This window comes from Paenibacillus sp. FSL H8-0168 (assembly GCF_038592955.1).
GTDB lineage: Bacteria > Bacillota > Bacilli > Paenibacillales > Paenibacillaceae > Paenibacillus > Paenibacillus polymyxa_B.
Window position 1 is genome coordinate 1 of record NZ_CP151948.1, and the last position, 57,671, is coordinate 57,671.

Annotated in this window: 52 protein-coding genes, 3 rRNA genes and 1 riboswitch (1 of these 56 running past the window's edge); of the genes, 51 read left to right on the plus strand and 4 right to left on the minus strand. The window is 47.2% G+C overall.

Features of this window, described 5'->3' with window-relative positions; genetic code table 11:
* The 6 genes from dnaA to gyrB all read left to right on the plus strand — a co-directional run bounded on the left by dnaA (position 1) and on the right by gyrB (position 6,321).
* Positions 1–1,347 (plus strand): chromosomal replication initiator protein DnaA, encoded by a 1,347-nt coding sequence (gene dnaA, locus MHI21_RS00005; protein ID WP_103049703.1) that lies wholly within the window; start codon positions 1–3, stop codon positions 1,345–1,347.
* Between the two features lie 186 nt (positions 1,348–1,533).
* Positions 1,534–2,676, plus strand: coding sequence for a DNA polymerase III subunit beta (gene dnaN, locus MHI21_RS00010; protein WP_342419174.1), 1,143 nt, complete (start codon positions 1,534–1,536; stop codon positions 2,674–2,676).
* 47 nt (positions 2,677–2,723) lie between these two features.
* Positions 2,724–2,942 (plus strand): S4 domain-containing protein YaaA, encoded by a 219-nt coding sequence (gene yaaA / locus MHI21_RS00015; RefSeq protein WP_023986416.1) that lies wholly within the window; start codon positions 2,724–2,726, stop codon positions 2,940–2,942.
* A 54-nt stretch (positions 2,943–2,996) separates the two neighbouring features.
* Positions 2,997–4,112: a DNA replication/repair protein RecF gene (recF, locus tag MHI21_RS00020; protein ID WP_013308098.1), complete on the plus strand. Its 1,116-nt coding sequence runs from the start codon at positions 2,997–2,999 to the stop codon at positions 4,110–4,112.
* A gap of 16 nt (positions 4,113–4,128) precedes the next feature.
* Positions 4,129–4,380 (plus strand): extracellular matrix/biofilm biosynthesis regulator RemA family protein, encoded by a 252-nt coding sequence (locus MHI21_RS00025; RefSeq protein ID WP_007433255.1) that lies wholly within the window; start codon positions 4,129–4,131, stop codon positions 4,378–4,380.
* A gap of 30 nt (positions 4,381–4,410) precedes the next feature.
* Positions 4,411–6,321: a DNA topoisomerase (ATP-hydrolyzing) subunit B gene (gyrB, locus tag MHI21_RS00030; RefSeq protein WP_061830445.1), complete on the plus strand. Its 1,911-nt coding sequence runs from the start codon at positions 4,411–4,413 to the stop codon at positions 6,319–6,321.
* 141 nt (positions 6,322–6,462) lie between these two features.
* On the opposite strand, the gene MHI21_RS00035 is transcribed toward gyrB, so the two are convergent.
* Positions 6,463–7,290 carry a YheC/YheD family protein gene (locus MHI21_RS00035; RefSeq protein ID WP_165178327.1) on the minus strand — a complete coding sequence of 276 codons (828 nt, stop codon included), beginning with the start codon at positions 7,288–7,290 and terminating at the stop codon, positions 6,463–6,465.
* A gap of 465 nt (positions 7,291–7,755) precedes the next feature.
* On the opposite strand from MHI21_RS00035, the gene gyrA reads away from it, so the two are divergent.
* The 6 genes from gyrA (at position 7,756) to MHI21_RS00065 (ending at position 17,569) form a co-directional block, all read left to right on the plus strand.
* A complete protein-coding gene (gene gyrA, locus MHI21_RS00040; RefSeq protein ID WP_165178328.1) occupies positions 7,756–10,320 on the plus strand; it encodes a DNA gyrase subunit A in 2,565 nt (854 codons plus the stop codon).
* A gap of 213 nt (positions 10,321–10,533) precedes the next feature.
* Positions 10,534–11,622, plus strand: coding sequence for an HD-GYP domain-containing protein (locus MHI21_RS00045; RefSeq protein ID WP_341163744.1), 1,089 nt, complete (start codon positions 10,534–10,536; stop codon positions 11,620–11,622).
* Positions 11,623–11,941: 319 nt separating this feature from the next.
* Positions 11,942–13,497: ribosomal RNA gene (locus tag MHI21_RS00050) — 16S ribosomal RNA — on the plus strand.
* A gap of 294 nt (positions 13,498–13,791) precedes the next feature.
* Positions 13,792–16,720, plus strand: a 23S ribosomal RNA gene (locus MHI21_RS00055).
* Between the two features lie 78 nt (positions 16,721–16,798).
* A 5S ribosomal RNA gene (rrf, locus tag MHI21_RS00060) occupies positions 16,799–16,915 on the plus strand.
* Together the 16S, 23S and 5S rRNA genes form the textbook arrangement of a ribosomal RNA operon.
* A gap of 234 nt (positions 16,916–17,149) precedes the next feature.
* Positions 17,150–17,569 (plus strand): hypothetical protein, encoded by a 420-nt coding sequence (locus MHI21_RS00065; RefSeq protein WP_013308104.1) that lies wholly within the window; start codon positions 17,150–17,152, stop codon positions 17,567–17,569.
* Positions 17,570–17,941: 372 nt separating this feature from the next.
* Here the strand turns inward: MHI21_RS00065 and MHI21_RS00070 are convergent, their stop codons facing one another.
* Positions 17,942–18,469, minus strand: coding sequence for a hypothetical protein (locus MHI21_RS00070; protein ID WP_061831832.1), 528 nt, complete (start codon positions 18,467–18,469; stop codon positions 17,942–17,944).
* A gap of 400 nt (positions 18,470–18,869) precedes the next feature.
* Here MHI21_RS00070 and MHI21_RS00075 point away from each other — a divergent pair, with 400 nt between their 5' ends.
* The 10 genes from MHI21_RS00075 (at position 18,870) to rsmI (ending at position 26,801) form a co-directional block, all read left to right on the plus strand.
* Positions 18,870–19,055, plus strand: coding sequence for a sigma factor G inhibitor Gin (locus tag MHI21_RS00075; RefSeq protein WP_023986422.1), 186 nt, complete (start codon positions 18,870–18,872; stop codon positions 19,053–19,055).
* 144 nt (positions 19,056–19,199) lie between these two features.
* Complete coding sequence (locus tag MHI21_RS00080) at positions 19,200–20,783, plus strand: amino acid decarboxylase (protein WP_341162635.1); 1,584 nt, start codon at positions 19,200–19,202, stop codon at positions 20,781–20,783.
* A gap of 103 nt (positions 20,784–20,886) precedes the next feature.
* On the plus strand, positions 20,887–21,534 hold the full coding sequence (gene tmk, locus MHI21_RS00085; RefSeq protein ID WP_342419175.1) for a dTMP kinase: 648 nt from the start codon (positions 20,887–20,889) through the stop codon (positions 21,532–21,534).
* Between the two features lie 74 nt (positions 21,535–21,608).
* Positions 21,609–21,938, plus strand: coding sequence for a cyclic-di-AMP receptor (locus tag MHI21_RS00090; protein ID WP_007427998.1), 330 nt, complete (start codon positions 21,609–21,611; stop codon positions 21,936–21,938).
* A 197-nt stretch (positions 21,939–22,135) separates the two neighbouring features.
* Positions 22,136–22,579: a YaaR family protein gene (locus MHI21_RS00095; RefSeq protein WP_342419176.1), complete on the plus strand. Its 444-nt coding sequence runs from the start codon at positions 22,136–22,138 to the stop codon at positions 22,577–22,579.
* A gap of 161 nt (positions 22,580–22,740) precedes the next feature.
* Positions 22,741–23,736 carry a DNA polymerase III subunit delta' gene (gene holB, locus MHI21_RS00100; protein ID WP_023986424.1) on the plus strand — a complete coding sequence of 332 codons (996 nt, stop codon included), beginning with the start codon at positions 22,741–22,743 and terminating at the stop codon, positions 23,734–23,736.
* 138 nt (positions 23,737–23,874) lie between these two features.
* Entirely contained in the window at positions 23,875–24,675 is an 801-nt protein-coding gene (locus MHI21_RS00105) for a stage 0 sporulation family protein (protein WP_013308110.1), read from the plus strand.
* A gap of 27 nt (positions 24,676–24,702) precedes the next feature.
* On the plus strand, positions 24,703–25,077 hold the full coding sequence (yabA, locus tag MHI21_RS00110) for a DNA replication initiation control protein YabA (RefSeq protein ID WP_025722558.1): 375 nt from the start codon (positions 24,703–24,705) through the stop codon (positions 25,075–25,077).
* 90 nt (positions 25,078–25,167) lie between these two features.
* Complete coding sequence (locus tag MHI21_RS00115) at positions 25,168–25,923, plus strand: tRNA1(Val) (adenine(37)-N6)-methyltransferase (RefSeq protein ID WP_254327482.1); 756 nt, start codon at positions 25,168–25,170, stop codon at positions 25,921–25,923.
* Positions 25,920–26,801: a 16S rRNA (cytidine(1402)-2'-O)-methyltransferase gene (rsmI, locus tag MHI21_RS00120; RefSeq protein ID WP_053324314.1), complete on the plus strand. Its 882-nt coding sequence runs from the start codon at positions 25,920–25,922 to the stop codon at positions 26,799–26,801. The genes MHI21_RS00115 and rsmI overlap by 4 nt, the downstream gene beginning before the upstream one ends.
* A 124-nt stretch (positions 26,802–26,925) precedes the next feature.
* On the opposite strand, the gene MHI21_RS00125 is transcribed toward rsmI, so the two are convergent.
* Entirely contained in the window at positions 26,926–27,180 is a 255-nt protein-coding gene (locus MHI21_RS00125; protein ID WP_007428005.1) for an AbrB/MazE/SpoVT family DNA-binding domain-containing protein, read from the minus strand.
* A 331-nt stretch (positions 27,181–27,511) separates the two neighbouring features.
* On the opposite strand from MHI21_RS00125, the gene MHI21_RS00130 reads away from it, so the two are divergent.
* The 13 genes from MHI21_RS00130 (at position 27,512) to MHI21_RS00190 (ending at position 40,100) form a co-directional block, all read left to right on the plus strand.
* Positions 27,512–28,795: an HD domain-containing protein gene (locus MHI21_RS00130; RefSeq protein ID WP_165179748.1), complete on the plus strand. Its 1,284-nt coding sequence runs from the start codon at positions 27,512–27,514 to the stop codon at positions 28,793–28,795.
* Between the two features lie 42 nt (positions 28,796–28,837).
* Positions 28,838–29,608 (plus strand): TatD family hydrolase, encoded by a 771-nt coding sequence (locus tag MHI21_RS00135; RefSeq protein ID WP_013308115.1) that lies wholly within the window; start codon positions 28,838–28,840, stop codon positions 29,606–29,608.
* Between the two features lie 201 nt (positions 29,609–29,809).
* A riboswitch (cyclic di-AMP (ydaO/yuaA leader) is annotated at positions 29,810–30,092 on the plus strand.
* 271 nt (positions 30,093–30,363) lie between these two features.
* On the plus strand, positions 30,364–31,512 hold the full coding sequence (locus tag MHI21_RS00140; RefSeq protein WP_023986430.1) for a 3D domain-containing protein: 1,149 nt from the start codon (positions 30,364–30,366) through the stop codon (positions 31,510–31,512).
* A gap of 146 nt (positions 31,513–31,658) precedes the next feature.
* A complete protein-coding gene (gene rnmV, locus MHI21_RS00145) occupies positions 31,659–32,204 on the plus strand; it encodes a ribonuclease M5 (RefSeq protein WP_013308117.1) in 546 nt (181 codons plus the stop codon).
* Positions 32,205–32,211: 7 nt separating this feature from the next.
* Positions 32,212–33,096 carry a 16S rRNA (adenine(1518)-N(6)/adenine(1519)-N(6))-dimethyltransferase RsmA gene (rsmA, locus tag MHI21_RS00150; RefSeq protein ID WP_103049272.1) on the plus strand — a complete coding sequence of 295 codons (885 nt, stop codon included), beginning with the start codon at positions 32,212–32,214 and terminating at the stop codon, positions 33,094–33,096.
* A gap of 55 nt (positions 33,097–33,151) precedes the next feature.
* The gene (gene yabG, locus MHI21_RS00155) at positions 33,152–34,048 is read left to right on the plus strand and encodes a sporulation peptidase YabG (RefSeq protein ID WP_272640836.1); all 897 of its coding nucleotides are present in this window, start codon (positions 33,152–33,154) and stop codon (positions 34,046–34,048) included.
* 201 nt (positions 34,049–34,249) lie between these two features.
* Positions 34,250–34,531, plus strand: coding sequence for a Veg family protein (locus tag MHI21_RS00160; RefSeq protein ID WP_013308120.1), 282 nt, complete (start codon positions 34,250–34,252; stop codon positions 34,529–34,531).
* A gap of 162 nt (positions 34,532–34,693) precedes the next feature.
* Positions 34,694–34,873: a small, acid-soluble spore protein, alpha/beta type gene (locus MHI21_RS00165; RefSeq protein ID WP_007428013.1), complete on the plus strand. Its 180-nt coding sequence runs from the start codon at positions 34,694–34,696 to the stop codon at positions 34,871–34,873.
* A 144-nt stretch (positions 34,874–35,017) separates the two neighbouring features.
* Positions 35,018–35,872 (plus strand): 4-(cytidine 5'-diphospho)-2-C-methyl-D-erythritol kinase, encoded by an 855-nt coding sequence (gene ispE / locus MHI21_RS00170; RefSeq protein WP_069290753.1) that lies wholly within the window; start codon positions 35,018–35,020, stop codon positions 35,870–35,872.
* Positions 35,873–36,054: 182 nt separating this feature from the next.
* Complete coding sequence (gene purR / locus MHI21_RS00175) at positions 36,055–36,882, plus strand: pur operon repressor (RefSeq protein ID WP_013308122.1); 828 nt, start codon at positions 36,055–36,057, stop codon at positions 36,880–36,882.
* Between the two features lie 175 nt (positions 36,883–37,057).
* Positions 37,058–37,345: a septation regulator SpoVG gene (gene spoVG / locus MHI21_RS00180; RefSeq protein WP_007428016.1), complete on the plus strand. Its 288-nt coding sequence runs from the start codon at positions 37,058–37,060 to the stop codon at positions 37,343–37,345.
* A 345-nt stretch (positions 37,346–37,690) separates the two neighbouring features.
* Complete coding sequence (gene glmU, locus MHI21_RS00185; protein ID WP_081330709.1) at positions 37,691–39,088, plus strand: bifunctional UDP-N-acetylglucosamine diphosphorylase/glucosamine-1-phosphate N-acetyltransferase GlmU; 1,398 nt, start codon at positions 37,691–37,693, stop codon at positions 39,086–39,088.
* Positions 39,089–39,146: 58 nt separating this feature from the next.
* Positions 39,147–40,100 (plus strand): ribose-phosphate diphosphokinase, encoded by a 954-nt coding sequence (locus tag MHI21_RS00190; protein ID WP_013308125.1) that lies wholly within the window; start codon positions 39,147–39,149, stop codon positions 40,098–40,100.
* A gap of 68 nt (positions 40,101–40,168) precedes the next feature.
* Here the strand turns inward: MHI21_RS00190 and MHI21_RS00195 are convergent, their stop codons facing one another.
* The gene (locus MHI21_RS00195) at positions 40,169–40,369 is read right to left on the minus strand and encodes a hypothetical protein (protein WP_342419177.1); all 201 of its coding nucleotides are present in this window, start codon (positions 40,367–40,369) and stop codon (positions 40,169–40,171) included.
* Between the two features lie 74 nt (positions 40,370–40,443).
* Here MHI21_RS00195 and pth point away from each other — a divergent pair, with 74 nt between their 5' ends.
* The 16 genes from pth to MHI21_RS00275 all read left to right on the plus strand — a co-directional run.
* Entirely contained in the window at positions 40,444–41,004 is a 561-nt protein-coding gene (gene pth, locus MHI21_RS00200; RefSeq protein ID WP_061831840.1) for an aminoacyl-tRNA hydrolase, read from the plus strand.
* 86 nt (positions 41,005–41,090) lie between these two features.
* Positions 41,091–41,321, plus strand: coding sequence for an anti-sigma-F factor Fin family protein (locus MHI21_RS00205; RefSeq protein WP_013308128.1), 231 nt, complete (start codon positions 41,091–41,093; stop codon positions 41,319–41,321).
* Positions 41,322–41,455: 134 nt separating this feature from the next.
* A complete protein-coding gene (gene mfd / locus MHI21_RS00210) occupies positions 41,456–44,983 on the plus strand; it encodes a transcription-repair coupling factor (RefSeq protein ID WP_342419178.1) in 3,528 nt (1,175 codons plus the stop codon).
* Positions 44,967–46,085 (plus strand): peptidylprolyl isomerase, encoded by a 1,119-nt coding sequence (locus tag MHI21_RS00215; RefSeq protein WP_165179752.1) that lies wholly within the window; start codon positions 44,967–44,969, stop codon positions 46,083–46,085. The genes mfd and MHI21_RS00215 overlap by 17 nt, the downstream gene beginning before the upstream one ends.
* 167 nt (positions 46,086–46,252) lie before the next feature.
* The gene (spoVT, locus tag MHI21_RS00220) at positions 46,253–46,795 is read left to right on the plus strand and encodes a stage V sporulation protein T (protein ID WP_023986438.1); all 543 of its coding nucleotides are present in this window, start codon (positions 46,253–46,255) and stop codon (positions 46,793–46,795) included.
* Positions 46,796–46,935: 140 nt separating this feature from the next.
* Positions 46,936–48,594, plus strand: a complete 1,659-nt coding sequence (locus MHI21_RS00225) for a polysaccharide biosynthesis protein (protein WP_342419179.1) — start codon at positions 46,936–46,938, stop codon at positions 48,592–48,594.
* A gap of 158 nt (positions 48,595–48,752) precedes the next feature.
* Positions 48,753–50,252, plus strand: coding sequence for a nucleoside triphosphate pyrophosphohydrolase (gene mazG, locus MHI21_RS00230; protein ID WP_342419180.1), 1,500 nt, complete (start codon positions 48,753–48,755; stop codon positions 50,250–50,252).
* A gap of 333 nt (positions 50,253–50,585) precedes the next feature.
* Complete coding sequence (locus tag MHI21_RS00235; RefSeq protein WP_007428028.1) at positions 50,586–50,858, plus strand: HU family DNA-binding protein; 273 nt, start codon at positions 50,586–50,588, stop codon at positions 50,856–50,858.
* Positions 50,858–51,136 (plus strand): RNA-binding S4 domain-containing protein, encoded by a 279-nt coding sequence (locus MHI21_RS00240; RefSeq protein ID WP_016818913.1) that lies wholly within the window; start codon positions 50,858–50,860, stop codon positions 51,134–51,136. Before MHI21_RS00235 ends, MHI21_RS00240 begins: the two co-directional genes overlap by 1 nt.
* A gap of 178 nt (positions 51,137–51,314) precedes the next feature.
* Positions 51,315–51,599: a sporulation protein YabP gene (gene yabP / locus MHI21_RS00245; protein ID WP_025721693.1), complete on the plus strand. Its 285-nt coding sequence runs from the start codon at positions 51,315–51,317 to the stop codon at positions 51,597–51,599.
* Positions 51,596–52,174, plus strand: a complete 579-nt coding sequence (gene yabQ, locus MHI21_RS00250; RefSeq protein ID WP_013308136.1) for a spore cortex biosynthesis protein YabQ — start codon at positions 51,596–51,598, stop codon at positions 52,172–52,174. Before yabP ends, yabQ begins: the two co-directional genes overlap by 4 nt.
* Before the next feature lie 4 nt (positions 52,175–52,178).
* Positions 52,179–52,508, plus strand: a complete 330-nt coding sequence (locus MHI21_RS00255; protein WP_341162626.1) for a septum formation initiator family protein — start codon at positions 52,179–52,181, stop codon at positions 52,506–52,508.
* Between the two features lie 123 nt (positions 52,509–52,631).
* Positions 52,632–53,156 carry a S1 domain-containing RNA-binding protein gene (locus MHI21_RS00260; RefSeq protein WP_014279051.1) on the plus strand — a complete coding sequence of 175 codons (525 nt, stop codon included), beginning with the start codon at positions 52,632–52,634 and terminating at the stop codon, positions 53,154–53,156.
* 505 nt (positions 53,157–53,661) lie between these two features.
* Positions 53,662–56,169, plus strand: a complete 2,508-nt coding sequence (spoIIE, locus tag MHI21_RS00265) for a stage II sporulation protein E (protein ID WP_023986443.1) — start codon at positions 53,662–53,664, stop codon at positions 56,167–56,169.
* Positions 56,170–56,295: 126 nt separating this feature from the next.
* Positions 56,296–57,045: a VWA domain-containing protein gene (locus MHI21_RS00270; protein ID WP_023986444.1), complete on the plus strand. Its 750-nt coding sequence runs from the start codon at positions 56,296–56,298 to the stop codon at positions 57,043–57,045.
* A protein-coding gene (locus MHI21_RS00275; RefSeq protein WP_342420161.1) for a serine/threonine protein kinase crosses the window boundary here: on the plus strand, positions 57,029–57,671 show its 5' portion. 296 nt of this gene lie beyond the right edge of the window; the window shows 643 of its 939 coding nt (coding positions 1–643); it begins with the start codon at positions 57,029–57,031; its stop codon lies off the right edge, out of view. The genes MHI21_RS00270 and MHI21_RS00275 overlap by 17 nt, the downstream gene beginning before the upstream one ends.

Sequence of the window (57,671 nt, forward strand, 5' to 3'; positions counted from 1 at the left end):
GTGGACAGCCATACCTCTGAACTATGGCAGCAAATTCTATCCATTATACAAACCAAGCTGAGTAAGCCGAGTTACGACACTTGGTTTAAGGCTACCAAGGCAGCGAAACTAAATGACCACTCCATTGTGATTTCTGCACCGACAACTTTTGCCGTGGAATGGCTTGAAAGCCGCTATACCAAGCTAGTCGGAGCAACGGTTTATGAAATTTTGGGCAAACAGCTAGAGGTCAAGTTCGTTATTGAAGAGAACAAACCCGCCGAGGTCGACCTTCAGCAACAACCTCAGCAGCAGCCGGTCGTTCATGAAGAAGCTGTGTCCCATATGCTGAATCCCAAATATACATTCGATACATTCGTCATCGGATCGGGGAACCGTTTTGCCCATGCGGCATCGCTGGCCGTCGCCGAGGCGCCGGCCAAAGCTTACAATCCGCTGTTTTTATACGGTGGTGTGGGGCTGGGAAAAACGCATCTGATGCACGCTATCGGGCACTATATTTTGGAGCACAATCCGACCAGCAAGGTCGTTTATTTATCGTCGGAGAAGTTTACGAATGAATTCATTAATGCCATCCGGGACAATCGCGGGGAAAGTTTCCGGAATAAATATCGCAACATTGATATTTTGCTCATTGATGATATTCAATTCATTGCGGGCAAGGAATCGACGCAGGAGGAATTTTTTCACACGTTCAACGCGCTTCATGAGGAACGCAAGCAGATTATAATCTCAAGCGATCGGCCGCCTAAAGAAATTCCAACGCTGGAAGAACGGCTGCGCTCTCGCTTCGAGTGGGGACTTATTACGGATATTCAGCCGCCGGATCTGGAGACGAGAATTGCTATTCTTCGGAAAAAGGCACGTGCGGAAAACCTGGATATTCCCAATGAGGCCATGATGTATATCGCTAATCAAATTGATACGAACATCCGTGAGCTGGAAGGGGCGCTAATACGCGTTGTCGCCTATTCTTCCTTAACAAATCAGGATGTAACAAGTCATCTTGCGGCTGAAGCGTTGAAGGACATTATCCCGTCCAGCCGTCCAAAAATGATCACGATTCAGGATATACAGCATCAAGTCGGGGAATTTTACAATCTACGGCTGGAAGATTTTAAAGCGCGTAAGCGGACGAAGGCTGTAGCTTTTCCACGACAAATTGCCATGTACCTGTCTCGTGAGCTAACCGACTATTCTTTGCCGAAAATCGGCGAAGCTTTCGGTGGGCGTGATCATACGACTGTCATTCATGCGCACGAAAAAATCTCCAAATCCATTCAAGTGGATCAGGATCTGTTTAAAGTTATCAACAACCTAATAGAAAAAATCAAAAATCCAACCTGAACAAGTTCAGAGCCTATACACAATTTATACACATGTGGATAGGCTTGATTTTATTAGGGTTACAGTGACTTATCCACATATTCAGTGCGCCTATTACTATTACTAATATATTTTAAAGATATACATCACCTAAATAAGGCCCGCGTCAACGCGTGCTTGAAGGATTAAAACCCGTAGGAGGAACTTATGAAGATCAGCATTCTGAAAAACGTTTTGAACGAGGCTATACAACATGTATCCAAAGCGATATCAAGTCGGACTACGATTCCAATTCTGAGCGGTATCAAGCTGGATGTGAATCACCAGGGAGTAACGCTGACCGCCAGCGATACAGACATCTCCATTCAATCCTTTATTCCGATGGAGGATGGTGACCAAACTGTTGTTCAGGTTGAACAACCCGGTAGTGTTGTGCTGCCAGCCAAATTCTTTGTCGAAATTATCAAAAAGTTGCCGTCTCAGGAGATCCGTATGGAGGTAAAAGACCAATTCCAAACCTTTATCTCGTCCGGTGCAACTGAAATTCAGATTGTTGGCTTGGACCCTGAAGAATTTCCGGTGCTTCCCAACATTGAAGAAAATCAAGTCATCTCTGTGCCAGGAGATTTACTTAAAAATATGATTAAACAGACGGTGTTCTCCATTTCCACCCACGAAACGACACCAATTTTAACCGGCGTGTTGTGGAATCTGGCTGAGGGGGAACTGAAGTTTGTGGCAACGGACCGCCACCGCCTTGCCACCCGCAGCGCTCATTTGGAGACGTCTGAAGGCTTGCGCTTTAGCAATGTTGTCATTGCGGGCAAAACGCTGAATGAGCTGAGCAGAATTATTCCAGACCAAAATGTGCTTGTGGATATCGTAGTAGCGGACAATCAGGTATTATTCAAAGTAGATCGGGTGCTATTTTATTCCCGCATCTTGGACGGCACCTATCCTGATACTTCTAGAATTATTCCGACCTCCTACAAAACAGAACTGATTGTGGATACAAAAAGTTTAAGTGAGTCAATTGACCGTGCTTATTTGCTGTCCCGTGAGGAAAAAACGAATATTGTAAAAATGCAGTCGCTGGAAAATGGCGGCTTGGAAATTTCCTCTAGTTCCTCTGAGCTTGGCAAAGTGCGTGAGGAAGTAACTGTGTCCAAATTTGAGGGAGAGCCGCTCAAAATTTCGTTCAACTCCAAATACATGCTCGACGTGCTCAAGGTGATTGACAGCGAGCAGCTGACGATTGCTTTTACCGGCATTATGAGTCCCATTATTTTAAAACCGGCAGATTCCAGCAATGCGCTGTATATCATCCTGCCATATCGCACAACCAACTGACGTTTAGCTTTAACCCACCCGAGGACAAGCGAAAGGATGAACAAGCCTTGAAACAGATATCTATACAGACCGAATACATCAAGCTCGATCAATTTTTAAAATTAGCCGATTGTGTATCTACAGGAGGCATGGCTAAAGCCCTGCTGCAAGAGGGACAAGTCCGTGTGAATGGTGAACCGGAAGAACGTCGTGGAAGAAAACTGTACCCGGGTGATACCGTAGAAGTAGAGGACAACGGAAGTTTCGAAGTTACAGCAGGAGCATGATCGCCTGGGTGGCAAGGACTCCTTTTAGGTACGGAGTAACAAGGGGGACCCTATGTGTTTGTGAACAACATTGTTTTGCAGCAGTACCGGAACTATGAACAGCTGGAGCTGAATGAATTTGGTCCCGTTAATTTGCTAATCGGACAAAATGCGCAGGGCAAAACGAATCTGGTAGAGGCGATTTTTGTACTGGCTTTAACCAAAAGTCATCGAACGTCCCGCGACAAAGAGTTAATCTCTTTCGGGGCTACTTCCACTCACCTAGCTGCGGATGTGGATAAAAAATACGGGAAAATCAGACTGGATCTCGCGTTGTCCACACAAGGCAAAAAAGCAAAGATCAACGGACTGGAGCAGCGAAAACTGAGCGATTTTATCGGTTCGTTAAATGTGGTCATGTTTGCACCTGAGGATCTCGAAATTGTCAAAGGAACACCGGGGGTTCGCCGCCGGTTTCTTGACATGGAAATTGGACAGGTTGCGCCAGGATATCTGTATCATTTACAGCAATACCAGAAAGTATTGGTGCAGCGAAATAACCTGCTTAAGCAAGCTTGGGGTAAGGATATGGCGTCAGTGCAGCTGATGCTGGAGGTATGGAATGAGCAACTTGTTGAGCATGGTGTTAAAATTGTTAAAAAGCGGAAACAATTTATAACAAAGCTACAAAAGTGGGCTCAGGCCATTCATGAAGGGATTGCAGGTGGGACAGAAGAGTTAAAATTAACCTATGTTCCCTCCTTCAGTGAGCCAGAGGAAGAAGATGAAGCTGTCTTATTGGAGCGATTTATGATAAAGTTATCCCAAATGAGGGAACAGGAAATCCGCCGTGGCATGACTTTGGCGGGACCCCATCGTGATGATTTGGCCTTTGCCATTAACGGCAGAGAAGTGCATACGTATGGCTCGCAGGGGCAGCAGCGGACGACGGCCCTGTCCTTGAAGCTGGCCGAAATAGAGTTAATTCATGAAGAAATTGGTGAATATCCTGTCCTGCTGCTGGATGACGTTTTGTCCGAGCTGGACCCCTATCGTCAGACTCAGCTGATCGAGACTTTCCAAAGCAAGGTACAGACCTTTATCACGGCAACCGGGGTTGAGACTTTGAACGCAGAACGACTCAAGGATGCCAATATTTATCACGTCCACGACGGGCATGTGGAACACTAAGGAGTGAGTGACCGCTATGTATATTCATCTGGGTGGAGAAAAAATCATCCGCTCTTCAGAGCTTGTGGCTATTTTCGATATCTCGATTGAAAAATCCTCTAAAATCTCCAAGCAATACGTGAACCACGCCCAACAGCAGAAGCATGTCGAGATGATTGGCGAAGAGGAAGCCAAGTCCATCGTAGTGACTCAGAATACGGTGTATTATTCCCCCATCTCCTCAACAACACTCAAAAAGCGGGCAAACCAGTTTGTTGCCAATGCTTAACCATAGAATCTATAGAAGTAGGTGAAAGGCATGTCTATGAATCAACCGTCTTATGATGCGGGCGAGATTCAGGTCCTTGAGGGCCTGGAAGCGGTTCGGAAACGTCCCGGGATGTATATTGGCTCCACGAGCGCCAAAGGTCTCCATCATTTGGTCTGGGAAGTTGTGGACAACAGCATTGACGAAGCGCTGGCGGGTTACTGTGACAGCATTCAAGTTGTCGTTCACGAAGACAATAGCATTACCGTTACAGATAACGGTCGCGGTATTCCAGTAAGTGAACACGCCAAAATGAAAAAATCTGCGCTGGAAGTCGTTATGACCGTGCTTCACGCAGGTGGTAAATTTGGAGGCGGAGGGTACAAGGTATCCGGTGGTCTGCACGGGGTTGGTGTATCCGTAGTAAATGCCCTCTCCAGCAAAATGATCGTTCATGTTAAACGGGACGGACATCTGTATGAGCAGGAATATCATCGTGGTGCTCCGCAGTATGATGTCAGAGTCATCGGTGACACAGACGAGACGGGTACCCAAACGACTTTTTATCCTGACGATCAAATCTTTACAGAAACGACCGTATATGACTATGATACGCTCCAGACGCGGATTCGTGAGTTGGCTTTCCTGAACAAAGGTATTGCAATCAGCTTGACTGATGAACGGACGGGCGCCAGCGATACATTTCACTACGAGGGCGGAATCAGTGAATATGTGCAATTTTTGAATCAAAAAAGAGAAGCGCTGCATGAACAGCCGATTTATGTCGAAGGCTCGCGTGATATGATTCAAGTCGAAGTGGCATTGCAATATAACGACAGCTATACCGAGAATATTTATTCTTTTGCCAACAACATCAACACCCATGAGGGCGGAACTCACGAGTCAGGTTTCAAGAGTGCATTAACCCGGATTATTAACGATTATGCACGTAAAAATGGCTTGATTAAGGACAACAATGCCAACTTGACCGGTGACGATGTGCGTGAAGGATTGACGGCGATTATCTCCGTCAAAATTCCAGAACCACAGTTTGAGGGTCAGACCAAGACAAAGCTTGGTAACAGTGAGGTGCGAGGGATTGTCGAATCCCTATTCGCAGAGAAACTCCAGGAATTCCTAGAGGAAAATCCGTCTGTTTCCCGCCGGGTGGTTGATAAATCCTTACAAGCAGCACGTGCCCGGGAAGCAGCGCGTAAAGCACGTGAGCTTACACGTCGTAAAAGTGCGCTGGAAATCAGTTCGCTCCCAGGCAAGCTGGCGGATTGCTCCTCTAAGGATGCTTCGATTAGTGAACTGTACATCGTCGAAGGTGACTCAGCAGGAGGATCGGCCAAGCAGGGTCGTGATCGTCACTTTCAAGCTATTTTGCCGATTCGCGGTAAAATCCTGAATGTTGAAAAGGCACGCTTGGACCGTATTTTGTCCAGTGATGAAATCCGGTCGATGGTAACAGCAATGGGTACAGGGATCGGAGACGACTTTGACATCGCCAAAGCCCGTTATCACAAGGTCATTATCATGACAGATGCGGATGTCGATGGTGCCCATATTCGTACGTTGTTGCTGACGTTCTTCTATCGGTACATGCGTAAAATCATTGATGCAGGCTATATTTATATTGCTCAGCCACCACTATTCAAAGTGGAGCGTAACAAAGTTGTACGTTATGCGAACTCCGAGGCGGAACGTGATGAGATCATCAGGGAATTTGGAGAAAACGCGAAATACAATGTACAGCGCTATAAAGGTTTGGGTGAGATGAATGCGACCCAACTTTGGGAAACTACAATGGACCCTGAGAGTCGTACTATGCTTCAGGTAACTGTCAGTGACGCGATGCTGGCTGATACACTGTTCAATACCTTGATGGGTGATAATGTAGAACCCCGTCGTGACTTTATCCAAGAACATGCGAAGTACGTGAAAAATCTTGATTTTTAATGTGTGATGTTCCTTCCTAGTGGCTGTATTACGTGCTCATTAGGTAGTATTTTGTAGGAGTTCACAAGGGGCGCCCAAATGGGCGTCCCTTTTCTTCTCATTAACCTGCCCGGGTGTATTTGAATATTTGAACTCATTGTTTTAGGCTTTTTTCTTAGAGCGTACGGGTTTACCCGTGGATGAAGAGTACCGGCCGTAGCCTACTGCATATCTGAATATTTTATGATAGAGGCTTTTGTTTGGAAGGGAAGAGAACACCTTAATTGCTGGTCTCGTATTAACCTCCAGAATCCACGGATAATTTTGCTGATCCAGTCCCACATCTAATCCAATTTCCCTTAAACGTGGGTATCTTTTTTGCAACTGCCAGGCTACCCGTTCGCCCATTTTTGATAATTTTTGCTCCAGTCGTACAGCTTCCTTTACATCCATGTATGGAGCGACCAGCTCATTGAAAAAGCGCGTTGTCCCACCGCTGTGATGATTGGTGACGACTTTGTCAGGAGCAGCTACGCGTCCTACAATAAGCGTTGTTTCCCATTGGTGTCTCAAATTCATCTGGGTTAATACCCTCAGATCGAAAGGGCGTGCTTCATGCTGAAGAAGTGGAATTCCACGCTGGATCAGATATGGACGTTTTCGTATGCGGGAAGAAACCACTTTATGCAGATCTTCTAGACTTTCGAAGGTGAAGGTATCTACTTCATAGCGAAGCACATACCAAGTTCTCTCTTCGATAATTCCTTCTTCTGTCGGTGGAAGCGGCTCTGTCAGCCTCTCTGCCCGCATAACCCCTTTTCCATAAGTACCGTTATCCGGCTTAATATAGACAGTACCATACACGGCCAACATTTCGTTCAAGTGATCAAATGTGTACAACCGTGTTTCTGGTACATAAGCCGCCAATGTCGGATTGGGGAGAATGGCATTTGTTTTGGTCCACTTACTGGATACTCGCTGAATAGACAAGTAATCTCATCCCTTTCTTTTCGAAATATGAGTCATGTACTTGGAATCCGCAACACTTTGACAAAACAAGGGAAACTAAAGGACAAGCGCGTAAAACAATGATATAATAGAGAAATACGGCGTTTTTCGGAATTTTGCTAAGTGAACCCTGACCGTATACGTATTGTATGTGGAAAAGGCCCTTAGGGTGGGGGCTAATCCCCAGCTCTGGGGAATTTGTTATAATCAGGGCTTGTGAGTTGTACAAGAGATAGCAATCTGCTACACGCAGAAAGAGAATGACGAGGGATTTACGCTGTAAAGAGGACAGATGCGTTTAATTGTGCTCTTTTTGTGAAAGTAATATAATTACACAGATGAGGATTTCAGCCAAAATCCTGCGCAGAGAGCGGAGTGTATAGGCAGTATCTTGTTAGGCTTTTCACATAGAGAGCATTGTATTGAAGGATAAGAAGGAGGACCAGCATGGCGGATCAAAATAACTCGCAAATCATCAATAGGGATATCGGAGTGGAAATGCGCGAATCCTTTATGGATTATGCCATGAGTATTATTGTTAGCCGTGCCTTGCCTGATGTGCGGGACGGACTGAAGCCGGTACACCGTCGTATTCTGTATGCGATGTCCGAGCTAGGCATGTCGCCAGATAAGCCTTACAAAAAATCGGCAAGAATCGTCGGCGAAGTTATCGGTAAATATCACCCTCATGGTGATACGGCTGTATATGATACGATGGTGCGGATGGCGCAGGATTTTTCCTTGCGTTATATGTTGGTGGATGGACACGGTAACTTTGGCTCCGTGGATGGAGATATGGCGGCTGCGATGCGTTACACCGAAGCACGGTTGTCCAAGATTGCCATGGAAATGCTACGTGATTTGAACAAAGAGACCGTTGATTTTATGCCGAACTACGATGGTGAAGAGAGCGAGCCCGTCGTATTACCTGCACGTTATCCTAACTTGCTGGTGAATGGCGTCGGCGGAATTGCAGTCGGGATGGCTACCAATATTCCTCCGCATAACTTGGGAGAGGTTATCGATGGTGTACAAGCACTGATCGAAAACCCTGACATTACGCCGATGGAACTTATGGATTATATTCAAGGGCCCGATTTCCCGACAGCAGGTTATATTTTAGGACGCTCTGGTATTCGTCAGGCGTACCAGACTGGCCGCGGATCTGTGACCATGCGTGCGAAGACCACCATAGAAGAGATTGGCAATAAAGCACGAATTATCGTGCATGAGCTGCCTTACCAAGTGAATAAGGCTCGTCTGGTCGAGAAAATTGCCGAATTAGTACGTGACAAACGTATTGAAGGCATTACGGATCTTCGGGATGAATCGGACCGTACGGGTATGCGTGTCGTTATCGAGTTGCGTAGAGACGTGAACCCGAATGTCGTTCTGAATAATTTGTTTAAACATACGGCCATGCAGTCGAATTTTGGTATTAATATGCTTGCCATTGTAAACAACGAACCGAAGATTTTGAACCTGAAGGATGTCTTGTATCATTATCTCAAACATCAGGTCGAAGTTATTCGTCGCCGGACAGAATTCGACCTGAAAAAAGCCGAAGCTAGAGCACACATTCTGGAAGGCTTGCGCATTGCTCTTGACCATCTGGACGAAGTTATTGCCTTGATTCGTTCTTCCCAAACTGCAGAAGCAGCTCGTGAAGGACTGATTGAGCGTTTCTCGCTCACTCTTGAGCAGTCTCAGGCTATTCTAGATATGCGTCTGCAGCGCTTAACTGGTTTGGAACGTGAGAAGATCGAGAACGAATATAACGAGCTAATACAAAAGATTGCGGAATACCGTGAGATTTTGGCGAATGAGCATCTGGTACTCAACATCATTAGTGAAGAGCTGAATGAGCTTAAGGAACGTTTCGCTGATGACCGTCGCACTGAAATTACAGTGGGTGAAGAGAGTATTCTGGATGAGGACCTCATTCCGCGTGAAGATGTTATTATTACTGTAACCCATACAGGATATATCAAACGCCTTCCTGTTACTACCTATCGCAGTCAAAAACGCGGTGGTCGTGGTGTAGTAGGTATGGATACCAAAGATGAGGATTTCGTAGAGCATCTGTTCATAACGAATTCACATCATCATTTGTTATTCTTTACCGACAAGGGCAAGGTATATCGGATTAAGGCCTATGAGATTCCTGACCTTAGCCGGACAGCCCGGGGGACACCGATTATTAACCTGATTCAGATTGAACAGGGTGAGTCGATTAATGCGGTAATTCCAATCGAGGAATTTGTGGAGGATAGCTATCTATTCTTTGCAACCCAGCATGGAATCATTAAAAAGACACCACTTGACGACTATGCAAATATCCGCAAAGGTGGCTTGATTGCCATTAACTTGCGTGAAGATGACGCCCTGATCGAAGTGAAGCTGACGGACGGACAGCAGGAAATGATTATTGGTACAGCGCAAGGCATGTCTATCCGTTTCCCTGAAAGTGATGTACGGTCTATGGGCCGTAGCGCTACAGGGGTTAAAGGGATCAACCTTGATGAGAGTGATGCTGTAATTGGTATGGACATCGTAGATACCAGCCTGGATATCCTGATTGTAACGGCCAAAGGTTATGGCAAGCGTACCCCTGTTGTGGATTATCGTATCCAAAGCCGTGGAGGTAAGGGGATCAAGACGATTAATGTTACGGATAAAAATGGTCCGGTTGTCGGTCTCAAGGTTGTAAAAACCGAAGAGGATCTGATGATCATTACAGCTAGTGGCACCTTGATTCGGACTAGCATGGGGGAAATCTCCACGATGGGTCGGAATACACAAGGGGTAAGGCTGATTAATATTCGCGATGATGATTCGGTTGCAACTGTTTGTCGAGCGAACAAGAATGAGGAGCAGGATGAACTGCTTGAAGAATTATTAGAGGATGGGGAAGCTGGAGAGGGCTCATCTCTATCATCTGTTGAACCAACTCTCGAAACGAATACAGAAGATACGGAAGGTAACGACCCAGAATCTTCTGAGGGTGAATAATAGCCTGAATATGAAAACAACAATAGTTATTAAATTTTAGATGGAGGAGACTCTCTGACTATTTGGTCAGGGAGTCTTTTTTTTTCTGGCTAACCAATTCAGACAAGTATGCTTTAAATGGCATAAAATGAATGTACAGGATCATTTCCAAGTAATATAATGACATCATAACTGGCAGCTGGAGCAGCTGTTGTGAGAACAGAGAGGTTGACCATGACAACTGTACCCGTATCCGAATTAAAAGCAGGACTTAGATTGCAAAGCGATGTATTTACAGAAATGGGCAGCTTGCTGCTACCGAAAGGGCGCATTCTACTACCGCGTGACTTGGAGATTTTACAGGCGTTCCTGATCCAGCAAGTTGAGGTAGGGACGGATGATCTTGCAAAATCCAGTAGCGAGTCTACGACTGTTCGATCTGGAATATCTGAAACGCAAGGACCTTCGTTAGATGGGCGAGATGAATCTGAACAATTCCAGGATGAGTATGACAAAATGGTGATGCTTGTTAAGAACGCATTTCAATCGGTACTCGTCTCTAATTTATCTATATATGAACTGCGAGGACAATTGGAGTCCTTACTGGTGCACATTCAGCGCTATAATGTAATGACCTATACTCCGCCCGCCATGATCGAAGTGGACTATATTTTTCACAACGCCGTGCTAACCTCCCTTACTTCCTACTCCATTGCACAATGGATCGGATTACCTCAAAAGGATTGGATGCAGGTGGCTTTTGCTGGGTTGCTTCATGACATAGGGAACGCTAAAATGGACCCGGCCATTCTGTACAAGCCCTCCAAACTAACGTGGGAAGAGCAAGAAGAAATACGTAGTCATACATCACTAGGATACCAGCTGCTTAAAAATGTGAAAGCTATTAACGAAGGTGTGCGTTTGGCAGCTCTTCAGCATCATGAGAAAGTGGACGGTACTGGATATCCACTGCGTCTTAAAGGGGAACAAATCCACATCTACGCTAAAATCGTTGGAGTGGCTGATGTATTCCATGCTATGACTCTAGAGAAAACATACCGGCCTGCCCAATCACCGTATCTGGTTCTAGAGCAAATCAAGTCAGAATCATTTGGAAAGCTGGACCCAAGTGTCGTACAAGTTTTTATTCATAAGTTAACCCAATTCAATAATGGAACCAAGGTGCGCCTCAATGATAACCGTACAGGGGAAATTATATTTGCTGATCGAGATCATCCGACTCGTCCGTTGATTCAAGTAGATGGGGAAATCATTAACTTAATGCTGCAAAGAGAGCTTTATATCGAGTGTATTGTTACTTAACTAAGTATTTTTAAAAAACAGTTGCACAATATAAAGAAAGTATGATATATTATTTCTTGTCGCTTCAAGTGTTATCAAAAAGAGTGAAAAACACTTTTTTAAAAAAGTGTTGACATAAATCTAGGAAATATGATACACTATAAAAGTTGCTGAGGGGTTGAAAGAAACGCCGAGGCGGACAATGAATGTTTGATCTTTGAAAACTGAACAACGAGTGAGTAAAACGATTTTGTTCGCAAAATCAAACAAGAGATATTTTTATCTCGTCAGTTTCAAAATGAGCTTATCGCTCTTTCTATAAACCAACTTCGGTTGGTCTTTAATGGAGAGTTTGATCCTGGCTCAGGACGAACGCTGGCGGCGTGCCTAATACATGCAAGTCGAGCGGGGTTGTTTAGAAGCTTGCTTCTACACAACCTAGCGGCGGACGGGTGAGTAACACGTAGGCAACCTGCCCACAAGACAGGGATAACTACCGGAAACGGTAGCTAATACCCGATATATCCTTTTCCTGCATGGGAGAAGGAGGAAAGACGGAGCAATCTGTCACTTGTGGATGGGCCTGCGGCGCATTAGCTAGTTGGTGGGGTAAAGGCCTACCAAGGCGACGATGCGTAGCCGACCTGAGAGGGTGATCGGCCACACTGGGACTGAGACACGGCCCAGACTCCTACGGGAGGCAGCAGTAGGGAATCTTCCGCAATGGGCGAAAGCCTGACGGAGCAACGCCGCGTGAGTGATGAAGGTTTTCGGATCGTAAAGCTCTGTTGCCAGGGAAGAACGTCTTGTAGAGTAACTGCTACAAGAGTGACGGTACCTGAGAAGAAAGCCCCGGCTAACTACGTGCCAGCAGCCGCGGTAATACGTAGGGGGCAAGCGTTGTCCGGAATTATTGGGCGTAAAGCGCGCGCAGGCGGCTCTTTAAGTCTGGTGTTTAATCCCGAGGCTCAACTTCGGGTCGCACTGGAAACTGGGGAGCTTGAGTGCAGAAGAGGAGAGTGGAATTCCACGTGTAGCGGTGAAATGCGTAGAGATGTGGAGGAACACCAGTGGCGAAGGCGACTCTCTGGGCTGTAACTGACGCTGAGGCGCGAAAGCGTGGGGAGCAAACAGGATTAGATACCCTGGTAGTCCACGCCGTAAACGATGAATGCTAGGTGTTAGGGGTTTCGATACCCTTGGTGCCGAAGTTAACACATTAAGCATTCCGCCTGGGGAGTACGGTCGCAAGACTGAAACTCAAAGGAATTGACGGGGACCCGCACAAGCAGTGGAGTATGTGGTTTAATTCGAAGCAACGCGAAGAACCTTACCAGGTCTTGACATCCCTCTGACCGGTCTAGAGATAGACCTTTCCTTCGGGACAGAGGAGACAGGTGGTGCATGGTTGTCGTCAGCTCGTGTCGTGAGATGTTGGGTTAAGTCCCGCAACGAGCGCAACCCTTATGCTTAGTTGCCAGCAGGTCAAGCTGGGCACTCTAAGCAGACTGCCGGTGACAAACCGGAGGAAGGTGGGGATGACGTCAAATCATCATGCCCCTTATGACCTGGGCTACACACGTACTACAATGGCCGGTACAACGGGAAGCGAAATCGCGAGGTGGAGCCAATCCTAGAAAAGCCGGTCTCAGTTCGGATTGTAGGCTGCAACTCGCCTACATGAAGTCGGAATTGCTAGTAATCGCGGATCAGCATGCCGCGGTGAATACGTTCCCGGGTCTTGTACACACCGCCCGTCACACCACGAGAGTTTACAACACCCGAAGTCGGTGGGGTAACCCGCAAGGGAGCCAGCCGCCGAAGGTGGGGTAGATGATTGGGGTGAAGTCGTAACAAGGTAGCCGTATCGGAAGGTGCGGCTGGATCACCTCCTTTCTATGGAGAATCGTTTCCTGCAACGGAAACATTCAAATATGAAGCGTATGCTTCAAAAACTACTCACTCGTTGCTCAGTTTTGAGAGCTCAAACTCTCAAAAAGGCTGGTTTTTTACAGCTTTGCACCTTGAAAACTGGATACCGAAACGAAATTGCGTTTTAGAATATTCCTTTAAGCTGATCTTGTGTAAACAAGTGAAATAAAGGTAGCAGGTAAGGAAAGATCTTTTGCCTTTGGCAAAAATCATTCTTTATCGAACATCGACATTTTCTTTCTTTGAAAGAAAAGTCTAGGTTAAGCTACAAAGAGCACACGGAGGATGCCTAGGCGCCAGGAGCCGACGAAGGACGTGGCGAACAACGATAAGGCCTCGGGGAGCTGTAAGCAAGCTTTGATCCGGGGATGTCCGAATGGGGAAACCCGGCTGTCTTCATCGACAGTCACTTTCTGCTGAATACATAGGCAGAATAGAGGCAGACCAGGGGAACTGAAACATCTAAGTACCCTGAGGAAGAGAAAACAATAGTGATTCCGTCAGTAGCGGCGAGCGAACGCGGATTAGCCCAAACCAAGGAGCTTGCTCCTTGGGGTTGTGGGACGTCTCACATGGAGTTACAAAGGAACCGGTTAGATGAAGAGGTCTGGAAAGGCCCGCCAGAGAAGGTAAAAGCCCTGTAGTTCAAAACTTGTTCTCTCCGAGACGGATCCCGAGTAGTGCGGGGCACGTGAAACCCCGTATGAATCCGGCAGGACCATCTGCCAAGGCTAAATACTCCCTGGCGACCGATAGTGAAGCAGTACCGTGAGGGAAAGGTGAAAAGCACCCCGGAAGGGGAGTGAAATAGATCCTGAAACCGTGTGCTTACAAGAAGTCAGAGCCCTATTTATGGGTGATGGCGTGCCTTTTGTAGAATGAACCGGCGAGTTACGTTCCCGTGCAAGGTTAAGGTGAAGAGCTGAAGCCGCAGCGAAAGCGAGTCTGAATAGGGCGAATGAGTACGTGGACGTAGACCCGAAACCGGGTGATCTACCCCTGTCCAGGGTGAAGGTGCGGTAACACGCACTGGAGGCCCGAACCCACGCATGTTGAAAAATGCGGGGATGAGGTGGGGGTAGCGGAGAAATTCCAATCGAACCCGGAGATAGCTGGTTCTCCCCGAAATAGCTTTAGGGCTAGCCTCGGAAAGAAGAATCGTGGAGGTAGAGCACTGATTGGGTGCGGGGCCCGCAAGGGTTACCAAGCTCAGTCAAACTCCGAATGCCATAGATTTAGTTCCGGGAGTCAGACAGTGAGTGCTAAGATCCATTGTCGAAAGGGAAACAGCCCAGACCATCAGCTAAGGTCCCCAAGTGTGTGTTAAGTGGGAAAGGATGTGGAGTTGCACAGACAACCAGGATGTTGGCTTAGAAGCAGCCACCATTGAAAGAGTGCGTAATAGCTCACTGGTCGAGTGACTCTGCGCCGAAAATGTAACGGGGCTAAACACACCACCGAAGCTATGGCTTGATGCATTGCATCAGGGGTAGGGGAGCGTTGAATGCGGGTTGAAGGTGTACCGTAAGGAGCGCTGGACTGCATTCAAGTGAGAATGCCGGTATGAGTAACGAAAAGATCTGTGAGAATCAGATCCGCCGAAAGCCTAAGGGTTCCTGAGGAAGGTTCGTCCGCTCAGGGTAAGTCGGGACCTAAGGCGAGGCCGATAGGCGTAGTCGAAGGACAACAGGTCGAAATTCCTGTACCACCGTAATCCGTTATGAGCAATGGGGTGACGCAGTAGGGTAGTGACGCGGACTGATGGATGTCCGTCTAAGCAGTGAGGCTGATGTGTAGGCAAATCCGCACATCGTTAAGGCTGGGCTGTGATGGGGAGCGAAAATTGTAGTAGCGAAGGTCATGATCTCAGACTGCCAAGAAAAGCCTCTAGCCAGGAGAAGGTGCCCGTACCGCAAACCGACACAGGTAGGCGAGAAGAGAATTCTAAGGCGCGCGGAAGAACTCTCGTTAAGGAACTCGGCAAAATGACCCCGTAACTTCGGGAGAAGGGGTGCCTCGGTAGGGTGAATAGCCCGAGGGGGCCGCAGTGAAAAGGCCCAAGCGACTGTTTAGCAAAAACACAGGTCTGTGCGAAGCCGCAAGGCGAAGTATACGGGCTGACGCCTGCCCGGTGCTGGAAGGTTAAGGGGAGTGGTAAGCCCTTCGGGGCGAAGCTATGAACCGAAGCCCCAGTAAACGGCGGCCGTAACTATAACGGTCCTAAGGTAGCGAAATTCCTTGTCAGGTAAATTCTGACCCGCACGAATGGCGTAACGACTTGGGCGCTGTCTCAACGAGAGATCCGGTGAAATTTTAATACCTGTGAAGATGCAGGTTACCCGCGACAAGACGGAAAGACCCCATGGAGCTTTACTGCAGCTTGATATTGAATTTGGGTACGATCTGTACAGGATAGGTGGGAGCCGTAGAATCTTGAGCGCCAGCTTGAGAGGAGGCATCCTTGGGATACCACCCTGATCGTATCTAGGTTCTAACTTGGTACCGTGATCCGGTGCGAGGACAGTGTCAGGTGGGCAGTTTGACTGGGGCGGTCGCCTCCTAAAGAGTAACGGAGGCGCCCCAAGGTTCCCTCAGAATGGTTGGAAATCATTCGAAGAGTGCAAAGGCAGAAGGGAGCTTGACTGCGAGACCTACAAGTCGAGCAGGGACGAAAGTCGGGCTTAGTGATCCGGTGGTACCGCATGGAAGGGCCATCGCTCAACGGATAAAAGCTACCCTGGGGATAACAGGCTTATCTCCCCCAAGAGTCCACATCGACGGGGAGGTTTGGCACCTCGATGTCGGCTCATCGCATCCTGGGGCTGAAGTAGGTCCCAAGGGTTGGGCTGTTCGCCCATTAAAGCGGTACGCGAGCTGGGTTCAGAACGTCGTGAGACAGTTCGGTCCCTATCTGTCGTGGGCGTAGGAAATTTGAGAGGAGCTGTCCTTAGTACGAGAGGACCGGGATGGACGTACCGCTGGTGTACCAGTTGTTCCGCCAGGAGCACCGCTGGGTAGCTATGTACGGAAGGGATAAGCGCTGAAAGCATCTAAGCGTGAAGCCCCCCTCAAGATGAGATTTCCCAATTAGTAAGACCCCTTGAAGACGACGAGGTAGATAGGTTGGGGGTGGAAGTGCAGTAATGCATGGAGCTGACCAATACTAATCGGTCGAGGGCTTATCCTAAAAATAAAACGCAAATGAGTTTCGGATCCAGTTTTCAGGGTGTAACCTTGAAGGTAGAATTTGCACAGCAAATTCATGTTTGGTGGCGATAGCGGAGGGGTTCCACACGTACCCATCCCGAACACGACCGTTAAGCCCTCCAGCGCCGATGGTACTTGGACCGCAGGGTCCTGGGAGAGTAGGACGTCGCCAAGCAACAAGTAAAAAGAATCATGATCTCGTTGAGATTATGGTTCTTTTTTTGCATATATGTATATTTTAGAAATATCCTTACAAAAGGAAGGTAACATTTTTGTTACGGAATGTAGGAGTAAACCCTGTATAATATAGGTATTGAATCCCATACACACACGCTGCATTATTGCAGATTTATGCAAACTCCATCATAGGATTTTGTATAGTCAATCAGGCTGGTAAGGAGGGAAGATCATGCGGCGAAATAAATGGCTTGCTCTATTGGTGCTATTCAGTGTCGCTGTCGCGATTCTTACCGGGTGCGTGGAAGAGGAGCCTTCTTGGACATCGTTTGAGGGTGCTGCTAACGAGAAGACGTTTCCGGTTCCTAAAGAAGCTAGTAAAACCGATCGGGCCAGCAGTAATTCGGACATGGACTATGTTCGCTATGCACTGCCAGCGTTGAAGGAAAGTGATAGTCTACCTGCTCCTTATCTGGAGGAGATTGCAGCTTGGGGCTGGACTGAGGAACCGAATTTATCCACCTCGAATCAGAAGGTGTTTCAGAAAAATAAACACATGGTGCATTTGTCTGTGCATGATGGTTCTTTTACTGTATTGGTTCCAAAAGACAGAAAGGCTGTTGTGAAGAGCAAAAGCGTGGATCTTAATTAGGGCACGGTTTTCAACCGAGTAAGCAGCATAGTATTTATTGTAGATCATATTTATAGTAAACTCATAGCGTATTGTATGCTGTGCATAATGATGAATGAAGAGATCGAATATGGGGAAGCACTCAGAACTGCTGTTGAGTAGGGAGTGGCTTCCTTTTATATATTTGCATGTTGATCAAATGCTCTACATGAATAACAAGGATAAAGATGAGGAAAAGTTTACTTGATAAGAGAATAAAACGATTATAGTTGTTAAGTCACAAAAAAAGGAGTAACCGGTTGGGGTTGCTCCTTTTTTATTGCTTCGGTCTATATGGTCGTAGGTTAGTTCAGACCTGAATTTTCTATCTGTACGGATAATGAGTGGTTAGATTTACTGTTGATAATATGAGGCATCTTCATCGGTGAACTTCAACATGCCATCTTTTCTCTCGCCGGTAAGCCGACTGAGGATGTATAGACGCGGTGCAATAAGCCAAAGATGCCAGAAGAGTAAGGATACAGTAAAGGCTGGTGGAGACCAGAGAATGAATACGGCTGATAAGCAGATACCGATCCAGAGGGTATGTATGTGCACACGACGAAAGATGCTATAGCCTATGTACTGGTCTGTCATATAGCCTAGCCAAGGTAATTTACGGTGGAATGCCCAGCGTTTGCGGAAGGATGTTCCGCCACCGATGTATAGGACAGATCGTGAGATTACGAAGTGTACCCATAAGGTTAGGAAAAAGGCAAGAGCAAACAAAAACACGCTAGTCCAGGAAAAGGCAAGAAGCAGAAAGAGAAGCATAATAACAGGCAGTGTGATATGACTCCATATTAGTTGACGCGGTATACTGATTTTTTTAATGAGCTTGTAGTGATAGTAGGTAGCTTTGGTTCCGGTTTCCTCTGTCATGCGAACAGTCCTTTCATTAATCTACTGCATCACAAGTGGCTTCCCGTCCACAGCCGGAAAAAGGGACGGTACTTCGCTCATGCCGCTTTAAATAAGCATTTAATCGTTTTTGTAGAAATACAGAATGATCGACATCCAGTGTTAGCTAGCCTACTCTATAATTACTGGAAAAGCTATCACTGATGAAGTGTTCAAGGGCTCCGATGAAAGGGTATCCATACATAAGAGCTTTTCTTATTATATCGGCATAGACGGCTGTTTTTTAAACATACGGGGTACAAACACCATAATGGCCCAGCTGGAATATATATAGAGTATATCGTCGAACTGGGCTATGAAAAGGTTTAAAATAGTAGAAAGTGCCCCATACTAATAGTAAAAGAAACAAGGTGGGATGGATATGCATGATCAAGGCGGCCACCGCTGTATTATATGCGGGCAGCACAAGCATGAAGGCATTTTTATCGTTTCCGAGTTTATCTGTGATACGTGTGAAGCTGAAATGGTGCACACGGATGCAACTGATGCCAAATATCATTTTTTTATTGATCAACTAAAGCAAATCTGGGTACAGAAAAATGCATAATATCCTTTGCTAATTAGTCTTTGAAGGATTGGCATTCCAAGGTCTGTCGATACGGGCCTTTTTTTCTGTGAGTAAAAGTAGGATTCCGCTTGATTTTACGATAAAATAAGGTAGATATAAAGCTTTGTTTGGAAGGATTGCAGAATGATGGGGAAAAAGGCGGTACATGCACCATTAATGGAAGCTCTAATACGTTACCGGACTCAGGGAAATGCTTCTTTCCATGTACCCGGTCATAAAAATGGACAAGTATATGAGCATGAAAATATTGCATCTCTGTTGCAAGAAGTGATGTCTATTGATGCGACAGAAATTACTGGACTGGATGATTTGCATCACCCAGAAGATGTGATTCGTGAAGGGCAAGAGCTGGCTGCAAAGTGCTTTGGTGCTGAAGAGAGCTTTTGGCTAATTGGAGGAAGCACGGTCGGTAATTTGGCTATGATTTTAACTGTATGTACGGAGCCGGGAGATCTACTGCTGGTACAGAGAAATGTACACAAATCTGTCCTGAACGGTCTCATGCTGTCAGGGGCTAATGCGGTATTCCTAGATCCGGAAATAGATACACTAAGCGGGCTGGCGGTTGCCCCAACGACGGATACAATAAAAGCTGCACTGAAGGCCTATCCTTCGGCTAAAGGGGTGTTACTTACACTACCTAATTACTATGGGATGGGGCATGACCTGAAGGCAACGGCTAAGGCCTGTCATGCAGCCCATGTGCCGCTATTGATAGATGAGGCACACGGTGCTCATTATGGGCTGCATCCTCGTTTGCCAGCCTCTGCGCTATCCTGCGGGGCTGATGTAGTCGTCCAGTCGACACATAAAATGCTTCCAGCCATGACCATGGGGGCCATGTTACATGTGCAGGGAGAGAGAATCCATCGGGAACTGCTTCGTCAGCGTTTGGCGATGGTGCAAAGCTCTAGCCCTTCTTATCCGTTAATGGCTTCACTGGATTTGGCAAGATGGTATATAGAGGTGTATGGAACAGATGCTTTTACAGTGGGCTTAGCGGCGGCAGATGCTTTTAGAAAGGGCCTGGAGCAGCTCCCACGCTTTCGCTTGCTAGAACCTACACAGCAGGCACTAGAAGGAGAATACGCTCACAGGGGAATCTCTGAAGTCCTAGAAAGGGCTGATGAGGGAATAAGCGGATATTCAACCCAGGATCCTTTTAAATTGGTGCTGTATGATACATGGGGTATACTGGATGGGTTTGGACTCAAGCATGAGTTGGAGACTTACGGATGCGTTCCAGAGATGAGCGACGAAAAACATGTTGTTTTATTGTTTACGTTAGGCTCTACGGCTAAGGATGCGAGTCACCTGTTGCAGGCTCTTGTGCATATAGATAATGATATAAGATTTAAGGAGACGGCTGGTGAGCCGGGGTCAACGGAAAAAGAGCAGCAAAGACTCGAATTAGATTTTTCCACGTGGAACAATGATAGAATGAAGGGATACTCTAGTCCGGTGCCGTTTGGGCTTCGACCGATTAGCCCGGATCAGATGGAGACCGTGCCTGTAGACGAATCCGCTGGCAGGGTAGCGGCTGAAATGATTATCCCGTATCCTCCAGGTATTCCACTGCTATATGCAGGAGAAACGATTACAGAAGCGATTGCATTGCGGATGAGTCGTCTACGTGAGCTGGGAGCCAAGTGGCACGGGGTAGCAGATGAAAGTATGCTTACAATTCGGGTATTCCGTTTACAATAAAGATTAGATACTAGAGACTTAACAAATACAGAAGACTGAATAAAAGAAGCATACGTAGCCTATGGGTGACTTTTATTTTTCAGGCAGGAAAGCAGGGAATAACATGAATCGCAAAGGCATTTTTATCACACTGGAGGGGGGAGACGGCTCCGGTAAAACAACTATGATTCAACGGCTGGCGAAGTTTATGGAGAAAGAAGGCTATCCAGTTATCACGACGAGGGAGCCGGGTGGCATCGAAATTTCCGAAAAGATTCGTTCTATCATTTTGGACCCTGCTCATACCAGTATGGATGCTCGAACAGAGGCACTTTTATACGCGGCGGCGCGGCGTCAGCATTTGGTGGAGAAGGTAAAGCCGGCTATTGAACAGGGAGCTATCGTATTATGTGATCGTTTTGTGGATAGTAGCTTGGTCTATCAAGGATTTGCAAGAGGGATCGGAATTGAAGAGGTAGCTTCAATTAATCGCTTTGCGGTGGATGATTGGGAGCCGGATGCCACATTTTATCTGGATATTGAGCCCGAATTGGGATTGGCAAGAATTAATGCGTCACGAGGAGCAGAAATGGACCGCCTCGACATGGAGAGTATATCGTTTCACCATAAGGTGCGAGAGGCATATTTGGAGTTGGCTCGCAAATTTTCGGAGCGAATTACAATTGTTGATGCATCTCCGGCGCCAGAGCAGGTGGAGCAAGTATTGAAGGATTTGCTGAAAAAGCGGTTTGTTCAGAATTTTAGCATATAATTGTCGAAGGATATACGGTAAAATTGAGCTAGGGACAAGGTTGTCTCTAATATGACTTGAAGGAGGAATACAGGATGAAGCTGATTATTGCGATTGTACAGGATAAGGACAGTAACAGATTATCCAGCGGACTGGTGAAAGCTAATTTCCGTGCTACTAAATTGGCGAGCACAGGAGGATTTCTGCGTGCTGGTAATACGACATTTATGATCGGTGTTGATGACAATCAGGTGGACTCATTAATGAACGTCATTCGCAGCAGTTGCAAGGTTCGTGAACAGCTGGTCACACCCGTTACCCCTATGAGCGGGACGACGGATTCCTATTTACCGTTGCCTGTTGAAGTCCAGGTGGGTGGAGCGACGGTATTCGTGATGCCTGTAGACCGTTTCGAGCATTTCTGAATCTACACAATAGGGCCTATTCTGCCGATATGATAGGGGAATCGCCTGTATCTTCTCACATGATGAGAGTGAGGGCAGATCCACTAAAACGGCAGCGCTACAGCGCAGTTCCCGGAAAGCCGAAGAAACCCTGAGTTCTAGATTGAACTGTTCATGAAGGGGGAAAGTGGAAGCATCCGGGGAGAAAGCAGGTTTATATGAAAATAAATCCGGGCTATCGCCCTTTACAAAGTACATTGTCTACAAATGAAATGAGTGCAAAGCCAATTCAGTCCAAGAGCTTCTCCGACGTTATGCAGCAAAATGGTGAGCAAGCTTCGCAGGAGGAATTGAATCGGCGCTTTAAGGAAATACAAATGCAGGGAGATCGTCTTGCACGTTCAATGACGATTCGTGAGCTGAAGGCCTATAAGATGTTGGTTAAACGGTTTTTGGAAGATACCGTTCGGCGAGGCGTGTCCATGAAGGACACGAAGGGCTGGGATCGCCGGGGACGCAGCAAACGTTATAAGCTGATTGATGAAGTGGATGAGCTGTTGCTCAAAATGGCGGATGAGCTGCTCGAAACCGAGCAAGGCAAGATTGAGCTTTTGCAAGGGGTCGGTGAGATCAGAGGATTGCTAATTAATCTCTCGTTTTAATGCAGACTTATGTTATAAATGAATACAGACGGGCTGTTGCCACGAAGAAATAATCTGCTTGCTGATCATGCTGGCAGATTATTTTTGACTATGTACATGCCTGGAAGAACAACGATTTGTTGAGGGATCACAGTTGTTTTCAGTGGAGAAAGTGAGGAAATATGTCTTTTCAACATATAATGGGCCAGGATGTAGCCAAAAAAATGCTGCAAAGTGCACTACGGAATCATACGGTCAACCATGCCTATGTTTTTAGCGGGCCGCCGGGAAGCGGGCAGATGAACATGGCGCAGATCTTTGCTAAGGCTTTATTTTGTGAGCGACAGACGGATGATGCATGCGGGGAGTGTTTGTCATGCCGCAAGGTAGAGCACGGGAATCATCCAGATTTGCATATTGTAGAGCCGGATGGAGCTACGATTAAAATTGATCAGATTCGTGGGCTTCAACGTATATTTTCTTACAAATCCGAAAGCTCCAATCCGAAGGTATATATCATTCGGCAGGCGGATACCATGACAGTGCAAGCTGCTAATAGCCTACTTAAATTTCTGGAGGAGCCCCAGATTCCAGTGGTCGGCATACTCATTTCTGAAAATGGACAGGCGTTGCTGCCTACGATTCAATCACGGACGCAGCAGGTTCCTTTCCACGCTTTACAGCCGGAGGTGATGATGCAGGCATTAATTGGGGAAGGCTATACGGCAGGGCTTGTCCGGTCGGTCGTTCATATTGCTTCAGGACTGGAATCATGTAGAGAAATTCTCCAGCAGAATTGGTTTGCAGAAATTAGAAACGTAGTGTTACAATTAGTGAAGGAGTCCATGAGTCGGGGGAGCTCGTCTATTATTCTGGCTCAACAGAAGATTTTTAAAACTGGACTTTCTGAACACCTGGATATTCTGTTTCATCTGTTTCATTTGTGGTTTAAGGATATGCTTCATTTCCGTTACGGAAGGCACGAAAGCATTGTTTTCATAGATCATTTGGAGTCCGTCTCCAAATTGGCAATCACCCGCAGCACGGAACAATGGGTCTCTTATATGGATTTGGCCGCGAATTGCAGGAAGAAGCTCCGTTTTCACGTCAACGGGCAATTATGCGTGGAGCAGCTTCTGATTGGGTTGTCCGATACAAGCGGTTCTATCACCGGCTAACAGGAAGGCGCGCTTGTTCCACTCTGCACAATCCGCGACGCCAGGTTCCCGGTTTGTGCGACAGTGAGACTTCAATTGCGGCCATTCGTACAATGTCGGCTTCAAATGAGGTTTAGTGGCATACAAGGGGGTTAATTTTTGTATAGTGTAGTGGGTGTCCGTTTCAAGAAGGCGGGCAAGACTTATTATTTTGATCCGCTGGACCTTCCAGTGGAGAAAGAAAACTGCGTCATTGTAGAGACCGCGCGCGGTATTGAATATGGCAAGGTTGTAGTGGGCAAAAAAGAGGTAAATGATTCGGATGTTGTCCTGCCCTTAAAAAAAGTCATTCGTATTGCAGGGGATGATGACGCTCTTGTTGTAGAAGAGAATAAATTGGCGGCCAAGGATGCATTCGGCACGTGTTTAAATAAAATTAAAGACCATGGCCTTAAAATGAAGCTGGTAGATGTAGAATTTACATTTGACCGCAATAAGATCATTTTTTATTTTACGGCAGAGGGTCGGGTGGATTTTCGAGAGCTTGTAAAGGACTTGGCCAGTATTTTTCGTACACGGATCGAGCTACGGCAGATCGGCGTACGGGATGAGGCTAAAATGCTTGGCGGAATCGGACCTTGTGGGCGTATTCTGTGTTGCTCCTCATGGCTGGGGGATTTTGAGCCGGTATCTATTAAGATGGCGAAGGATCAGAGTTTGTCGCTGAATCCGACGAAGATTTCCGGGTTGTGCGGGAGATTGATGTGCTGTCTCAAGTTTGAACATGATAACTACGAAAGCATGCGAGAAGAGCTACCTCAGGTGGGTAAGATGGTTATCACCTCTTTGGGAGAAGGTAAAGTCGTAGGTGTGAATGCAGGTCATCGCACGGTGCATGTTCAACTGTTTGAGATCAGTAAGGTCAAGGAACTTCCAATGGACGATGTAGTCGTCAAGTAAACCATTAGGTTGCTTCGGGGTGGAAACTTGGATAAATTAAATGTTTTTGCGCGTATTCACGAAATGGAAACCCAAATGGGACAGTTGCATAGCGATCTGGGTGAATTGAAACTGGCAGTAAAAGAGCTGCTGGAGGAAAATCAACGACTAACGATTGAAAACGAACAGGTGCGCAAGATGCTCAAACGTGAAACCTCTGGAGAAGAAAAGACGGCAAACAAGCCGAAGCTTCCTCCTCCGATCGTCATTAAGGATGAAGGGCAAACGGGTGAGGTCGTGGGCGAAGGCTACGACAATCTAGCAAGGCTGTATCATGAAGGATTTCATATATGCAACGTGTATTACGGACATTTGCGAACGGAAGGCGATTGCCTCTTCTGTCTGTCATTTTTGAATAAATAAAAACAAGCCGTAGGAGCAAGATGCCTACGGCTTTTTTGTAAGGAAGTATGAGTGAAAAGCGATTTTGGTTATAAAAGATGGGAGAGCACTATGTACGAAAATGAAAAGAAGTCTGAACGAATTGATGATCTGCTTTCACATAATTTGCGCATTATCCAAAGTGATGAAGTATTCAGCTTCTCGATGGACGCGGTCTTGCTGGCACGTTTTGCCGGTATTCCGCAGCGTGGGAAGATTCTGGATTTGTGTACTGGCAATGGGGTTGTCCCGCTGTTGCTAACGACACGAACAAAAGCGTCTATTGAAGGAATTGAGATTCAACCACGTTTGGCAGATATGGCTAGACGTAGTGTCAGCTTGAATGGATTAGAAGCAGCAATTCAGATTCGGGAAGGGGACCTACGTGAGCTGGTTCACACCACGGGGCATGGTGTTTATGATGCGATTACTGTGAATCCCCCCTATATGCCGCTAAATGGTAGCGATATCAAGCTGAATCCTCACCAGGCAATTGCCCGTCATGAAGTGAACTGCACACTCGAAGAAGTCATTCAGGCATCCACCCGGCTTGTACGTAATGGGGGAAAGGTATCTATGGTTCATCGCCCGCAGCGGCTGGGTGAGATTATAACCTTGATGCGTAAACATAGTTTGGAACCCAAACGAATACGTTTTGTTCACCCACGAGTTCATATGGAAGCCAATATGGTCCTGGTTGAAGCATTACGTGACGGTAAACCGGAGGTTCGTTTGTTGCCTCCGCTCATTGTATATCAGGAAAATGGGAATTATACTCAGGAAATAAGAGATATCTATGGAGAAGTAAGCAAGGGGGATTCTGTGTGAAAGCAGCTGTACAAAAAAGCTTTAGTACCAGCGAAGAAGAACGGGGAAAGTTGTATCTTGTTGCGACACCTATTGGAAATCTGGACGATATGACCTTTAGGGCGATTAACACCTTAAAATCATGTAGTATTATCGCTGCTGAAGATACACGGCAGACACGCAAACTGCTCACTCATTTCGAAATTACACCGGATATGCTCTTCAGTTATCATGAACATAATAAGGCTGCTAGTGGGCCTGAACTGATACGTTATATAATAGAAGGAAAAAATTTGGCACTGGTTAGCGATGCAGGTCTACCGGCCATTTCTGACCCTGGTTCGGATCTGGTCAAACTGGCACTGGAAGCGGAAATTAGCGTCATTCCTATCCCAGGAGCAAATGCGGCACTATCGGCTTTAATTGCCTCAGGACTGGATACAGAAAGGTTTACCTTCGCTGGCTTTCCACCACGGGAGAAAAAGGACCTAGAGAAGCTGTTGCTATCGTTTCAGGTATCTCACGGCACAATTATTTTTTATGAATCGCCTCATCGTATTGTGAAGACATTGATGGTGTTGAAGGAAACATTAGGTTCACGCAAAGTGGTGCTTGCGCGTGAGCTGACCAAGCTGCATGAGGAATGGGTGCGGGGAACCGTGGAGCAATGCCTTGCTAAACTAGAGGAGAATCCGCCGATTGGTGAATATTGTCTGGTGGTTGAAGGGAAAGACGAAGAGGAAGAGGAACAGGAGCGTCAGGCATGGTGGCAGTCTTTATCTTTGGAGTCCCACGTCGCACATTATGAGGCAGAGGGACTCACACGCAAGGATGCAATGAAGCGTACAGCCACAGATCGTTCAATCTCCAAGAGAGATGTTTACAATGCACTCTTATGAATATCTGCCTAAACAAAAAAGGGCCTTCCAACGGTTGGGTTCAAACCGTGGAAGGCAACAAGGAGTATATATGAAAAAGGTTAGAATTAACAATATCTGATAAGTCTATTATATACTAAAATTCTCAGTTTGTCACAGGTGTTGGGATTTCAGAAATGCAATCTTGGCAAACAATTTTTCCTTTGAAGTAAATTACGTTCTCAGCATTGCCGCAGAAGATACAAGCTGGCTCGTATTTTTTAAGCATGATGCGTTCGCCATCAACATAAATTTCCAAAGCGTCTTTCTCTCCGATTCCCAGGGTACGGCGCAATTCGATTGGAATAACAACACGTCCGAGCTCGTCAACTTTTCTTACAATACCAGTGGATTTCATCATAATAAATCAGGCTCCTCTCGCCGTTTAAAATAATATAAGTGTCATGATTCGACAAAATTTTCTCTTTTCTGATATTTACTATACCAACGATTCCCAAAACAGTCAACCTTAAAAATGTAGTAACAGTCTGATTATGCAAAAGTATTTAGATTAAAGAGCTTTACTTGTGTGTATTGCCTTATCTTATTGATGATTTATTCAGTTTGTCGATTTGGAAATGTCGAAAAACTATAATTCGACATATTACGACAAATAATGTCGAATGAGGGAAACCATTTAGGATTTTATTGTATTTTAATCCATTATTCCGAATATTAAAGGAGCTGATATCTTGCACCAGCCACTCAGTGAAGAAAAAGTTTTTAAAGACCCGGTACATAATTACATCCATGTTCAGGATACTGTGATATGGCGGTTGATCAACACGCCGGAGTTCCAACGTTTACGGCGCATACGGCAGTTAGGCACGTCGTATCTTACGTTTCATGGAGCGGAGCATAGCCGGTTTTCACACTCATTGGGCGTATATGAGATTACGAGAAGTATTATTTCTCAATTTGAACGTGGAGATTTCCCGGATTGGCCGAAGGAGGAAAGGCTGGTTGCTCTGTGTGCAGCTCTATTGCATGATGTGGGGCACGGCCCATTTTCTCATTCAATTGAGGAAGCCTTTCATATGAACCATGAGGATTGGACATGCCGCATTGTACTGGGAGACACGAAGATCAACGCTGTGCTACGGCAAGTCGACGAGAAGCTTCCACAAAAGGTGGCTGCGGTTATAGCCAAAACGTATGATAAACCGATTGTTGTCAACCTGGTAACCAGTCCGCTAGATGCCGATCGTATGGATTATTTGTTGCGGGATGCTCACTCGACAGGCGTCAACTATGGCACGATTGATTTGGATCGTATTTTACGACTGCTGCGTCCTCATAATGGGAGAATTGTTGTGAAGGAATCAGGTATGCATGCAGTAGAAGATTATTTAATGTCACGCTACCAGATGTATTGGCAAATTTATTTTCATCCTGTAACACGCAGCTCGGAAATCCTTTTACGTAAAATTTTCAAGCGAGCAAAGGAATTGTTTAAAAACGGATATGAGTTTGGATTTCTGCTGGACCCGTTGCCGGATCTGTTGAAAGGAGATCTTACAGTAGAGCAATATCTGATGCTCGACGAGTCATTAATCCAGACCGTATTTAGCCAGTGGAAACGAGAAAAGGACGAGATTTTAAGTGATTTGAGCAGCCGGTTTATGGACCGTAGATTGTATAAATATGTAGAGATTGAAAATATGGATACAGATACCATTGACAGTATTCGAGAAGCTTTGAAAGAGGCTGGTTTGCACCCTGAATATGATTTTGAAATTGATTTTCCGACAGATCTTCCTTATGATGTGTTTCGGCAGGGTGGCTCGACGGACAACCAGATTTTACTGCTTGGACGTCAGGGCGAGGTGAGTGAAATATCCGAAGTTTCGGAAATTGTGCGCTCAATAAGTGGTATTCACCGAGGGAAATATCATATGTATTTTCCCCAGAATAAATTGAACGCGGTAAAAGACAGGCTTCCTGCCGAAATAAGGAATTATTTTGTCAAAGAATAGACAACTATATAGAAATGTAAGTAAAAAAAGGAGATGTAAACCTTGGATTTATTCGACACTCATACTCACTTGGATGCGCCACAATTTGACGAAGATCGTGAAGAAGTTATAGCACGTGCTGTCGAATCAGGAGTAACGCGGATGATCAATATCGGATTTAATCGTGAGACCATTCCATCCACCATGAAATTGGCCGAGACGTATGATTTTATTTATGCGGCAGTTGGATGGCACCCACAGGATGCTATTACAATGCAGGAGGGCGATCTAGAATGGATTGCATCGTTATGCAGTCATAAAAAGGTTGTAGCCATCGGAGAGATCGGTCTGGATTATTATTGGGATACATCACCGAAGGATGTGCAGCATCGGGTGTTTCGAAATCAAATTGGTCTGGCTCGTGAGCTCAAGATGCCCATTGTTATTCATAACCGGGATGCCCATGAAGATATTGTTAAGATTTTGCGCGAGGAAAAAGCGAGTGAGATTGGTGGAGTCATGCACTCCTTTTCGGGTAGCTGGGAGACAGCCAAAATGGTGCTGGATATGGGATTTCACCTTTCCTTCGGTGGTCCAATAACGTTCAAAAATGCCAAGCAGCCAAAAGAGGTGCTCGCACAGGTGCCGCTGGACCGTCTGCTCATTGAAACTGATGCTCCCTATCTGACGCCTCATCCGTTTCGTGGGAAGCGAAATGAGTCTGCACATGTGAGACTGGTAGCAGAGGCTGCAGCCCAAATCAAAGGGATTACAGTGGAGGAATTAGTGTCAATAACGACCCGAAATGCCCTGGAACGATTTGACATTCAATGAAAAAGTGAAGAAATCGATCAAAATAAAGAGATAGACGAAGCTAATCATGAATTTGTTGCAGGAAACTCGAGAATATTACAATATTTTAACCGAATATTTTAAAAAATGTACTTGAAACCTGCTTTACAACATGCATAGAAACAGGATATCATCTTTTCAGTGAATTGTTGTTTGAATGTAAACATCAACAAGTCATTTCATGAACCAGTCTCGCTGAGTCCCTTTTACAGGGAACGGGGGAACCGATATGGCTTACAGTACGTCCGGCGTATGTGCAAGAAGGGAACGTCTCTTCCGCCAGCCGGCTCGACCTAAATTCTTTTCCCGGATGGGATTGAACAGGTGGAGGAGCCGTATTTCGATTTCTTTCTGGGTCTTCGGGGTGAATGTGAAGGCGACCGCCATGAGCGGTTGACCCAAGCTAGGGCGACTCTCTACGTCCGAACCCGACAGCTAACCCCGTAAGCGTAACAAGAGAGAAGCCATCTCGTGCATGAGTTTTCCCGCATATTCACACATGCCGGAAGCCACGAAAGAGCTCTCTAGTCTCTTTCTCTGGCTTTTTTTGTTGTGAATAAAAGAAAATCTGTCATCATACTGTGGTTAAACAGGGGAGGACAGCATGCCGCGAAGACGGGTACATGGTGCAGGACAGTCGTAGTTTGGGCTTGTCTTGTAGAAAATCTGTTATAGTCACGTCAAATCTCAACTATGTCTTACTCCAGACGGCGGGCTATGTAAGGAGGACGGAGGAAATGGGCATTTTCCAAAAAAAGGATACCCATGAGTCACGCTCATCCAGCATGTCTTACGTATTGCGTTGGAAGCAAGAGAATGTGCGCCAGGCTGCTTTGGTTGCTATTTTTCTAATCGCGCTAACGATTATGATTTCAATTCTGATGTACACGCAATCTAAAAAACAAGTCTTTTTTGTCATCGATGGCAAGGCGTCTGCGGTAGAAACCCGGGAATCCAAGCTTCAAGATTTGCTGAGCGAGCATTCCATTTCACTTCAGCCGCATGATACAGTTTCCATGCCGCTAAATGGAGCAATACAGGATGGCGATCGCGTAGTCATTAAACGTGCCAATCAAGTCAAAGTATCTTCAGGCAATGAGACGAAAAAGCTGTACACAACAGAAAATACAGTAGAAGGTGCCATTCGTACCTCGGGCTATAAATTATCATCAACGGATAAAGTTTATCCTGCGTTGGATGCCTCTGTTTCGTCTAACATGGACATAAAAATCGTCCGTGTGAAGAAACAGCAGGTCGAACAGAAAAAACAGGTGCCTTATCAGGTCATCAAAACGGCCGATCCGAGTCTTTATAAAGGCGATAATCGGGTCATTCAAAGCGGCAAATCGGGTGTGGTCGTCCAGCACGTTCAAAAGGTATATCATGATGGAAAGTTGGTATCCAAACAGCTGGTTAACAAGGAAGTTGCACAGAACCGTGTGGATAAGGTCATTGCGGTAGGAACGAAGAAAAAACCGGTCGTTCTTGCTGCTTCCGTCGGTCCCAATGATGCGGTTAAGGCAACAACGGTTAGTTCGGGCAGTGCTGTCCGTAAAGCAGGCGTAAATTTTAAATATAGCAAAGTTTTACAAAATGTCTCCATGACGGCGTATTCCTCACAGGAGCCAGGTATCGGTACACGTACTGCATCCGGCGCACGTGTCACGGAAGGACGCACCATCGCGGTCGATCCGAGTGTAATTCCAATCGGCTGGTGGGTGTATATCGAAGGGGTGGGCTTCCGTCGTGCGGAGGATACCGGTGGCGCGATTAAAGGCCACAAAATCGATGTGTATTATGAGAGTTTGAGCCGAGCCAACCAATTTGGTCGTAAGCACGGTAAAACCGTATATGTTATCGGACCGGTAAAGCCTGAAATCAACTAAAACAGGTTGTGTATGTTGAGGGCAATGCGATAGTATTAACAACATAGTTATGCCATGCTAAGAAGAGGATATCCTCTTCTTATTTTGTTTTCAAAAGCAGGGAAAGATAAATATAGCTTGCTGTGTAGCAGTGGAGGGAAACGCAAATGATCAAGGAAGTGATCGTGGTAGAGGGCCGGGATGATACGGTGGCCATTCGCCGCGCTGTTGAAGCGGATACGATAGAAACTGGCGGCTCCGCTATTAATAAAATGACGCTGCGTAAAATTGCATTGGCGCAGGAGCGGCGGGGGGTCATCATTTTAACCGATCCCGATCATGCAGGGGAGCGCATCCGTAAGATTATCGCTTCCAAGGTACCCGGCTGCAAGCAGGCCTTTATACCCGAGGCAGAAGCGACGCGTAAAGGAGATATTGGCGTGGAGAATGCCTCACCAGAAGCGATCAGACACGCTCTTGCACGGGTCCATACGACAGTGGAAGGCGCCGACCCGCTGATTGAGTGGGCGGACCTGATTGATGCTGGACTCATCACCCATCCCAATGCTGCTGCACGCCGTATGGCCTTAGGGAATGTGCTGGGTATTGGTTATTGTAACGGAAAGCAGCTACATAAACGGCTCTCTGTATTTCAGATCAGCCGCGAGGAATTTGCCGGGGCGCTGGCACAAATTGAAAGTGAAGGATTGTGATGTCCGTATGACAGGAATTCAAGATATAGCAACACCGCGGCGTACGAAGGAAATTATTCAACGGCACGGTTTTTCGTTCAAAAAGAGTTTGGGACAAAATTTCCTGATTGATCAAAATATTCTCAATAAGATTGTAAATGCTGCCGGATTGGATGAGACGAAGGGTGCACTTGAGATCGGCCCTGGGATTGGCGCTTTGACCGAGAAGCTGGCGCAATCGGCTAAGGCAGTTACCGCTGTCGAGATTGACCAGCGGCTGCTGCCAATTCTCGAAGAGGTGTTGGCCCCTTACGAGCATGTGAAGGTACGTCATGGAGACGTGCTGAAGCTGGATTTGCGCGAGGTGTTCGCAGCCGATTTTGCAGACGTGAGCAAAGTAAGTGTCGTGGCTAATCTGCCGTACTACGTTACTACACCGATTCTGATGAGGCTGCTGGAGGACAAGCTCCCTCTGGAGAATATCGTCGTTATGATCCAAAAAGAAGTGGCTGAGCGCATGGCTGCGTCTCCTGGAACGAAGGATTACGGCAGTCTGAGCATTGCGGTGCAATATTACAGCGAACCTGAATTAGTCTGTACTGTGCCGAATACAGTATTTATTCCCCAGCCGAATGTGGAGTCTGCAGTCATCCGGCTGCGTGTACGGGAAGCCCCTCCGGTGGAAGTGGTGGATGAGAAGCACTTCTTTGAAGTGGTTCATGCTGCTTTTGCCCAGCGTCGTAAAACCATCTCCAATAATTTAAAAAGCCGTTTCTTCACCAAAGAGAACAGGGACACGCTGGAGCCGCTGTTGCAACAAGCTGGTATTGAACCCTCCCGTCGAGGAGAAACGTTAAGTATTGAGGAATTTGCGCGTCTCAGCGCTGTGCTATTGGAGGCAGGTATATCCTAAGCTGGAACCAAACTGTGCATTCACCCATACGATATAGGAGGGGTGATACAGTGTGATGAGTTTAGGAGACTTGGTCGTTCGGAAATCGTACGGCGGGGATGTCACGTTTCGCGTTGAGGACATCCAGCGGGATAAAGCGATCATTAAGGGAATAGAATTTCGGCTGCTGGCCGATTCTCCGGTGAACGATCTGGTCAGAGTGCCTGCAGACCAGATTAGTGGTAAGGCTCAGCAGGCCCACATTAAGGCTGGTGAGTCTCTTAATCTGTTGCAACGGGCACGCCAGCAGCAAGCTGCTCGTAGTCAGGCAGCTCTGGTAGGGGACTGGAGTGATCCGGTTGAGTCAACGTATTTTGAAATGCCGGGAAAGGTTCTTCACCTGGATGGAGATCCCAGCTATCTGAAAAAATGTCTCAGTTTATATGAACAGCTCCGTGTTCCTGCAGAGGGACATCACGTTCACGAATCGGCAATGGCGGACACGTTGTACCGACTGCTTCCTCGTATCCGTCCGGATATCGTAGTCATTACCGGACATGACGGTGTGCTGAAGCAGCCACAGCCTTACGATTTGTACAGCTTGAAAAGTTATAAAAATTCGCAAAATTTTGTGGCGGCGATTCAGGTAGCAAGACAATATGAACGTCATCTGGATTCGCTGACGATTGTAGCGGGAGCGTGCCAGTCCCATTTTGAGGCGCTGCTACGTGCGGGAGCGAACTTCGCCAGCTCACCAGGGCGTATCCTGATTCACGCGCTGGACCCCGTTTACGTGGCTGCCAAGGCGGCCTTTACTTCGATCCGTGATACGGTCAACATGGGGGACCTGTTTCACCAGACAATCAGTGGCAGTCGCGGAGTGGGTGGAATTGAAACTAGGGGAAGCTATCGCATCGGCCTGCCGAAGCTTGAAAATTTATCAACGCTTAAAGTAACGCCTTCCGCAATCTAGGATTCAAATGTGCCAATAGGATTAACCTGAGCAAAAAGCCTCTGCTTTCAGAGGCTTTTTGTCATTTTTTATATAAATTATTCCTGTTCGCAAAAAATTAAATTGACAACTTATTTTTCGTGTTGTTATAATATTTAGCTTGATTTGACAATCCCTCTAAAATTCGTTATAATGGACAAGGAAAGAGGTGGTCGTTAGGCAATGGCTAAAAATACGCTGTTGGAAATCAAACGCAGTCTCGACGCACATGTAGGGCAAAAAATTTTGCTGCGGGCTAACGGCGGACGCCGTAAGACCGTCGAACGAACTGGTGTCTTGGAAGAAACGTACCCTTCTGTTTTTATCGTCAAGCTGGATCAGGAGCAACAGACGTTTAAACGTGTCTCCTACAGCTATGCTGACATTCTTACCGAGTCGGTAGAAGTCAGCGTATATGATCCCGACTCCCATACAAGTGTAGTCGAATATTTTGAAACACCTTAATTGATTTCGTGATTTATACCAGCTTTGCAGGTTTAACGACGGCTTCGTCATTTCAAATGACGGGGCCGTTTTGTATATACAGAGCAGGATGAAGCATGACATCTCTGCACATACTAAGCCGGGAATGATCTTCCTTATTCCATTGCCGAAGGAGGCGTATGTATGAGCCGAAGAAGACGGAGTGTCATGTCGGAGGAGCTAAAGTACGAGCTGGCCAAAGATCTTGGATTTTACGACACGGTCAAGGAAGAAGGCTGGGGAGGCATTAAAGCCAAGGATGCGGGCAATATGGTCAAGCGGGCTATCCAGCTTGCCGAGCAGGCAGCTTCCCGCAAATCGTAGCTATCGGTGGTGCTGATGAAAAGCGGGGATATCCGGGATTAGACCGGGTCATCTCCGCTTTTTTGAACCTCATGACTTGACACGCTGAGTCTGATATAATATGTTAAGCTGTCTTGAGGGAAAAGTTGAAGGTGGGTGAACGCCTTGAAAATATATGAAAAAGCACCGGCGAAAATCAATTTAATGCTTGATGTTCTACGTAAGCGGGACGATGGTTATCACGAGGTCGAAATGATTATGACCATGGTCGATCTATCTGACCGATTGACGATGTCTGAGTTACCGCGTGATACCATTATTATTTCAAGTCAAGCCGGGTACATACCATTGGATGAAAAGAACTTGGCTTTTCAGGCTGCTCGTCTGATCAAAGAACGTTATAACGTGTCTACGGGCGTCCACATTCATCTGGATAAGCATATCCCGGTGGCGGCAGGGTTGGCGGGTGGAAGTAGTGATGCTGCCGCAGCGCTGCGTGGACTGAACAAGCTATGGAAGCTTGGTATTTCGGATGCCGAATTAAGGGTGCTGGGTGCGGAACTGGGCTCAGATGTACCTTTCTGTATTACAGGGGGTACAGCTTTAGCAAGTGGACGCGGAGAACTGCTCAAGCCACTTCCGAATCCGCCACAATGCTGGGTGATCCTTGCGAAGCCGCCGATTAATGTATCGACGGCTGAAGTGTATGGTCGTGTCAAAGCAGATCAGATTGCGCACCACCCGTCTGCCCGCCAGATGGAGCATGCGATCCATAACGCTTCTTTTACCGATGTATGCAACGCGCTGGGGAATGTACTTGAGGATGTAACACTAAAGCTGTATCCAGAGGTAGAGCATCTTAAAAACTCCATGATCCGCTTAGGAGCAGACGGTGTGCTGATGTCAGGTAGTGGACCTACAGTGTTCGGACTGGTATCGAAGGAAGCCAAAGTGCCACGGATTTACAATGGACTAAGAGGGTTTTGTAAAGATGTGTATGCAGTACGACTTTTGACCTGATTTTAGATATTTCTTTCATATTATAGTGGTAATTGTTGTACAAATACGTACGAAGATGATATATTTACTATTAAATATTCGGATTTTACTATATCACTTACATTCCGCCAGCAACCGGCCAGTCCGCCGGTGCTTTTACTGTACAAAGCGGGCGGCAGGAGAATAGATCGCGAGGAATTGTTGTGAAAAAACTTAAAAGAAGCTCACGTTTGGTGGAAATGACGCAATTTTTGTTGTCACGGCCGCATACGCTGGTGCCTCTTACTCATTTTGCGGATCGCTACGGGGCAGCTAAGTCCTCCATAAGCGAGGATCTGGCCATCATCAAGGAAGTTTTTGAGGATGAGGGCACTGGCGAGCTTCTGACACTGGCGGGAGCGGCAGGGGGCGTGAAACTGATCCCGAGGCTTTCCAAGCAACATGCGCTTGCGTTTGCGAACGACCTGTGTGCGCAACTGGAGCAGCCTGACCGCATATTACCGGGAGGATACCTGTATTTGTCCGATTTGCTGGGCCAACCTGCGATGATGAACGAAGCTGGTAAAATATTCGCGACCGCTTTTGCCAATCGTCAGATTGATGTGGTTATGACGGTGGAGACCAAGGGTATTCCACTTGCCTATGCAACCGGAGCACAGCTGAATTTGCCAGTCGTTCTTGTACGGCGTGATCATCAGGTGACAGAAGGCTCGGCTGTAAGTATTAATTATGTTTCAGGATCACAAAAGAGCCTGCATACAATGTCTTTATCCAGACGTGCGATGCGTGAGAAATCGCGTGTGCTCATCGTAGATGATTTTATGAAGGCCGGTGGCACGATTCAGGGGATGGTCGACTTGCTGGCTGAGTTTGATGCTGAGGTGGCCGGTGTAGGTGTGCTGGTAGAATCGGGCGAGGTGGAGAACGAAGAGCGCCTGCTGCACGATTATATTTCACTGGCGAATCTGACCGCAGTCGATTCTCGAAGCAAGCAAATTACGGTCAAGCTGGGCAATTATTTTGATGAGTGAACAGGGCAGTAAATTGTCACAATCCATCATAAAATACCTAAATATGTCGAAAAGAAATCTTTTCAAAAAAATTACCTGAATTTAGGATACGAATTACCGAAAAAAAGAAGGATTTCGAACTGCTGTGTGGAATGTATACACCAAGTCCTATTTGGAAAAAGGTGGTGAAACACACATGCAGATTACGGATGTTAGACTCCGCCGAGTGAACTCAGAAGGAAGAATGAAGGCGATTGCATCCATTACGATTGATAACGAGTTTGTTGTTCATGACATCCGAGTTATCGACGGTAATAACGGGATGTTCGTAGCTATGCCAAGCAAACGAACTCCAGACGGAGAGTTTCGCGATATCGCTCATCCGATATCTTCAGGAACCCGTGAGAAGATCCAAGCTGCTGTATTGACTGAGTACGAACGTGCAGCTGTGGATGAAGAAGTTGCTATTGAAGAAGGCGCTTAATTCGCCTAAAGCAGGATTGGGGTACAAAAGAAAAAGAGAGTCACTAACTGTGGCTCTCTTTTCTTTTTGTCTGGAATGAGATATATTCTTTAGTGAGTTAACAGTCAGTTTTAAGGCAACTTGGAGCCATCCGGGCTGCCGAAGCGGCTTTTTCATAAGACAGGGACTAGGCAGCGATGCGTCCCGGGGATGAATGTCCAGCACAAGCTGGCCTGAAAAAATAGCCATTAACCAAAGGTTCGCCGTTATTTTTCAGGAGGATTGTGAAAAGTTAAGCAAAATCTGATCTGGGAATTAACGTTTTAGCCAAGGGGTAACTGTTATTTTCAGGATAGGAGGTTGGACTTGTTGGAAAGGTTGGCAGTCATTCTTGCCGCAGGGCAGGGAAAACGTATGAAATCCAAATTATATAAAGTTCTGCATCCGGTGTGCGGAAAACCGATGGTCGGGCATGTGCTCGACACGGTTCGGGAAATCGGTGTGTCCCGAAGTGTAGTCGTCGTGGGTCATGGAGCAGAGGCGGTACAGTCTTATTTGGGACCGTCAGCAGAATATGCGCTTCAGGCTGAGCAGTTGGGAACGGGCCATGCTGTCAAGCAAGCCAAGGACTTGCTCGGTCAGGAAAAAGGTACAACCATTGTCATTTGTGGGGATACTCCTTTGATCACAGCGGAAACGCTGGAGGGCTTGGTGCAACTGCACGAGAGCCGTGGGGCGGCTGCGACGATTCTGACCGCTGAGTTGGACGACCCGAAAGGATATGGACGAGTTATTCGTGATGCTTCCGGGGCCGTGCTCAAAATCGTGGAACAGAAAGATTGTTCACCTGAGGAAGATGCTGTCCGGGAGATCAATACGGGAACGTATTGCTTTGACAATGCCAAGCTGTTTGCAGCGCTGGACAAGGTAACGAACACCAATGCACAGCAGGAATATTACCTGACAGATGTCATTGGTATTTTGCATGGTGAAGGTGAGCAGGTTGAGGCGTATTTGACAGATGATGTGTCTGAATCCATCGGTGTTAACGACAGAGTGGCTTTGTCGATAGCTGAGGGCTATATGCGTGAGCGCATTGTTCGCAAGCATATGCTGAATGGTGTCACTGTCATTGATCCGTCTTCTACCTATATCGGGAGCGAGGTTGTTATTGGTTCCGATACGGTACTGTACCCGAACACATGGCTGCATGGTCAAACACAAATCGGAGAAGATTGTGTGATTGGTCCACAGGCTGAGATTCAGAATACGATTATCCATTCAGGCGCAACGGTAAAACATTCGGTGTTGAACGAAGCGGAAGTGGGAAGCAGTACATCTGTGGGGCCGTTTGCTTATCTGCGTCCAGGCGCGAAGCTTGGCGAACATGTGAAAATTGGTGATTTTGTTGAGGTGAAAAATGCGACCATTGGAGATCATTCCAAGGTGTCTCATTTGAGCTATGTCGGTGATGCTAAGGTGGGTACAAACGTAAATATTGGCTGCGGGGCAATAACGGTCAATTATGATGGATATAATAAATCCATTACAGAAATTGAAGACGATGCCTTTATTGGCAGCAACGTGAATCTGATCGCCCCGATTAAGATTGGAAAAGGTGCTTATGTTGTAGCAGGCTCCACTGTAACACATGCTGTCCCTGATAACGATCTGGCCATTGCCAGACCACGTCAAGAGAACAAAGCCGGATATGCGGACAAAATCCGCGCACGTGCCAAAGCGAAGAAGAAAAGATCGGAATGACCTAATCAGCAAGCTGTTGAATCTGTAATGAATGAACCAGCACGGAGGGTTTCTATTAATGACTTATTGCGATTCCAAACTCAAAATATTTACTTGTAACTCCAATCCGAAGTTAGCCCACCAGATTGCGGACTACATCGGCATCCCAATGGGGGAATCCCATACCACATCGTTTAGTGACGGTGAAATCCAGGTTAAGCTGTCGGAAAGCGTACGCGGCTGCCATGTGTATATTGTGCAGTCAACTTGTCTGCCGGTTAACGACAACTTGATGGAGTTATTGGTTATGATTGATGCACTTAAACGCGCTTCTGCCAAAAGTATCAATGTCGTTATGCCATATTACGGTTACGCTCGTCAGGATCGTAAAGCTCGTTCACGCGATCCGATTACAGCGAAACTTGTCGCTAACTTGATTGAAAAAGCGGGAGCTCACCGCGTAATCAGCATGGATTTGCATGCGATGCAGATTCAGGGATTCTTTGATATTCCAGTAGATCATATGTTGGGAGCGCCAATTCTGGCCCAATATTTCCGTTCCAAGCAAATTGAGAACCCGATTGTCGTTTCACCCGATCATGGCGGGGTTGTTCGTGCGCGTAAGCTGGCAGACTTCCTGAGTGCGCCGCTCGCTATTATTGATAAGCGTCGTCCAGAGCCAAATGTCAGTGAAGTGATGAACATCATCGGGAACATTGAGGGTAAAACGGCTATTTTAATTGATGATATCATTGATACAGCCGGAACGATTGTATTAGGTGCAAATGCGCTTAAAGAAGGCGGCGTAAAAGATGTGTATGCGTGTTGTACACATGCTGTGCTGTCCGGTCCTGCTATGGAAAGACTGGAGAATTCGCCATTAAAAGAGGTGGTTGTGACGGATACAATCCCGATCGTTCACCCGAATCCGACAAGCAAGCTGAAGGTATTGTCTGTGGCTCCATTAATGGGAGAAGCTATCATCCGTGTGCATGAAGAATTGTCGATCAGCAAACTGTTTGAAATCGAATAAGCGCTGGCTCATTAAAAAAGGGGTTGCCTTTTCCATATGGAAAAGGTAACCCCTATCAGCATGTCAGGCTAAAAGCCTGGGCGAGATATGAATGTGAAACGTTGACGATTGTATAGTGTGTCCTCTATTTCGACGAAATGCTCATTAAAACGCGCAACGATGCCAATCTGAATATGTACATTCCCCTCATAGATCTGGACAGGAACGGAATGTTTTAAATGATATAGAAAATGGCTGTCATATAAGAGGATATCACCTTGATTGAGCATACCGGCACGCACCTTCCTATTCAATACAACTATTTTACCAAAAAATCAAGACTGCGAAAGAGGGTGTCAAAGTTATGAAGTGGATTGTAGGATTGGGCAACCCCGGTCCCCAATACGAGAAAACGAGACATAATGTCGGATTTATGGCATTGGATGCTCTTGCCTCGCGTCATAACATCCAGATTAACCAAAGCAAATGCAAGGCGTTAATTGGAGAGGGTCACATTGGTGGCGTAAAAACCGTACTGATTAAGCCAATGACCTATATGAATCTATCAGGCGAGTCTTTACGTGCTTATATGGACTATTATAAGGCCGATATGGAAGATCTGATTGTCGTGTACGATGATCTGGATACAGAAGTCGGTAAAATAAGATTGCGTTATCAAGGTAGCGCAGGCGGTCATAACGGCATTAAATCGATCATTCAGCATACCGGCACGCAGTCCTTCAATCGGATTCGTATGGGCATTTCCCGCCCGGAGCCTGGACATGCTATTGTTGATTATGTTCTGGGTACCTTTCCCAAGAAGGAAAAAGAATTACTGGCCGGAATGATCGAGGACACGTGCAACGCCTTAGAACACAGCTTGAGTCATCCGTTTGAACGGACGATGGCTGAATTCAACAAGTAAGTTCAGACGTAGGCAGACGGGCTTAAATGGAAGATTGTTGGACATACTGAAAGGTATAGAAAACTTTCAGGAGGCATATACATTACATGATTGTTAATTATGTATGCAGACATTGTCGAACTTTCTTGGGACGAATTGATTCCGCGGCAATAACCGAAGAAAGGTTGGGCTTCCATTCCTTGACCCCTGCCGAACGTAGAGATATAATAGCGTATAATTCGGGTGGTGAAGTGACCGTCAAAGTCATTTGCGAGCATTGCAGTCAGGCATTGGAGAATAATCCAGAGCTGAGTCTGCTCGTTAATCCGCTCCAATAACAGGTATTCAACTGGTAGGATGTACCAGCTTGAGAGGTGAAGCGGCAATTCCGCTTATGGAGCCTTGGCAGCATTGCTGAGGCTTCTTTTTCGGTTTACATGTAACTATTTATAAGCATAAAGGGGTGCCTTTTTTGTTACAAGCACTTATTCAGGCTTTTACGAAGGATGCTGATTATGCATCCATTGCAGCAGGTATTTCATCAGGGATGAAGGAACAACTGATATCAGGTTTATCAGGCTCTTCCCGACAGGTACTGATGGCCGCGCTTGCCGAAGATACCGGACGACCGTTAATGGTCATGACGCACAATATGTTTGCCGCTCAAAAAATAGCAGATGACTTACAGGAAGCGCTTTCTCCTGATCAGGTTTTATTGTATCCTGCTAATGAGCTGGTAGCTGCTGAAGCTGCAATATCCAGTCCAGAGACATTGTCCCAACGAATTGATGTATTGATACGCTGCGCCCAGGGTTTTCGTGGGATTGTTGTCGTGCCGTTTTCTGGTGTCCGACGTCTACTGCCAATCCCGGAAACATGGCGTGAGGCTCGTATTGAGCTGAAAGAAGGCGAAACGATTCAGCTGGAAGCGTTTTTGCTACATATGGTCGAGATGGGCTACCAGCGTGTAGAGCGTGTGGAATCACGTGGAGAGATGAGCGTACGCGGAGGTATTATTGATTTTTATCCCATGACAACCCGTTGGGGCTATCGTGTGGAGCTGTTTGACGATGAAATCGATTCGATCCGTAAGTTTGATCCGCAAGATCAGCGTTCGGTGGAAAAGGTTCAGGACGTTACCGTAACACCGTGTAAGGAAGTTATTGCGAATAACCAGCGTATGGACCAGGCGGCGGATGCCGCTGCGATTTTGTTGGAGGAGCAGCTGGGCAAAATGACGGATCGTCAAGCTAAGCAGCATCTGAAAGAAGAGATTCATCGTGAAATTGAGTTGCTGCGAGAGCATGTGTATTTTGACGAAATCTATAAATATATCTCCCTGCTGTATCCTGAACGTAAAACCCTAGCAGACTATATGCCGGAAGATACGATTCTGATTATTGACGAACCGGCACGTATGCTGGAAACAGCCAAGCAACTGGAACGGGATGAGTCAGAATGGAATCTGCATTTGCTTCAAAACAGTAAAACGTTACCGCAGCTAGAACTGTCAGATGACGCGGACAATCTCCTGTACAACCGGAGATTTCAGACGTTGTTCCTGTCGATTTTTCTTCGTCAGGTTCCTCATACCCAGCCACAAAATATTTTGAATTTCATCTGCCGAGGAATGCAGGATTTCCATGGCCAAATGAATGTGCTCAAGGCGGAGATGGATCGTTGGCGCAAAGCCGGCACACAGGTTATGATGCTGGCAAGTGGAGATGAACGTCTGGACCGGATGCGCCGAGTGCTTGAAGATTACGGTATTGATGAACCGACGATGGCTATCGGCAATCTGCAAAGTGGTTTTGAAATGCCGTCTATTCATCTGGCAGTCATTACCGAGGGCGAGATGTTTTCCCAGAAGCAGCGGAAAGCTCGTAAGCAGGGCCGGCATGTGGACAATGCAGAACGGATTAAGAGCTATAGCGAGCTGAAGGTGGGCGACTACGTCGTACACCAAAATCACGGGATCGGGAAGTACATGGGGATCGGCACGCTGGAGGTTGGCGGTATCCATAAGGATTACATGCATGTCCTCTACGCGGGTGGAGATAAGCTGTCTGTGCCGATTGAACAAATTGATCTGATTCAGAAATATGTCGGCTCAGAGGACAAGGAACCCAAGATTTATAAACTGGGTGGCAATGAGTGGACACGGGTTAAAAGTAAGGTGCGCAGCTCGGTTCAGGATATTGCGGATGACTTGATCAAGCTATATGCAGAACGACAGTCGGCACCAGGGTTTGCTTTTGAAAAGGATTCACCGGAGCAACAAGAGTTTGAAGATATGTTCCCGTATGATGAGACACGTGACCAGATCCGGGCCATTGAAGAGATTAAGAAAGACATGGAGCAGAGTCGCCCGATGGATCGTTTGCTATGTGGTGATGTAGGTTACGGCAAAACTGAAGTTGCTATTCGTGCTGCTTTTAAGTCTGCTATTGAAGGTAAACAAGTAGCGGTGCTGGTACCGACGACAATTTTGGCACAACAACACTATGAGACGTTCCGTGAACGTTTTTCAGGGTATCCGTTCAATATTCAGGTATTGAGCCGTTTCCGCTCGCGCAAAGAGCAGAATGAGACGATTAAAGGGGTCCGGCAAGGCACGGTCGATATTGTCATTGGTACCCATCGTCTGTTGTCGCAGGATCTGGTGTTTAAGGACCTCGGAATGCTGATTGTCGATGAAGAACAGCGATTTGGCGTAACTCACAAGGAAAAGCTGAAGAAGCTGAAAACGAACGTAGATGTGCTGACGTTAACGGCAACACCTATTCCGCGTACGTTGCATATGTCCATGCTGGGTGTACGTGACTTGTCAGTCATTGAGACGCCACCGGAAAACCGTTTTCCAGTGCAAACCTATGTGGTTGAGCACAGCCAGACTCTAGTTCGCGAGGCCATTGAACGCGAGATGGCACGCGGAGGGCAGGTGTACTATCTATATAATCGTGTGCAGGGTATTCAGGAGATGGCTGCCGAGATCAATGCACTCGTACCGGAGGCCAAGGTGGGCGTGGGTCACGGACAAATGTCCGAAACCGAGCTGGAGAAAACTATTTTGGATTTCCTGGATGGCGAATATGATGTGCTGGTCAGCACCAGCATTATTGAAACTGGCGTGGATATTCCAAATGTGAATACACTCATTGTGCATGATGCCGATAAAATGGGGCTATCCCAGCTTTATCAGCTGCGTGGGCGTGTAGGTCGTTCCAATCGGATTGCCTATGCTTATTTCACGTACCAGCGGGATAAGGTGCTCACGGAAGTGGCGGAGAAGCGCCTTCAGTCGATTAAAGAATTTACGGAGCTGGGCTCCGGCTTTAAGATTGCAATGCGCGATTTGTCCATCCGCGGCGCGGGTAACTTGCTTGGCGCTGAGCAGCATGGATTCATCGCATCCGTCGGCTTTGATCTTTACTCGCAGATGCTGGCTGAGGAAATTAATAAACGTAAAGTCAGCGTACTTGGAGAAGAGGATCAGTCCAATCGGAATTGGAGTACGTCGATTGATTTAGGCGTCGATGCTTACTTGCCGGGTGACTATATTTATGACAGCATCCAGAAGATTGAGATCTATAAAAAGGTTGCAGCGGTCAGTACCTTTGACGAGGCTTCTGAACTGGAGGATGAACTGGTCGACCGATTTGGCGATCTGCCAGAGGCGGTGCGTCATTTGCTAGCCGTGGCCCGTCTCAAGGTATATGGGCGCATGTATGGCATCGAGTCCATGGTACAACGGGATGACAATATCGTGTTGAAATTCCATGAAGGGCGCCAGCAGGCGGTACAGACCGCCAAACTTGCCGAGATTGGTAATCGCTTTGAAAGACGTGTACAATTTGAACAGGGCACTTCTATGAGCGCACGCATAAAGGGCAAAGGTCTAAGTGATCCACAGTTGCTAGAACTGCTGGAACAATTTTTGAGTGCATTGAAAGAAGCATTCACATTGAAGGAGGAACTGCAAAATGCCACAACTAAATAAAAGAAAACCTTGGAGAATGCTCTCCTTGGGAATGGCAGCGCTGCTAGCTATATCCGTGCTGGCAGCATGTACGAAGCAAGCGGATGAGAACAAGGTCAAGGATGAACCGAAGGACAACAGCAAGGTTGTCGTGACCTATAAGGGTGGAACGATTACCGAAAATGAGTTCAACCAAGAAATCAGCATGATGAAATTCCTTTACCCGGAATATGAGGCTGCGTTAGCTTCGGATCAGGTACGGGAGCAAATTGTAAAGCAGGAAGTGGTGTACAAGCTTCTGGCGGCCAAAGCGGACGACAAAGCCAAGGAGCAGGGTGCCAAAGAAGGGAACGAACAGCTGGAGCAGTATAAAAAGTCAGTCGGAGAAGATAAGTTCAAGACATTTCTGAGTGATAAAAAACTGACCGAACAAGGTGTGAAAGATTACTTCACGCGTGTAATGACGGTAATCAACAGCGAAACCAACAAAGTAACAGATGATCAGCTAAAACAGGAATTTGAGAAAAATAAAGATCAATTCACGACAGCAACCGTGCGTCATGTACTGATTAACTTCGAAGATCCTAAAACGAAGAAACAGCGCAAAAAAGAGGATACCCTCAAGCTGGCCAAAGAAGTGAAGGCGAAGCTGGACGGAGGAGCCGATTTTGCGACGATTGCCAAGAAATATTCAGAAGACCCAGGTTCTGCGTCTAACGGAGGTCTGTATGAGAATGCATCCGTAGCGCAATGGGTACCTGCTTTTAAAGAGGCCGCTGAGACTCAACCGATTAACAAAATCGGGGAGCCGGTGGAAACGGAATACGGATATCACGTGATCAAAGTGGAGTCCCGCAATGAGCCAACGTTTGATAAATTGAAAGACAACGAAAAGGCTGCCCTGAAAAATAAATTGGCCGGGGAAAGTATCCAAAACTTTACCGAAAATGATTTGACGAAGCTTGATTTGAAAATCAATCTGCCGAAGGTACCAGCTACGCAAGAGAAAAGCGGTGCAACTTCCGGTGCCGGTAGCACAACTACACCGGGCGCAACAACAAACGGTACGGGCGATACCAATGCAGGAACAGCCAAAGATGGAGCTACAAACGAAGGTAAATAACTGAACATGCATAAGGAATTGGGAACAGATGAATACTATGGTCAGATATCACCATAAACACCATGACCGTGACGTTCTTCGTGACCGCTTCTGGGGGAGTGGAAGCGTCTTTCGATACCGTCAGTAGTTTACTAAATTCTTCTTGAGAAAGTGGGGCAACATGTGAAATGAAAGCTACTGGTATAGTTCGCCGTATTGATGACCTTGGGCGGGTAGTTATTCCAAAGGAAATTCGCCGCACCTTGAGAATTCGTGAAGGAGATCCGCTTGAGATTTTTGTGGATCGTGACGGAGAAGTCATTTTGAAAAAGTATTCACCTATTGGTGAACTTGGTGATTTCGCCAAAGAATATGCTGAGTCCCTGTTTGAAAGCACGGGCCATATTACAATGATTACCGATCGAGACACCATTATTACGGTGGCTGGAGGCTCTAAAAAAGAGTTTCTGGACAAGCCAATCGGTAGCATTATCGAAGGTAGTATGGATAATCGCAAAACTGTGCTGGAGACAGCCAGCGGCTCCTATGAGCTAACGCGAGACCACGAAGAAACACTCTCGTCCTTTGTGGCGGCTCCCATTGTTTCCGGTGGTGATCCCATTGGTTCCGTTGTATTGTTGAACAAGGACGAAAATGTAAAAATGTCCGAAATGGAGATCAAAATGGCTGAAACAGCCGCTGGCTTCCTGGGCAAACAAATGGAACAGTAACATCCCGTTTCACCCCTGTATGACGTACAGAATGGCGAAAGCCGTCCTACGTTGTACAGGGTTTTTTTCTTTCCGGGAGAAGAGGCGGTATAATAGGACTCGTGAAAGATGCATATTTCAGGTGGGAGTGAAGACGGAGAATGCAGGAAAATCGCGCCGCTTCGCGGCTGCTACGGGGTGCTGTCATTTTGACACTGGCAGCGGTAGTGAGCAAGCTGATCGGCACAGTGCAAAAAATCCCGCTGCAGAATATCGGCGGCGACGGGGTGTTTGGCATTTATAATACGGTTTATCCTTTTTATACGCTGTTCATTACCATTGCAGCTGCTGGATTTCCGGCTGCAATATCCAAATTTGTAGCTGAATTTGAGGCAGTGGGAAACCGGGCAGCGGGGCAACGTGTTGCTCGGCTATCTTCGCTTGTCTTGGGAGTGTTTGGATTGATCCTGGGCGTGCTGATGTATACGTTTGCGCCGCTCATTGGTCAATGGATCGACAATGCTCACGTCATTCCGTCGGTGAGGGCGGCGGCGTTTGCCTTTTTGTTCGTGCCGGTTATGGCGGGATTGAGAGGATATTTTCAAGGTTTGCAAAATATGCTTCCGACTGCTATCTCCCAAGTGACGGAGCAGGCGATACGGGTAAGCGTGATGATTATGCTGTTGCTGCTCATGCTGTCACAAGGAGCGGGGGCGGATATGATTGCCGCCGGAGCAGTGTTTGGTTCAGCAGCAGGCGGAGCAGCGGGCTTGGTCGTCATGTTGCTATATTGGCGAAATCACAGGAAGAGGCTTAGAAGGCAAGGGACGGTCATGGCGACAGTGCAAGCACAAACTGGAGAGCTACACCCAGCGGAAAGCAACGGTGCCTTACTAAAGGCGCTGCTGCGTTATGCCTTGCCTATTTGCCTTGGAGCGCTAGCCGTTCCGTTAATTAGTCTGGTAGACACATTTACCGTACCTCGATTGTTAAAGCAGGAGGGTTTGGACGATACTGCGGTTATGGTGGCCTTTGGCGTGTATAACCGAGGTCTGCCGCTGGTACAGCTAGTCATGATGTTTGCCACCACCCTGTCGGCATTATTCATTCCATCGCTGGCTGAGGCCCGGATAACCGGCGGTACGGAGCTGGCACGTCGCCAGTGCGAGCAATCGCTGCGCTGGTTTTGGTTGCTGGGACTAGCCGCTGCGACAGGCTTGATCGTGCTGGCTGTGCCCGTCAATGTGATGTTGTATGCGGACGACACCGGCAGCGGGGTTATGCGCTGGATGGCGCTAACCGCCGTTGGCGGCACGCTCAGCATCATCTCGGCTGCGCTGCTGCAAGGGCTTGGCGCGGTTCGCGCGCCGGCTCTGGCGATGCTCGCGGCCGCAGTAGCCAAGGCGCTGCTAAACTGGCTGCTCGTGCCGCAGCTAGGCACGGCTGGAGCCGCCATTGCGGGGGCTGTCGCCTATCTGCTGGCGGCGGTGATCAACATCGTGCTGCTGGCTCGCTTGGTAGGCCTGCGTGGGAGCTGGTCCGCCAGCGTGCTCAAGCCGGCGGCACTGCTTATCGCCCTGGCTGGTGCGGCCGGGGCGGCGATGTGGGGCACCAGCGCTGTGCTGGGTGCCTTGGGGTGGGTTGCCGGAGGTCGTGCCACGGCAGCCGCGGAGAGCCTGCTGGGCGTAGCTGCAGGCGCCGTAGTGTTCGTGATCGGCCTCGCACGCTTGAGGCTGATCACGGAAGCCGAGCTTGTGACGGTGCCCAAGCTCGGACGCCCGCTGGCAGCCGTGCTGCGCAGGCTGCGTGTACTGACGTAGCCCAGGCATAGGGCTTAGGGCACGAAAGCGGCACAGCCATTTTATGAGCGTATACAACTTTGTGGTATAGTAAATGCCAAAGCAAAGGAAGCGGAAGCGGGTTAGGCCGTGTATTTTTTCGAGCATGAACCTTGTTTCTGCGAAACGGAGGATTGAATATGAGCGTAACATTAACGGTCGTAGGTTTGGGCTCGGGAGACCCGGATCAGCTTACGATAGGGATATTGAACAAAATGCGGGGCGCTTCAGCGCTCTATCTGCGGACCAAGGAGCATCCTGCGGTTCAAGTGCTGAATGAGTTTGAAGTGGCTTTTGAGTCGTTTGACAACGTATATGAGACAAAGGAGTCCTTTCCAGAGGTATACGAGGAAATTACCAGCCAATTAATTACGACGGCTGCTAAGGCGGCAGACGGAAGCGAAATCGTCTATGCGGTTCCCGGTCACCCGATGGTGGCAGAAGCAGCGGTGCAGTTGCTTAAGGAGCGTTGTCCTGCGCAAGGGATTGAACTGAACATTCTGGGCGGCGAAAGTTTCCTGGATGAAGCTTTTGTGCGTCTTGGTTTTGATCCGATTGAGGGTTTCCAGCTGTTGGACGCAGGTACACTGGATGCCAGCTGGCTCCAGCCTCAGCTGCATACGCTGATCGGACAGGTGTATGATACCTTCACGGCATCTGATGTGAAGCTGTGCCTGATGGAGCGATATCCTGACGATTATGAGGTGTATGTCGGTCACGCTCTTGGGGTGGAAGCTGAGGAAGCGGTGCACAAGGTGCCGCTGTACGAGCTGGATCGAGTAGAGGGGTACGGGAACCTATCCTTGGTATACATACCTCGCAGTGAAGATGAGGCGCTGAAACGGCGTTCTTTTGACCGTCTACACGAGATTGTCGATATTTTACGCAGCCCGGAGGGCTGTCCATGGGATCGTGAACAGACACATCAGTCGATTCGCAAAAATCTGATCGAAGAAACGTATGAAGTCATCGAAACGATAGATGAGGACGACCCTGAGCATATGAAGGAAGAACTGGGCGATCTGTTGTTGCAAATTTTGCTGCATGCCCAAATGGAAGAGGAAGTCGGAACCTTCAATGTGTATGATGTTATCCAGGGGCTGAACGATAAGCTTATTTTCCGTCATCCACATGTATTTGGTGACAATCAAGCGAATGATGCGGAAGAGGCGCTGCAAAACTGGGAGCAGATGAAGGCTGAGGAAAAACGGCTTAAAGGCACGACGGCAGCATACCCTTCCGTACTGGATGGGGTTCCACGTGATCTGCCTGCTCTTATGAAATCGTACAAGCTCCAGAAGAAAGCAGCTAAAGTAGGCTTTAACTGGGATAGCATTGAGGGCGTATTTGATAAATTAGACGAAGAAGTGGCTGAGTTGAAGGAAGCGGTTCGTGAAGGGCATGCCATGGAAGCCCAGTTGCTGGAGTTAGGCGATGTGTTATTTGTTGCCGTGAATGCAGCCCGGTTCATGGGAGTAGATCCGGAAGAGGCATTGTCCGCCACCAATCGCAAATTTGTCGACCGTTTCCAGTATATTGAGCAGAAATTACGCGAGCAGGGGCGTCGTCCCGAAGAAAGCAGCGTAGATGAAATGGAGACTTACTGGCAGGAAGCGAAAAAGCTCCTTGGCAAAGCGTGATTCCACACATTCGCTTTTGGCTGCACAGACCAGTAAAATGAGACATATGCAGGGTTGAAAGAAGACCCAGTTTGAGAAGACTTGCCAATGGACAGAGTTTTGTAGTAGGATGTTGGCTTAACTGGGGTCGAATAAAAAAACGCCTGTCATTGCAGGATTTTTACGGACAAGCCAGAATAACTTGTAGTAATTCTGAAAATAACTGTAGCTTATAGTTAAGCGTGTTACAGTGACATTCAGGAGGGCTTCGGCCACAGTTGGACCTCACGTCTGCTCCATAAATGGACATGCAGCGTGATGATTATTTTTTGACATTTGGGAGGCTTTTATCTTATGAACAAGACAGATCTGATCAACAATATTTCCAGCAAAAGCGGTTTGAGCAAACGTGACGTTGAAGCTGTATTGAATGGCGTTCTTGGTGAAATTACAGATGCACTCGCTAGCGGTGACAAAGTGCAACTGATCGGCTTTGGTACTTTCGAAACACGCAAGCGTTCCAGCCGTACTGGCCGCAATCCACAAACCGGTAACACGATTGAAATTCCAGAATCGACCGTTCCTGCTTTTAAAGCCGGTAATAAGCTTAAAGAAGCCGTTAACTAATGCGTCTTGATAAATTCTTGAAAGTCTCGCGGCTGATTAAGCGGCGTACGGTAGCCAAGGACGTCTCCGAACAAGGGAGAGTGCTGGTGAACGGACGCGAAGCCAAGCCGAGCAGTGCGGTCAAAGTAGGCGATGAAATTACCGTCCAGTTTGGCCAGAAGCTGGTGACCGTGCGAGTGGAACGGCTCGCCGACACTACACGCAAGGACGAGGCTGCAAGTATGTACACTTTGGTAAAGGAAGAGCCTATTGCCAGGGACAATGGTTTGAACTGGTAAGCAGACATCTGATTTTCTCATAACTGTACATGAAAGCATTCCTTCATTATTTTATGAAGGAGTGCTTTTTTTCTTTAGATGACGAGTTTTCGTCCATCATATGCTGATTAACAGCAAAAGCGGTTCTAAATCATACGGCCCCCTTCATAAGCTAAGAACAGAAGGAGGGGTACATGCCATGATTGAACAAGGGAAGTCCAAGCATCATGATCTGCGCATGCAAAGCCGCAAGCAACTCGATATTTCAGGCGTCAGCAATGTGGAGAGCTTTGACAGTGAAGAATTTTTGCTTCAGACCGAGCTGGGCCATCTCACCATTCGCGGACAACATTTACATATCAAAAACCTCAGTCTAGAAGAGGGGCTGTTGTCCATTGAAGGTCTGATTACTTCCCTCGTCTACCTGGAGCCCGGGGCCCCGGCCAAAAACGGAAAAAGCCTATTCGGCAAGATCTTCAAATGAACCCTTACACGCAATGGCTGACGTTGACGTGGATGCTGTTGTCGGGCATAGCCATGGGAGTGGTGTTTGACAGCTACCGGGTGCTGTCCATCCGCTTTCATTTTGCCCGCTGGAGCGTTCATATGTTGGACGTGCTGTACTGGGTGGCCTCGGCTTTGTTTATTTTCCGTGTGCTATACGCGAGTAATCGCGGTGAGCTGCGGTTTTATGTCTTTTTAGGACTACTTTTGGGGGTTTGGCTCTATTTTTGGGCCTTTAGTGTTACAACCCAACGTTTTGTGGTAATGTTATTAGAGATAGTTCGCAGACTGACGTTGATCGTGAACAGCATACTGCGCATCCTGATTGTTCTTCCGGTGTTAGCGCTGTATCGGCTGTTACGCAAGCTGGTCGGATGGACATGGGCACTAATTGTGTTCCTGGGAAGGATGCTGATATACATCCTGATGCCGGTTTGGAAGCCGATCCTATGGCTGATCGGTCCGCTTAAAGCGCGCTGGAAGACTCCAGAGTTGCTCGTAAAGCTGGGTATCAGACTGAAAAACACAGCGAAAAGATGGTTTGGAAGGAGGTAGTATCATGCGTAATTCGTCTGTAGATCGCCATTCATCTTCTACGTCCAAGTCCAACGCGGGCGGGCGCAGGCGAATCATGATTTGGTTGCTATCGCTTGCCGCCTTTGTTAGTTGGGCAATTTTCACCTTTTTTTCTCAAGGCATGATTATGGCCGATCGAAGTGAACAGCTCACCCAGAAGGAAAAGCAGAAGCAAGCTGCTACACAAACGGAACAACAGCTTCAAACCGAAGTGAATCGTCTCAAGGACCCTGAGTACATTGGCGAGATTGCCAGAAGCAAGTACGGTCTTTACAAACCGGAAGAGACGCCAATCATCGGAGATCAGAAATAGGAACATTATCGGGCCAATGCTTAGTTGACCTTGGTTCCGCCATTTTGTATAATCAAATCACCACAGCGGGATTTTTTTGCAAAAAAATCGGTTGTATATTTTAAGGGAGGATCATTTTATTCTATGGCAATTGAAGTGGGCACCAAGTTAGAGGGCAAAGTGACAGGCATCACGCATTTTGGAGCATTTGTGGATTTGTCTGGAGGTGTCACGGGTCTCGTTCACATCTCGGAAATCGCCGATAACTATGTTAAGGATGTTAACGACCACCTGAAGATTAATGATGTTGTGACGGTGAAAGTCATTAATGTTGACAAAGATGGCAAAATCGGGCTTTCCATTAAGCAAACGATTGACAAGCCGGCAAGTGAAGCCCGTCCCCCAAGAGCTCCAAGACCGGAGCGTACAGGAGGACCAGGCGGAGGCGACCGTTTCGGCGGTGGAGGTTCAGGTCCAAGTCAAGGACGCGGTGGTGGTGGCGGTGGTTTCAATCGCGATCGTGGAGGCCGTTCTTTCAAGCCTGCACCGGGTAAACCTTCATTTGAGGATAAAATGTCACGCTTCCTGAAAGATAGTGAGGAACGCATTTCGTCGCTGAAAAAGAACACCGAAGGTAAACGCGGAGGACGCGGCGCGAAGCGTGTTTAATTCACTTTGACAACCGTATCAATCATACACGGAAAACCGTACAGTCGAGAGACTGATACGGTTTTTTTGCGTTCTACCGACAACAGATGCGAAAAGCAGTGGCTGTGGGCGCTGAATCCAGTGGTTAGTCGTACGGGCATTTATGAGATTCGCAATTTTGATGAAGAAGAAAAGAGCTTCGATGCTGGAAAGCGGATGTTTTTTTTGTCGTGAGGACATAATCGTCCGACAAACTCCAACGGTTTTCCGTCTATCTTCTGTGCAAATCGCTAGTTTGGACATCAGGATGAACGACATCGAGAGGTCATATAAGGAGTAGCGGGGCGCTTCTTCCATCGGCTTCCATACGGGCGTAGCTTGATGTTCAGAGTGATGCTCTGTCCTTTCGCGCAGAACGTTTTTTTGTCGGAAATTTCTTGGAATAAGACGTGAGGTTCTGACAAACTTTCTCAGTCGTTCCGGTTTAAGATGAGAACATCAAATTGATGAATGGGGTGCCTGACGCATGATGGAGAAATGGAACGTGGTACATTTTCCGGGGTTAAAATCTAGAAAGTCCAAATCCAAAGAGCGTACGGAAGGTTGGTCTTCCAGACTCAAGAAACGGCTGGATTCACATAAAGTGGTGCAATGGGTAACGGCGCAAAGATGGATGCTGCTATTGTCAGCTATGGGAGTTCTACTGGGACGCGCCACTATTTTGGACGAGCTTTCTCCGTTTGCCCTCGCTTATTTTGCGGTCATAACGTTTCTTCGGCGTGATCTGATGCTGCCTGTAGCTGTATCCGTTGTGTTAGGCAGCCTGTTAGCTCCTTACCCATCGTTATTTATGATTGGTGGCGAGCTACTGGTATTTTATCTCCTGTATCGCGGACTACGAACCTTCGACCGTCTGGAATTATCCTATGCCCCGCTTATGGTTTTCTTGTCGGTGTTTATGGTCAATTTATTTAACGCCGTGATGGCTCCAACTTTTACATGGTATGAGCTTATCATTGTGGGAACGGATGCGGTTCTCAGTTTTATGCTTACGCTGGTGTTCACGCAGGCCATACCGTTGTTTACGTACCGCAAGAAGACAAGCCAGCTCAAAAATGAGGAAATTTTATGTCTTATTATTTTATTAGCCTCTGTGATGACGGGAGCAGTAGGCTGGACTGTTCATTCATTGTCTGTCGATCATGTACTGTCGCGATATTTGGTCTTGGTGTTTGCTTTGGTGGGAGGTGCTTCGCTGGGTGCATCGGTCGGTGTAATTACCGGTTTAATTTTAAGCTTGGCCAATATGTCTGCAATTGTGCAGATGAGTTTACTCGCTTTTGCAGGTTTGCTGGCAGGAATGCTGCGTGAAGGGAAAAAGGGTGCTGTTGCACTTGGAATGCTGCTAGGCTCCTCAATTCTGACAATCTATTTGGACGGGACCGGAGACGTGCTGACGTCAACCTGGGAGAGCTGTGCGGCGATTCTATTATTCTTAATGACCCCCAAAAGTTTCTTTAAAGCGGTTTCTACCTATGTTCCCGGTACGCAAGACCACGCCAAATCTCAGCATGAATATGCCAAAAGGGTCCGCGATCTCACCGCAGAGCGGGTAACGAAGTTTTCCCGTGTATTCAGTCAGCTATCCCGCAGCTTTCACCAGATATCTGCGAGTGAGAGCACGAAGTCGGACGGAGAAATCGAACACTTTATGAATGCGGTGGCAGAAGGGACATGTGCCTCCTGCTTCAAGTGTGAGCAGTGCTGGGACGGCAAGTTTATGCAAACCCATCAGTATATGACGGAAATGATGAGCGCCATTGAGGATAACCCGGATTTGGAGCCGGAGCAGATCCCCCCGCAATGGAGCAAGGCATGTGCTAAAACGGGCGCTGTCCTGCAAGTGATGAAGCAGCAGTATAGCCTCTACCAACATAATATGCAGTGGAAGCGCCAAGTATACGATAGTCGTCAGCTTGTTGCTGACCAGCTATCGGGTGTTTCACAAATCATGGAGGATTTAGCGCGAGAAATTCAGCGGGAAGGGCAGACCATGCATCGGCAGGAGGAGCAAATACGAGAGGCTCTTGATAGACTGGGCTTGTCCATTCAATCCATCGAGATTATTAACCTGGATGCAGGTCAGGTAGAAATTGAGATTGTCCATGCCTATACAAGGGGATTTGATGAATGTCGGAAAATCATTGCTCCACTTCTGTCGGACATACTGGACGAGCATATAGCTGTGATGCGCGAAACGGAGGCAGATCGCCGCCAAGGCTTGGCTACAGTCATGTTCGGCTCTGCTAAAACGTATGAGATTGCTACAGGGGTAGCTAGTGCCGCCAAAGGAGGCGATTTTTTCTCAGGTGACAGCTACAGCATGATGGAGCTAGGGAACGGGACTTTTGCAGTCTCATTAAGTGATGGTATGGGGAACGGAGAGCGCGCGCAGCAAGAAAGCAGCGCAGCACTTAACATTTTGGAGGAATTACTGCAATCGGGTATGGACGAAAAGTTGGCGATCAAGTCGGTTAACTCTGTCCTGATGCTGCGATCACCTGAGGAAATGTACGCTACGGTCGATATGGCGCTGATTGATCAGTACACGGCCCAGACAACTTTTATGAAGATTGGGTCTACGCCGAGCTTTATTAAAAGAGGGGAGGAGGTCATCCCTGTATCTGCCAGCAACTTGCCGATTGGCATTATACAGGATATTGAAATTGATTTGGTATCACTGCAGCTCCAGCCAGGCGATATTCTCATTATGATTACAGACGGTATATACGACTCACCGGGTTACGCGGTTAATAAGGAAATATGGATGAAACGCATGATTCAGGAAATTGAAAGCGAAGATCCTCAGCAGTTGGCCGACTGTTTGCTAGAACGGGTTATTCGATACCAACAAAATCAAATCTATGATGATATGACTGTAGTTGTTAGTAAAATCGACCACTTCCGCCCAGAGTGGGCAACTCTCCATGTACCTGGCATGAGGTGGTTGGAACGTCCACGGACGGTGAGCTAAGCCGACATTGCCCGGGAAATTCCTTACCCATTTTTAAAAATCCGCATCCTTCGTTTGAATCGTTCCGGATTAGGCAAAGATAGAATCTATCGGGATAGATTAAGAGGAAGCGGAGGTCAAAAAACGATGAAGCAAATTTTGATCATTACAGACGGATGCTCAAATGTAGGTGTTAGTCCAGTCATGGCGGCTGCCCAGGCTTTACGGGAAGGTATTACAGTTAACGTCGCCGGAGTCATAGATTATGGAACTATTGGCGAGCTTGGCAGTGCGGAGATTCAAGAAATTGCTAAAGCAGGGGGAGGGTTTAGCCAAATCGTAGGGACAAAACAGTTGGCGCAGACCATGCAGATGATGACGCGCAAAACGGTGGTTCAAACCATTCAGCAGGCGGTTAATAGAGAGTTAACGCACATTCTGGGTGAGGGTGGCGCCAAACATATCGGTGAACTTCCTCCGGCCAAACGAGCCCAAGTGGTTGAGGTGATGGATGAACTGACAGAAACAAGCACCCTGGAGATTGCTTTGCTCATTGATGCAAGTGCGAGCATGAAGCCCAAGCTGCCTGCTGTAGAGGACAGCATCCGTGATTTGCTGCTCAGTTTACAGTCCAGAAGCGGACACAGCCGTATATCTGTATTTCATTTTCCGGGTGGAAAAATGGGAGAAGACGCAGTCATGGATATCGGTTGGACCTCTGAGCTTAACCAGATCAAATCGATATTTGGACGCTTGCGGATGAAAGGGGCAACACCGACAGGTCCTGCCATTTTACAAGTGATTGATTATTACCGATATGTTACACTAGGAGAACAGAAAGATCTGGAAGAATCCTATGGCAAAGGAGAAGGGATGCTCGGTGACTACGTCGTCTGATCCCGTTCTTGCACCCGGAACGGTCATCAAGGGCAAGTGGAAGCGGAGCAGCTATGTCATCCAGCGCTTGCTGGGCCGGGGAGCGAACGGAACTGTATATTTGGTAAAAGAAGCACAGGCCGATCGGCAATTTGCTCTGAAAATGGGGAAGAACACGCTTGATCTGCAATCGGAGATTAATGTGCTGACCACATTGCAGTCTCAGGGCACTCAGGCCGCCCTTCAGCGAAATGGAAATCCTTCCTTTTTGTTTGAGGTGGATGATGTAGTGTTACGCAGCGGAGAAATCCCCTTTTATGTTATGCGATATGTTAAGGGTGATCCGCTTCATCGTTTTGTGGCAGTCAAAGGGCCGGAATGGTATGGTGTGGCTGGAACCGGTATACTGAATCGTCTGGCGGATCTCCATCAGGCAGGATGGGTGTTTGGCGACCTGAAGCCGCAGAATATTTTGGTCAATGCCTATGGAGAGGCTGAATTAATTGACTACGGTGGGGTATCTCTTGCTGGTCGGAGTGTTAAACAATTCACAGAGTGGTATGATAGGGGATTCTGGAATGCTGGCAGCCGAAATGCTGATTCCCAGTATGACCTGTTTGCCTTCGCTCTTCTAACGATTCATATAT

Bases quoted from the DNA above. Each gene is read 5' to 3' on its own strand.
- yabP (WP_025721693.1), top strand. From the start codon at position 51,315: ATGATTGAACAAGGGAAGTCCAAGCATCATGATCTGCGCATGCAAAGC.
- MHI21_RS00225 (WP_342419179.1), top strand. From the start codon at position 46,936: ATGCAGGAAAATCGCGCCGCTTCGCGGCTGCTACGGGGTGCTGTCATT.
- MHI21_RS00065 (WP_013308104.1), top strand. From the start codon at position 17,150: ATGCGGCGAAATAAATGGCTTGCTCTATTGGTGCTATTCAGTGTCGCT.
- yabG (WP_272640836.1), top strand. From the start codon at position 33,152: ATGAGTTTAGGAGACTTGGTCGTTCGGAAATCGTACGGCGGGGATGTC.
- MHI21_RS00095 (WP_342419176.1), top strand. From the start codon at position 22,136: ATGAAAATAAATCCGGGCTATCGCCCTTTACAAAGTACATTGTCTACA.
- spoIIE (WP_023986443.1), top strand. From the start codon at position 53,662: ATGATGGAGAAATGGAACGTGGTACATTTTCCGGGGTTAAAATCTAGA.
- MHI21_RS00140 (WP_023986430.1), top strand. From the start codon at position 30,364: ATGGGCATTTTCCAAAAAAAGGATACCCATGAGTCACGCTCATCCAGC.
- MHI21_RS00215 (WP_165179752.1), top strand. From the start codon at position 44,967: ATGCCACAACTAAATAAAAGAAAACCTTGGAGAATGCTCTCCTTGGGA.
- dnaN (WP_342419174.1), top strand. From the start codon at position 1,534: ATGAAGATCAGCATTCTGAAAAACGTTTTGAACGAGGCTATACAACAT.
- MHI21_RS00255 (WP_341162626.1), top strand. From the start codon at position 52,179: ATGCGTAATTCGTCTGTAGATCGCCATTCATCTTCTACGTCCAAGTCC.
- MHI21_RS00190 (WP_013308125.1), top strand. From the start codon at position 39,147: ATGACTTATTGCGATTCCAAACTCAAAATATTTACTTGTAACTCCAAT.
- spoVT (WP_023986438.1), top strand. From the start codon at position 46,253: ATGAAAGCTACTGGTATAGTTCGCCGTATTGATGACCTTGGGCGGGTA.
- rnmV (WP_013308117.1), top strand. From the start codon at position 31,659: ATGATCAAGGAAGTGATCGTGGTAGAGGGCCGGGATGATACGGTGGCC.
- MHI21_RS00080 (WP_341162635.1), top strand. From the start codon at position 19,200: ATGATGGGGAAAAAGGCGGTACATGCACCATTAATGGAAGCTCTAATA.
- MHI21_RS00115 (WP_254327482.1), top strand. From the start codon at position 25,168: ATGTACGAAAATGAAAAGAAGTCTGAACGAATTGATGATCTGCTTTCA.
- MHI21_RS00270 (WP_023986444.1), top strand. From the start codon at position 56,296: ATGAAGCAAATTTTGATCATTACAGACGGATGCTCAAATGTAGGTGTT.
- MHI21_RS00025 (WP_007433255.1), top strand. From the start codon at position 4,129: ATGTATATTCATCTGGGTGGAGAAAAAATCATCCGCTCTTCAGAGCTT.
- MHI21_RS00090 (WP_007427998.1), top strand. From the start codon at position 21,609: ATGAAGCTGATTATTGCGATTGTACAGGATAAGGACAGTAACAGATTA.
- holB (WP_023986424.1), top strand. From the start codon at position 22,741: ATGTCTTTTCAACATATAATGGGCCAGGATGTAGCCAAAAAAATGCTG.
- MHI21_RS00165 (WP_007428013.1), top strand. From the start codon at position 34,694: ATGAGCCGAAGAAGACGGAGTGTCATGTCGGAGGAGCTAAAGTACGAG.
- gyrB (WP_061830445.1), top strand. From the start codon at position 4,411: ATGTCTATGAATCAACCGTCTTATGATGCGGGCGAGATTCAGGTCCTT.
- MHI21_RS00205 (WP_013308128.1), top strand. From the start codon at position 41,091: ATGATTGTTAATTATGTATGCAGACATTGTCGAACTTTCTTGGGACGA.
- MHI21_RS00070 (WP_061831832.1), bottom strand. From the start codon at position 18,469: ATGACAGAGGAAACCGGAACCAAAGCTACCTACTATCACTACAAGCTC.
- MHI21_RS00075 (WP_023986422.1), top strand. From the start codon at position 18,870: ATGCATGATCAAGGCGGCCACCGCTGTATTATATGCGGGCAGCACAAG.
- MHI21_RS00160 (WP_013308120.1), top strand. From the start codon at position 34,250: ATGGCTAAAAATACGCTGTTGGAAATCAAACGCAGTCTCGACGCACAT.
- yabQ (WP_013308136.1), top strand. From the start codon at position 51,596: ATGAACCCTTACACGCAATGGCTGACGTTGACGTGGATGCTGTTGTCG.
- MHI21_RS00045 (WP_341163744.1), top strand. From the start codon at position 10,534: ATGACAACTGTACCCGTATCCGAATTAAAAGCAGGACTTAGATTGCAA.
- MHI21_RS00125 (WP_007428005.1), bottom strand. From the start codon at position 27,180: ATGATGAAATCCACTGGTATTGTAAGAAAAGTTGACGAGCTCGGACGT.
- tmk (WP_342419175.1), top strand. From the start codon at position 20,887: ATGAATCGCAAAGGCATTTTTATCACACTGGAGGGGGGAGACGGCTCC.
- MHI21_RS00240 (WP_016818913.1), top strand. From the start codon at position 50,858: ATGCGTCTTGATAAATTCTTGAAAGTCTCGCGGCTGATTAAGCGGCGT.
- spoVG (WP_007428016.1), top strand. From the start codon at position 37,058: ATGCAGATTACGGATGTTAGACTCCGCCGAGTGAACTCAGAAGGAAGA.
- mazG (WP_342419180.1), top strand. From the start codon at position 48,753: ATGAGCGTAACATTAACGGTCGTAGGTTTGGGCTCGGGAGACCCGGAT.
- MHI21_RS00260 (WP_014279051.1), top strand. From the start codon at position 52,632: ATGGCAATTGAAGTGGGCACCAAGTTAGAGGGCAAAGTGACAGGCATC.
- rsmA (WP_103049272.1), top strand. From the start codon at position 32,212: ATGACAGGAATTCAAGATATAGCAACACCGCGGCGTACGAAGGAAATT.
- MHI21_RS00195 (WP_342419177.1), bottom strand. From the start codon at position 40,369: ATGCTCAATCAAGGTGATATCCTCTTATATGACAGCCATTTTCTATAT.
- pth (WP_061831840.1), top strand. From the start codon at position 40,444: ATGAAGTGGATTGTAGGATTGGGCAACCCCGGTCCCCAATACGAGAAA.
- MHI21_RS00235 (WP_007428028.1), top strand. From the start codon at position 50,586: ATGAACAAGACAGATCTGATCAACAATATTTCCAGCAAAAGCGGTTTG.
- gyrA (WP_165178328.1), top strand. From the start codon at position 7,756: ATGGCGGATCAAAATAACTCGCAAATCATCAATAGGGATATCGGAGTG.